This window comes from Accumulibacter sp. (assembly GCF_029255125.1).
Lineage (GTDB): Bacteria > Pseudomonadota > Gammaproteobacteria > Burkholderiales > Rhodocyclaceae > Accumulibacter.
The window spans coordinates 230,687-288,357 of record NZ_JAPUVR010000100.1 but is presented as its reverse complement, the minus strand read 5'-3'; the positions used below and the strand labels follow the sequence as shown (position 1 = coordinate 288,357).

The window sequence follows — 57,671 nt, the reverse complement described above, 5'->3', positions numbered from 1 at the left end:
TCGCGGCGCATGGTTATCGCCCGCGGCCAACGCTCAGCGCGACGGCCGCGCTGGCCGCCGCGGCGGCCGAGCCGCCTGATCTGATCCTCCTCAAGCCACAACTGGCGACCGGCATCGACGGCTACGAGGTGTGCGCTCGTCTGAAGGCGGAGCCCTCGACGGTCGACATCCCGGTGATCTTCGTCAGCGCATCAGAAGCCGCTTTCGACAAGGTACGGGCATTCTCCTGCGGCGGCGCCGATTTCGTCGGCAAGCCCTTCGAACCCGAGGAACTGCTGGCGCGCATCGCACTGCATCTGCGCCTGCACCGCCTGCAGAGCGAAGTGGCGACGCACAACTGGCACCTGCAAAGCGAGGTGCAGCGGCGCACCGCCGACCTGCTGCAGGCCAACGCCGAACTTAAGCAGATGATCGCCGAAAATGCCCGCACCGAGCAGGCGCTCAAGGAAAGCGAGCACCGCTTCCGCATCGTCATGCAGAATTCGCCGATCGTCATCTACGTCCTCGACCAGCAGGGCATTTTTCGGCTGGCCGAGGGGCTGGCGCTGACCCAGTTGGGTTTGCAGCCGGGCGAAGTCGTCGGGCGCTCGGCGTTCGAGGTCTTTGCCGACTACCCGGCGGTGCTTGCCGACCTGCGTTGCGTCCTCAGCGGGCGCCTGCGGCGAACAGAGAGCCAGATCGGCGAGACCGTCTTCGAGACCGTGTACTCACCCTACCTCGGCCTCGACGGCGAGGTCAACGGCGTCATCGGTGTTGCCGTCGACACCACTGAGCGCACCCGAGCGCGCGCCCGACTGCAGGCTTCCGTGCGCGAGAAGGAAGTCCTGCTGAAAGAGATCTACCACCGGGTCAAGAACAATCTGCAGGTCGTCGTCAGCCTGCTCAGCATGCAGGGCCAGGGTGTGGCCGACACGGCCGTGCGCGAGCGTTTTGCCGAAAGCGCCGACCGGGTGCGCGCCATGGTGCTGGTTCACGAGCAGTTGTACCGCTCAGCCGATCTCGCCAGCATCGCTTTCGACCGCTATCTGGAGCAACTGATCGAGCAGTTGGCGCACCAGTTCGCGCGACCGAAGGTGTGCATCGTCAAGCGCCTGCAAACGCTTACCCTGGGGCTGGATACGGCGATCCCCTGTGGCTTGCTGATCAACGAGCTGATCAGCAACGCCTTCAAGCACGCCTTCCCCGATCGGGAGAGCGGCCGCATCGAGCTCGAGTTGCGGCGCAACGACGATGCAACGATCTCCATCGTCGTCGCCGATGACGGCATCGGCCTGCCGGAGAACTTTTCGCCGCAGCACGGCACGAGTCTCGGCTGGCGGCTGGTCAACGGACTGGTCAACCAGATCGAAGGTACGCTCTCCTTCCATCGGCAGGGCGGGTTGCGCATCGAGGTCTGTTTTGCCGAAGAAAACCGCGAAACGAGTCGCTACCGCGACGGCCTGTGATCAGCCAGCACCGTATAATGATGGACTCGTAACGCCGGAAAAGGAGAGCAGGCGATGGCGGATCTGAGGGGCATGGGTCACGCGGTGCAGCGAGCGAACCGCGCCGTAGTTACCGCGTCGAACGCGCGCTACAAGAGACGCGCAGCGTGCGCTGCCGACAAAATCTCGTCAGCCCGCGGAATCGGGCGGCGAAGCGCTTAGCGCACGACCACCAGGAATCAGCACCATGACTACCCAGACCCCTGACGAAATTCTCGTCGTCGACGACACGCCGGCCAATCTGAAGCTGTTGAGCATGCTCCTTGCCGAGCAAGGCTACCGCGTTCGCCCAGCTTCGAACGGCGTCCTCGCCTTGCGTTCGGTTGCCGCGAAAGCGCCGGATCTGATCCTGCTCGACATCCGCATGCCCGACATGGACGGCTACACGCTCTGCCGGCAGATCAAGGCTGATCCACGTCTGGCGCCGATTCCGGTAATCTTCATCAGCGCGCTGAATGAGACGGCCGACAAGATCCAGGGGTTTTCCGTCGGCGGCGTCGATTACCTGACCAAACCGTTCGAGCCGGCCGAGGTGCTGGCGCGCGTGCGCACGCACCTCGACCTGTGGCGCCTGCAGCGTCGGCAGGCGCAGGTTCAAAGCGAGCTCGAACTGCGCGTACGGGAGCGCACCACTGAACTGGCGCAAGCCAATCGTGCCTTGCAACTGAGTGAGGAACGCCTGCGCCTAGTCATCGAAGCGACCAGCGACGGCGTCTGGGACTGGGACGTCCACAACCAGTCGCTGTTCCTCAGCGATCGCTGGTACGCCATGCTCGGCTACGCTCCTGGCGAGTTCGTAGCCACCCGCCAGAGCTGGAGCGAGCGCGTGCATCCGGACGATTTGCCGATGGTCGAGGCTAACCTGCAGCGCCATCTTGACGGCGAGCTGCCCGAGTATGACGTCGAGTACCGCATGCTCCACCGCTCGGGTGATTGGCACTGGGTGCAGGCGCGCGGCAAGGTGGTCAGCCGCGCCGCCGACGGGCAACCGCTACGCATGCTCGGGACGCACGCCGATATCGCCGGGCGCAAGCGCGCCGAAGCGCGTATCCAGGCCTCGCTGCGCGAGAAGGAAGTTCTGCTGCGCGAGATTTTTCATCGCGTAAAGAACAACCTGCAGGTCGTCGGCGGCCTGCTCAACATGCAGGCGAACGAAATCGGCGACGCGGCGACAAAAGCCATTTTCACGCAGAGCGCCGATCGTGTGCGCGCCATGGTCTTGGTACACGAACAGCTTTACCAGTCTGAGGACTTGTCCAGCATCGCCTTCGACAGCTTTCTCGAGCAGCTCATCAGCTACCTGGCGCAGCAACTGTGTACGCCCGGAGTTACCATTGAACGCCACCTGGCACCGATCGTTCTTGGGCTGGAAACGGCGATTCCCTGCGGACTGGTGGTCAACGAACTGGTCACCAATGCCTTCAAGCACGCCTTTCCGAAGGGCCAGAGCGGGACAGTCGTGGTTGAATTGTGGGAAGACGAGGAGCAGCGAGTTTGCCTCGCAGTGACCGACGACGGCGTCGGCCTGCCCGCCAGTTTCTCCTTGCAACGCGGCAAGACGCTGGGTTCGCAACTGATGGCCGGACTGGTCAATCAGATCGAAGGCGAGCTGCACGTGCGGCCAGGCCCGGGTACGCGCGTCGAGCTCGCGTTCAAGGCGCAGCATGCGGAAGCCCGCCGCTACCAGAGCAGCCTTTCCTGAACGACGCTGGCGCCCGCGATCGACGGCAAGCAGACGCCGACGCGGATCGCCGAGGCCTGGCAGAATGTCGCCGACGAGCAGCACACCGGTCGACCCGGCGGCAGGTCGGGCACAGCGACCGCATCACGCGTGCAGCAAGGCGATAAGCTCCTCGAATTGAAACTCTTCAAGCATCGCGGCGATATGCCGGGCGAGGTGGGGATGATCGTCCGCAACTCGGGCGAGTAAGGCGCCGACCTCGCTCGTGTTCAGTTCCTCGGCCGCCTTGCGCAAGGCATCCCTGATCTCGTCGGAGAGGGTGGCGATCTCTGCGACCAGATCTGTCGGCGAAATGACGACTGCCGCCGCTTTCTGCTGCTCGGTACTCTCACGCTGAAAACATAGCCCGAGCTGTTCTTCCAGCGCCGCAAACAGTTCATCCCGCCGCACCGGCTTGACCAGAAAGCCGCTGCTTCCCGCGGCGATTGCCTCGCTGCGCTGCTCTCCCAGCACATTCGCCGTACACATCAGGATCGGCGGCGCCTTCTCGCCTTGCTCGGCGCGGATCTGCTGCATCGCCGCCAAGCCGTCGAGTTCGGGCATACGCCAGTCCATCAGGATGAGCTGCGGGCAGAAGCTCGCCGTGCGCGCGATCGCATCCATACCGTCGACGGCTTCCGCCAGGGCGAAGCCGAGCGGTGCGAGGATTTGCACCAGAAGTCGGCGCGCGTCCGGGTCGTCGTCTACGATCAGAATGCGCTTGCCGCGATCGGCTTCCGCGAGGCCGATCACCGCGCCCTTGCTGGCCGGCACTTCGACAGCTTCCGTCGCCAGTTGCGCGACCAGCGTAAAGCGGAAGACCGAGCCCTCGCCCAAGGTCGACTCGACCGTGAGTTCGGCGCCCATCATGCTCAGGTAGCGCTGGGTGATGGCCAGACCCAAGCCGGTACCGGCGCCAATGGCATGCGTCACGATCTGCGTGAACGGTTCGAAGATCCGCCGCTGATCGGCGAGCGCAATACCGATTCCAGTGTCACGCACGGCGAATTCGATGCGCACCGCGCCTTCAGTCGCCGGGTCACCGCGAACCTCCAGCACGACGCTCCCCTGTCGCGTGAACTTGATCGCATTACCCAACAGATTGAGCAGCACCTGACGCAGCTTGGTGGCGTCGACGCGCACCACCGCCGGAATCGTTTCGACCTGCGCCAGCAGCGTCAAACCGGCCTGCTCGGCGCGCGGCAGCAAGAGCTTGATGACTTCATCGAGCAGTAGCCCAAGGTCGGTCGCTTCGTCGACGACTTCGACGCGCCCGGCCTCGATCTTCGAGAAATCCAGAATCTCGTTGATCAAGGCCAGCAGATGATTTCCCGAGCGATAAATGATCTCCAGATTCTTCCGGTCTTCCGGGCCGATCGTCGCCGAGCGGGCGACGACCTCGGAAAACCCGATGATGGCATTGAGCGGCGTCCGCAACTCGTGGCTCATGTTGGCCAGAAAGATGCTTTTCGTGCGATTCGCGGCTTCCGCCTGACTCAAGGCGATGCTCAACGAGCGCTCCTGCCGACGCAGTTGCCGGACCACGTCGGCGAGGCGGTTTTCGCGCGCGTGCAGCACCTGATAGAAGCGGACTCGCGAGAGGAGAAGATTGTCTTCCAGCGGCTTCGTCAGATAGTCGACGGCACCGATGGCGAAGCCGCGTTCGATGAACTCCTTGGCCTTGAAGACGGCAGTCAGAAAAATGATCGGAATGTTGCGCGTGCGCTCGGTCATCAGCAGATGACGGGCAGTTTCGAAACCGTCCATACCGGGCATCTGGATGTCGAGCAGGATCAGATGAATGTCGCGCGTCACCGTATGCATCAGCGCTTCCTCTCCGGCCGCCGCCTCGATCACCTCGGTTTCCGGCAGGCGGGACAGGAGAACACGCAGCGCAAAGCGGTTGTTGGCGTTGTCATCAACGACGAGGATGACGAAGTCGTCAGTCATGGCGAGCAGTCCCATGAAAACGGTAAATCTGGGCATCGCCGAAGTGCGGGACGAAGCCCTCTTCGCGCGCCGTCTGGATCAGTCCGTCACGCGGACCAAGAACGAGAAAGCCATCCGGATGCAAGGAGCGGGCAAACAGGCGCAACACCCTTCTTTGCACGTCACGATCGAAGTAGATCATCACGTTGCGACACACGATAAGCTGAAATTCGTTGAAGACACCTTCCGTGACGAGCGAGTGCCGGTGGAAAAGCACCGCCTCGCGCACGCGCTGGCGTATCTTCAGGTAGCGGCTGCCTTGCTCGACGTACGCCGCGAAATCCCCTACCCCGCCACTGGCGAGATAGTCGGCGCGGCTGCTCGGCAAGGATTCCGTCGGGAACAGGCCGCTCCCCGCCAGATCGAGCAGGTGATCGTTGATGTCGGTAGCAAAGAGGCGGGTACGCGCCAGCAAGCCGAGCTCGTCGAGCAGGATCGCGAGCGAATACGCCTCCTCGCCGGTGGCGCAACCGGCCGACCACACCTTGAGCACCGAGAAACTGGCCAGATACGGCAAGACCTCGTCGCGCAGCAGGCGAAACTGTTCGGGATGACGAAAAAAACCCGTCACCCCGACCGAGATTTCAGCCACCATCCGTTCGATCAGCGGCCGCTGTGAGAGAACTGCCCGCTGAAAATCGGCGAAACCCGGCAAGCCGAAGCGGCCCATCAGGTTCTTGATCCGCCGGGTCAGGCTATCGCGCTGGTAGCCGCGAAAGTCGTATGCGTACTGCCGCCAGAGCGCCTCCAGAAAAAGATCGAGCAGTTCGCCGCTGGGCTCGGCGTGCGGCCCGACAACCGCCGCCGCCGCAACGCTGGCGATCGCCGGGCATTTCATCACCTGGTCAAAGTGTCCGGCATGCCGCGCGGCATCCGGCAAGACGCGCGCATCCCCACAATCGTCACCGTCCTCGACGATCACGCAGCCACCCGCCTTGTGCAGCGCGGCGCAGCCGTCGACGCCGTCGTGGCCGAAACCGCAGAGCAAAACGCCGAGCGCCCCTTTGCCGTACTCGCCGGCCACCGACTCGAACAGCGTGTCGATCGATGGCCGCGCATGACGAACCTTGCGATCCCGGGTGACATAGATCAGCCCGTGCGCCACCTTCAGGTGATGCGCCGGAGGCGCGACGTAGATCGTACCCGGCGCAACGGGCACCAGGTGCTGCGGCATGAGAACCGAGTAGCCGGTGCGCGTCTGCAACAGCCGGTCGAGCCAGTTCATCGCGTCCTCCTGGACGTGCTGGACGACGAACACCACCGCCTCGCTCACCGGCAGATGGGAAACGATCTGGAGAATCTTGTCCAGGCTGTTGGCCGAGCCGCCGAGAACCAACGCCCGGCACGGCTCGAGCGGGGTCAGTCCGTCGTTGCGCGCCACCTGCCGAACGGGCAGCCCCAGACGCGTCAGGCAGTGAACCAGCAGCGGCCGATAGGCGACAATCCGCAGCGTGCAGCCCCGATCGAGCAGCCGGACGAGGGCTTCGGTGATCGGCGCGGGCAGCGTGTCGGCGTCGTAGACGTCGAGTTCCAGAGCTTCGTTGGCGACCGATGGCTCATCCAGCAGCGCCAGGAGTTCGGCCCTTTCCGCCGCGGACTGCAGGCGGCCGAGGACACCGATGTGCCGGCGCTGGTCAGAAGCCAGGCGGACGACCCCCATCGCCGTCTCAGCGCCGTGCCGACCAGAGGGCAACCATGTTGATCAGCACGTCGTAATCGACTGGCTTCGACAGGTAGTCGTTGGCGCCAGCGGCGAGCGCCTTTTCCTTGTCCTCGGGTAGCGCCTTGGCGGTGAGCGCGATGATCGGCAGGTCGGCCAAGGCCGGGTTGCCGCGAATCCGCGCGATGGTCTGGTAGCCGTCCATTTCCGGCATCATGATATCGGTGACGACCAGATCGACCTGGCCCTTTTCCAGCGCCTCGAGCGCTTGCTTGCCGTTGATCGCACCGCGCACGAGAGCGCCGTTCTGCTCGAGCGCAGCGGTGACCACGAAGAGGTTGCGGGGATCGTCGTCAACCACCAGAATCTGCCGTCCGCTCAGGCGCTTCCCGGCGGCCTCGCCACTTTCCATGGCCACCCGCCGGTCGCTCGCCTTGGGCGCCTCGCGGACAAAGCGTTCGATGTTGTCGAGCAGACGCCGATCAACCTGCGGCGTCTTGACGATGATGCTGTCGGTGTACGCGCGCAGGCGCGCTTCGTCCTGCTCGGATAGCGGATCGGTCGAAAAGAAGAGGAGCGCGCTGCGCGGGTCGGATCGGCGGATCACTTCGGCGACTGCGATTCCGTCGTCGACGCTGCGACCGCTCAGGTCGACGATCGCCAGGCGCCAGACGCGCTCGGCAAGCGCTTCCTGCAACGCCGCGTCGTCCACACACTGACGCACCAGTCCACAGCGGAAACCGGCGATGCGCGAGATCTCTTCGGCACCGATACCACCGCTGCTGACCACCAACAGCGCGGCACCGGCAGCCAATACCTCGCTCTCGGCGCGCGCGATCTGTTCGGCATCGACCGGTTTTTGCAGGTAGCCGACGATCCCCTGGCGCAGGAGCGCGGCATCGCGATCGCGTGCCGAAATCACGTAGACCGGAATCTGCGCCAGTTCGGGGTCGGTCTTCAGCGCATGCAGCACACGGTTTCCGTCCATGTCCGGCAGGCCCAGATCGAGCAGAATCCCGGCCGGGCGATGGCGGTGGGCAAGCGCCAGGCCGTCGGCGCCGCACGCGGCAACCAGCGTCTTGTGGCCGAGTTTGCCATTGATCTCCATCAAGGCCAATCCGAACGCCGGGTCGTCGTCAATCAGCAGGATGACCCGGTCGCCCGCCGCCAGCCGCTCGCGGTCATCGACGATCGCTGGCGCCGGCTCGGCGTGCGGCGCAGCTTCCCGCGCGGGCAGGCTCGCCGCCGGCGCGTGGCCGGCCGGCCGCTCAGGCAGGCGCAAGGCAAAGACACTGCCCTTGCCCGGCGCGCTGGAGAGCTCGATTTCGCCACCCAGCAGGCGAGCCAAGCGCAGACTGATCGTCAAACCGAGGCCAGTGCCACCGTACTCGCGCGAAGTTGAGCCATCGACCTGGCGAAACGCCTCGAAGATCACGTTCTGCTGATCCTGCGCGATGCCAATGCCGGTATCGTGCACCTCGATCCGAATGGGCAGCGCGTCGCCGCCCTGGCGGCGGAAACGCAGGGTGATGCCGCCCTGTTTGGTGAACTTGAACGCATTGGCGAGCAGATTGCGCAGAATCTGCCCGATCTTGTCGGCATCGCTGACAAAACTGCCGCGCACCTCGTCGTCGATGACGAAGCTCAGACCGCGCTCGTGCGCCGTCTGTTCGAACAGCTCCTGGCAACTCGTCGCCAGCGCGCTGCTGTCGACCTCGGACCAGGTGAGGTCCATGCGGCCTGCCTCGACCTTCGAGAGGTCGAGCACATCGTTGATCAGCCGGAGCAAGTCCTCGCCCGAGCGATGGATGATTTCCGCCTGCTTGGTCTCCTCCGGATCCAGGTGCCGCTTCTCGTTGGCGACCATCATCTTGGAAAGCAGGATGATCGCATTCAAGGGCGTGCGCAGTTCATGCGACATGTTGGCGAGGAATTCCGATTTGTAGTGACCGGAGCGTTCGAGTTCCCGTGCCCTCGCGTCGAGCTCTTCGCGCGAGCGGCGCAACTCGACGTTGCTCTGCTCGAGCTGGCGCTGCTGTTCCTGCAACTGCGTGTTGGTTTGCTGCAGTTCCTCGCTCTGCTGCTGCACCTGCTGCTGCTGTTCCTCCAGTTGGGCGTTGCTCTGACGGAGTTCCTCGGCCTGCTGCTGCAACAACTGCTGCTGCTCCTCCATGCGCGCGTTGGCTTCCTGCAGGCGGCTGCTTTGCGCGCGCGCCTCCTGTTCTGCGTGTTCCGCCACGGTGAGCAGCGTGCGCACGCGCTCCTGCTGTTCGGCCGCGTAGAGAAAGGCCGCGATCCGCTCGCTTGCGCCGAGCAGGAACTCCAGCTTCAGCGCGTCGAAGCGCTCGAATCCGGCCAGTTCGACGACCCCCAGCAAGGCATCTTCGCGCAACAGCGGATACGTGTAGACGTAGTACGGCGCCGCGTTGACGACGCCGGTGACGACCGGCGCGGCGTCCGGGGCAACCGCGGTCAGGACGATCGGCTTCTTCTCGCGCGCGACCTGTCCGACAGCGCCCTCGCCAAGCCGGAAGCGGTTACCCAGATGCGCGCGCTGCACGTGCATGTAGCTGCCGAGCAGATCCAGCGTCCCGTCGTCCGGGCGATGGATGTAGAGCACGCCACGGCCCGCCGAAAGGTAGCGTCCAAGCACGCTGATCGCCGTGTCCGCTTGTTGCTGTACCGACATTCCGCCGCTCAACTCGGCCGACAGAGAGTTGTAGCCGTCCTTGATCCAGTTGCGCGCTTCGTTCTCCTCCTGCGCCTGGCGCAGCATCTGGTTCATCCGGTTGACGGCCTTGCCGAGTTGGTCGCGCGCCGAGAGCAGCGGCGGATCGCGCGAGAAATCGCCCTGGCCAATCGCTTCAGCCCGCTCGGCCAGGCGCACCAGCGTGCCGATCATCACGTTGACCGCGTACGCCATGCTCGAGGTGTCGCCCGCCGCGACCGGCAAAGATACCGACAGGTCGCCTTCCGACAGTTGCTGCATGATCTCCTGTACCGCCGCTGGCTCACCGCCCAGCGGGCGGACGATGCTGCGCGTGATCAGAAAAGCGGTGACGCTCCCGGCAAGCAGCGCGATCACCGCCAGCAGTGCCATCCAGAAGCGTGCCGTAGCATACGCCCGCTCGCTCTGGGCAATTCGTTCGCGTGTGAAGCGGTCCTGCAGGTCCATGAATTCGCTGAGCAATTCCTGCACCTTGCGGTTAACGGGAAAAGCCCGTTCGAGCAATACCTGGCTGGCTTCAGTGGTCCTGCCGGCCACCCCGAGTGCGACGACCTGGTCGTTGGCCGGCCGTGCCGTTTCGCGCGCCTCCTTGATTCGCGACAGCAGTGCGCGGCCCTCCTCGGAGAGCGCATGCTTGTCGAGTTCATCCCAGGCACGCTGAAAATCGTGGCGCGCTTGCTCGACGTCGCCCTTGACGCTCCGGATGATTTCGGGATCGCTGACGATGACCAAGGTGCGAATGTCACGCGCCATCCGGTATTCCGCCTCGGACAGGTTCTGCGCGAGCATCAGGCTGGGGAAGTTGGCCTGCCCAATCACCTTGACCTTGTCATTGAGCGATTCCATGCTGGAAAAGCCGACCACGGCGATGCCGACCAGCAACGTCAGCAGCATGCCGAACCCCAGGCCGAGGCGGCGGCCAACCTTCAGCTTAGCGAGCATCATGACATTTCTCCGGCGACGATTGGCCGTACGCAAGCGCAACCCGGCAGCGACAGCAACCGGGTGGCTGCCCGGATGTAGGTCGGGATCGAAGGTAGACCAGGCTGCACGAAAAGTAGGGTCGAATATCTTGGCAGACTCGGACATCTTATCAGACGATCGGCACAAGGGTTGATTTCCGCTTGCCCTGGCGGCTTGCCGACGAGCAATTCGCTGCTCCGCTCGCCCGCCCGAACGTCGCGCGCGATGTCTTGTGCGAAGCCTGCCAAGCGAGTAATCTGCCGCCCTGCCCAACGCCTGATGCCTGCCACCAACGATGCCCGAGCGCGATTTCCTGCACCGCTTCCTTTTCGAGCAACTCGCCGTGCGCGGCGAGATCGTCCAGCTCGACGCCACCTGGCGGACGGTGCTCGAGCGCCGCGCGTATCCGCCAGCGGTGCGCCGAGTGCTCGGCGAGGCGAGCGCAGCGGCGGCGCTGCTGGCGGCCACGATCAAGTTTGCCGGCCGCCTGACGCTGCAGATTCAGGCGCCGGGGCCGCTGCGCCTGCTCGTCGTGCAAGTCAGCGGCGAGCGCACGCTGCGCGCTCTCGCGCGCTGGGAAGGTCAGCCTGAAATGGCCGCCTTGAGCGACTTGTGCGGCGGCGGCAGGCTGATCCTGACGCTCGATCCTGGCCAGGGCCGGGAGCCGCACCAGGGCGTCGTCAGCCTGACGGGCGAAACGCTGGCGAGTGCGTTGGAAGACTACTTCGCGCGCTCCGAGCAGTTGCCGACACGGATTCGGCTCGCCGCCGACGAGCGCTTTGCCGCCGGGCTATTGCTCCAGCGCATGCCGGAGGCGCCGAGCAACGACGGCGACGGCTGGAATCGACTGGCCACACTCGCCGCCACGCTGCGGCCAGCCGAGCTGCTCGAACTCGACCCGACCACCCTGCTCCACCGCCTGTTCCACGCTGAGGACCTGCGCCGGTTTGCCCCCGAGGCGTTCAGCTTCCGTTGCAACTGCTCGCGCGAACGCACCGCCAGCATGCTGCTCGCGCTCGGCACGGACGAACTCCGCGAAACCTCCGACGAGCACGGCGATCTGCACGTCGATTGTGAGTTTTGCGGCCACCGCTACACCTTCGACTCGATCGACATTGCCGGCCTGCTCGCCGGCTGCCCGCCGGACGCCTGCGCGCTGCGCCATTGACCTCGCTCGCGCAGCCCGCCGGCGTTCCTCAGGGCGGATCGCCGACGACTTCGGCGTAGAGATCGTGTTCGTCCGCATCGACCACGCGCACCCGCAGAAAGTCGCCCGGCCTGGCGTGAAAATGACCTTCGACGAAGACCACCCCGTCGATTTCCGGCGCGTCGGCTGACGAGCGCGCGATCGTTCCCTCGTCGTCGACCTCATCGACGAGCACCTCGATTTCACGTCCGATCTTGCCTGCCAGCAGTTCGGCGGAGATATCTTCCTGCAACTCCATCAATTGCCGCCGCCGCTCCTCGCGAACCTCCTCCGGCAGCGCCCCGGGCAACGCATTCGCGGCAGCGCCCGCGACCGGCGAATAGGCGAAACAGCCGACGCGATCGAGCCGGGCTTGCTCGATGAAAGCCAGCAGTTCTGCGAACTCGGCCTCGCTCTCGCCCGGGAAGCCGGTGATGAAGGTGCTGCGCAGGGTGATTTCCGGGCAGACCGCGCGCCAGGCACGGATTCTTTCGAGATTGTTTTCCGCGCTCGCCGGGCGTTTCATCGCCGCCAGAATGCGCGGGCTGGCGTGCTGGAACGGCACGTCGAGGTAAGGCAGAATCTTCCCTTCCGCCATCAGCGGAATGAGTTCATCGACGCTCGGATAGGGATAGACATAGTGCAGGCGGACCCACACCCCGAGTTCGCCGAGCGCCTGACACAGCTCGCGCAGGCGGCTGCGTAGCGGCCGGCCACCGACGAAACTCGTCCGGTATTTCAGATCGACGCCGTAGGCGCTGGTGTCCTGCGCAATGACCAGCAGTTCGCGCACGCCGGCCGCCGCCAGCACCTCGGCTTCGCGCAGCACGTCGCCAATCGGCCGGCTGACGAGCGGACCGCGCAGATCCGGGATGATGCAAAAAGTGCAGCTGTGATTGCACCCCTCGGAGATTTTCAGATAGGCGAAATGCCGCGGTGTCAGCTTGATCCCCTGCGCCGGCACGAGGCTGGTGAGAGGATCGTGCGGCTGCGGCAGATGCGCGTGCACGTGCTGCAGCACTTCGTCGGTTGCGTGCGGCCCGGTCACCGCCAGAACCTGCGGATACGCCTGCCGGACGACATCGCCCTTCGCCCCCAGGCAACCGGTAACGATCACTTTACCGTTCTCGTTCAGCGCTTCGCCGATCGCCTCCAGCGACTCCTCGACGGCCGCGTCGATGAAGCCGCAGGTGTTGACCAGAACCAGATCGGCGCCGTCGTACGACGGAGAAATCACGTAGCCTTCGGCGCGCAGGCGGGTGAGAATCTGTTCCGAATCGACCAGCGCTTTCGGGCACCCGAGCGAAACGACGCCGATCTTCTGCGCGCGACTCATGCGCTGGCCGTCCGTGTTGACCGCCGGTGGCCGACCGGCCGCACCCGTCGTGAAAAGAGAAGCGCCGCCCGCGCTTCGGCGTCAGTCAGCTTGGCTTGATCGGACATTTGCGTTTCGCCTGTAGCAGGAATTCGTGTTGGACATGGGCGGCTGAGGACTATACCGAAATCGCTCAGGTAGCGCGAGGCACGAGCAGGCACGTCGTGCGCCAACAGCCCGTGCACCAGCCACACGCTCAGCCCGCGGCCGACGCACGCGCCCCCTTGCCGCTCGGCGCAAGCCGCCTTTCGTCGAGCATCTCGAGTTCGGCGATCAGCGGCGCATGATCGGAGCAACGCGCCCAGGCCAAGCCTTGTGGAACGTGCGTGTCGAGCACGCGAAAGCCACGCACGTAGATCCGGTCCAGCGTCAGCCAGGGAGCGAAACTCGGAAACGTGCGGGCCACGCCAGCCGGCATCCGACCATCCGAGCGCCACGCCAGCAGGCGGTCGAGCAGGCTCGGCCGCGATGATGCGACGGGTGCCGACGCGCCGACTTCAGCGACGCCTAGGCGTTCGTGCAGAATCTCGTGCACGCGTTGCTGCCAATCGTTGAAGTCGCCGCCAATGATCAGCGGCGCCGTCGCCGGAACCTCGCGCTCGACGAAATCGGCGAGATAGGCCCCCTGACGCAAGCGGCTGCGCTTGATCAGACCAAGGTGTACGCAGATCAGATGGACCGCACACCCGCGGCCGCGGCCGCAGCGCATTACGGCGTGCAGCAGACCGCGTTTCTCGAGCTGGTGATCGGAAATGTCATGGTTGCTCGAGGTGACGATTCGATGTCGGGAAAGAATCGCATTGCCGTGGTGACCGTGCGGATAGGCCGCGTTCATGCCGTAGGCGCTGTGCTGATACCCGCTGCCGGCGAGGAAATTGAGCTGCGTTCCCCGCGGCTGGTCGGGATGGCGAGCCAGCCGCTCGTTGCGGTCCTGCACCTCCTGCAGGAAGACGACGTCGGCGTCGATCGCGTCCAGCGCCTGGCGCACGTCGGCGATGCGCGGCCGACCGCGAATGCCGGTCACGCCCTTATGAATGTTGTACGTGGCAACCCTGAGTTTCATCGTGAAAGGTGGCTCGGACGAAAGCAGTGCGTGTTCACGGCAGGTGCTGGCGGGAATCGTCAGCCAATCGGCGCGCGGCTGGCCAGCGGACGCGGCGGTACGTGCGGCTAGCGGCAGTTCGTTGCGACGGTCGGATCAATGCTCCCCCCGGGTGAAGTCGATGGCTCGTCGGCGTCCGGCGCCGACCACTCGCGGCACACCCGGATCGTCTGCTCACCGCTTAGCGTCTCGCCGGTCAGTCCGCAGCGATACCCGTCGCCGGTGTCGATGAAGTGCGCGCACTGCCGGCACTGGCCGAAGACGCGGTAGCGATTGAGCCTCTGCAGCGCCGCCAGAACACGCCGCAGATCCTCGGCGAAGACCTCCGGGTCGCTGCCGGCGGCGAGCAAGGCCTGATCGACACGGCGCGGCCAGCTCGCTGCGAGGATGGCCTCGCCGGCCGCGGTAAGCACCAGATGAATGCGCTTGCCGTGCCGGGAATCGGCTTCGCGGACGATCAGGCCACGCCGTTCGAGCACGCTCAAGGTCTGCGAAACGGTGCCGCGCGTGATCCCCAGATAGTCGGCAACGGCGATCGGCAGGTCGCTGTAGCGATTGGCCTGGGCCAGATAGCTCAACACCTGCAAGTGCACCGGAAGCAGGCCGTGACGGGCGGCATCCTCGCGCACCAGTTGATGGATCAGCGCGGCCAGGCGCTCGAAAACGAAAGTGGCCGGAATCATCCGCGTAATGTATCGCCTCGAAGCACTGCTTGACAAGTGGACACGAGCCGCGCTATCGTCGATGATACATCGACTCGATGCATCATCGACGAAGCCGCACTCGTCTGCCCACTCTCGCGTCACCTTGCCAAAGGAGTTCATCATGAGCCAAGCCATCTTCTTCCACGCCGGTTGCCCGGTCTGCGTTTCGGCCGAACAGCAGTTTGCCGGCTCCCTCGATCCGGCGCGCTTTCAGGTCGAGGTCGTCCACCTCGGCGAAAACGCCAGCCGCGTCGGCGAAGCCGAAGCCCTCGGCGTACAGTCGGTGCCGGCAATGGTCATCGACGGCCAGGTCTTTCACATCAACTTCGGAGCGCCGCTCAGCGCGCTGAAGTAGACCAACGACCGCCGCCCGACAAACGCCTCGCCGCGTTCTCGGGTGCCGGTGACCGACCGGCAGCCGCCGGCCCGGTCACCGGTCGACCGTCGGCAAACCGCCGAATGGCTGGGGGAAATCGCCGCTCTGCTATACTGCGCGCTCGCTCCCTCACGCCGCCGCCGGCGACCCGCCAAGCCATGAAATACCAGATCATCCCGGTCACGCCTTTCGAGCAGAACTGCAGCCTCCTCTGGTGCGAGAAGACGCAGCGTGCAGCGCTGGTCGATCCGGGCGGCGACGTCTCGCGCATACTGCGCACAGTCGAGGCCAAGGGCGTCACGCTGGAGAAGATCCTGGTCACACACGGGCACGTCGATCATGCCGGCGCGGTCGCCGAACTCGCCAACCGTCTGTCGCTGCCGATCGAAGGACCGCAACGCGAAGACCGCTTCTGGATTGATGGAATGCCGCAACAAAGCCGGATGTTCGGTCTGGCCAGCGCGCGCGCATTCACCCCCGACCGCTGGCTGGAGCAGGACGACGAGGTGACTTTCGGCGAGGTCACGCTGGCCGTTCTGCACTGCCCTGGGCATACGCCCGGGCACGTCGTCTTCTTTGACCAGCGCAGTCGTCTGGCGATCGTCGGCGACGTGCTTTTTCAGGGCTCGATCGGCCGTACCGATTTCCCGAAAGGCGATTACGACACGCTGATCACGTCGATCCGCACGCGCCTGTGGCCGCTGGGCGACGACGTGGTGTTCATTCCCGGGCACGGGCCCATCTCGACGATTGGCGTGGAACGGCGGACCAACCCGTTCTGCGGCGATTGAGCAGCCATTCAGCGGTGATCGAGCGGCGCGCGCGGCGCCCGATCAATCCGCCGCGCGCGTCTTGGCTTGCCCGCCCTGCGCCAGATGGCGGGCGCGCATGGCCATCGCCATGGCGAATGCCGCCTGGGTAAAGCTCAGGATCTCGGCAAATTCCTCGTCGCTCAGGCTGCGCGCATCATCGCTGCTGCGGTACACATTGACGAACTGGTGTTCGCGCACTGTCTGCAGAATCAGCTTGCCGACACCAAGCGCTTCCAGACTCTCCCACAGATCGGGGTTTGAACTGCGCGTCAAGCGCATGACGAAACCGATCGGATCGTTGCGGCCAAAAACCGCTGCCAGGCGCAGAATCACTTCGAACGAGAGCGCCATCCGGCCATTCTCGAGCGCCTCGATCAGCGACGGGTCGTCGAGCCTGATCGCCGCGCCGACTTCGGCGATCGTCATTCCCGCCGCCTCGCGCGTCGAGCGCAGCAGCGCGCCCGTCTTCACCCAGGCGGCAGATTGCGGCACGCTGGGCAGAACCGCCTTCAGCACCTCGCCCGCCGCTTCCAGCGGCTGACCGTCGCGCAAGGCGCGCGAGACCTTGCCAGCGGTCTGCAGCGTGCGCCCGGCGACCCCACTTGCCGCACTCAGGTCGAGCAAGCGGCCGGCCATCGCGCACACTTGATCGACCAGCCCGGGCTCGTCAGTCTCGGCCGCAGCCGGCTTCGCCTTGCCGACCGGCGCTCCACTCGAGCGTTTGACGGCTGCCTTGCGTTTTTCCGGTGGGGATGATGACTGGCTCATGGCTGGCCCTTGGTGATGCGGGAGCACCCGGCAGCCTTCGCCGGATCGCTGCTGGCTGCCTGGCTGACTGGAGGCGCGAGCGGGAGTCGAACCCACCTACACGGATTTGCAGTCCGGTGCATAACCGCTTTGCTATCGCGCCGCACTCACTTGAAAGACAGGCTCCGCCGACCACCTGGGATAGGGCTGCTGAATCGCGACTGGGCATGTCGCTGGTCTGGCGGAGAATCTGGAGCGGGAGAAGAGTCTCGAACTCTCGACCTATACCTTGGCAAGGTATCGCTCTACCAACTGAGCTACTCCCGCATGAAGCGAGTGCGCATTATAAAGGCCTGGAGAGGCCTGTCAACCGCCAGCGCGAACGAAGGTGCGCAGCGCTTGCCTGCCGGTCGCACGTCGGGTAAGGTAGCGCTCGATGAAGACTCCCGAAACGACCGCCGACCTGCTGCAGAAGCTGAGCAAGGATCTGGCGCGCAAACGGGCTCTGCTGATCGACCGCTACCCGAATGCGCGCAGTTCGCTGCGCCTGATGCTCGCCGCGCTCGGCATCACCGCCGTGCATAACGCCAGCACTTCCGCTGAAGTGCTGCGCCAGGTCAGGACGCATCGTTTCGACATCGTTCTCTCGGACTATCTGCTGGAAGACGGACGCGACGGCCACCAACTGCTCGAGGAACTGCGCCAGCAACACCTGCTCCCGCAATCGGCGGTGTTCATGCTGATCACCGGCGAACGCACCTACCACAACGTCGTTTCGATTGCCGAACTGGCGCCCGACGACTATCTGATCAAGCCCTTCACGGCCGACGAACTACACGCCAGGCTGGCCCGCGCACTGTACAAGAAGGCTTTTTTTGCCGCGGTCTACGAGCACCTGGAGAACGGCGCCTTCGTCAACGCACTGGCCGCTTGCGAACGACTCGGCAACCAGGAGAGCGGGTTCTTTTTCGATGTGCTGCGCATCAAGGGCGAGATCCTGAATAGCCTCGGCCGGCACGGCGAAGCCCAGAATGTCTATCAGCAGGTGCTCGCCCAACGCGCGCTGCCGTGGGCGCGCATGGGGCTGGCGATTGCCTTGCGCGGCCAGCAGCAACTCGCCGAGGCGGAGGTTTTCGCGCAGTCACTGGTGGACGATTATCCCGAGTTCACCGCCGCCTACGACTTCCTCGCCGAAGTGCGCGAAGAACTGGGCAAGCTGGGCGAGGCGCAGAAGGTTCTTCAGCAAGCCGCTGCCATCTCGCCGAACAACTCGCTCAGGCAGCGCCTGGTCGGCGACGTGGCGACGCGCAACAACGATCTGACGACGGCCGAACGCGCCTACGGCAAGGTCATCGAACGGCGCCGCGGTTCGTCGCTGAAGAGCATCGACGACTACACCAATCTGGCGCGCGTGATGCTCGAACGCGGGGCAACCGAAGGCGCCCGCCGGGTAACCGACGAAATGCGCCGCAACTGGCGCGGCAACCGGCCGGGAGAACTGGCCGCGCTGATCATGGAAAGCCTCTGCGCGAGCAAGGAAGGCGACCAGGCGAAGGCGCGCGCGGCGGTCGAACAGGCGCTCGTGCTGCACGAAGCGCTGCGCGACGAAGGCCCCAGCACTCAGGTTTCGGAGAAGCTGGCGCTCGACCTGACGCACGCCTGCCTGGCCACCGGCAACGACGAAGCGGCGCACCAGATCGCCCGCCAGGTGGCAGCCGAGCACCACGAGAACAGCAGCGTGATTACGCTGGTCGGCAACATCTACGCCAAGACCGGCAAGCAGGAGGACGGTCAGGCGCTGCTCGCCGAGGTCGGAAGGGAGATCGTCGAACTGAACAATCGCGGCGTCCTGGCCGCGCGCAGCGGCGACCTGGAAGGCTCGGCACGCCTGTTGATGGAAGCGGCGGAACGCGTGCCCAACCTGCAGTTCCTGGTCAACGCGACGAAAGCCGTCTTCGCTCTGCTCGACCGCAGAGGCTGGGACCCGGTGCTCGCCAAGCGCGGTCTGCGTTACCTCGAAATGGCGCAGAGCAAGGACATGCGCAACCCGCGCGTGCTCGCCGCACGCGAGGTTTACCAGAAGGTCGCCAGCAAGTATGGCATCGCCATTCAGCCGTTTGCCCCGGGAAGACGCAGCAGCGGCCGTTCAAGCCTCTAGCCGGACACCCGGTGGCCGGTTTGACGTGTGCGCCGCCACTCACATAAGATGACCGCACGACGGACGGGCCCTCCTCCGTCGGCCAGGACAGGAAGATTCCGGGAACGATACGATTGCCGAGCGATGCGCATCCTTCTCCTCTGCCACAGTTTCAACAGCCTGAGCCAGCGCCTCTACTGCGAGCTCGCCGAGCGCGGCCACCAGATCTCGGTCGAGTACGACATCAGCGACGCGGTGAGCGAAGAGGCCGTCGCGCTGTTTCGTCCGCACCTGATCATCGCGCCCTACCTGCGGCGGGCAGTCCCGGCCTCGATCTGGCAAGCGCACACCTGCTTCGTCGTGCATCCGGGAATCGTTGGCGATCAGGGTCCGTCGGCGCTCGACTGGGCCATCCAGAACAGCGAGCCGACCTGGGGCGTCAGCGTGCTGCAGGCAACCGGTGAACTCGACGGTGGACCAATCTGGGCGAGCGAAAACTTCCCGCTGCGTGCAGCACGCAAGTCCAGCGTGTATCGCGAGGAAGTCGGCGCCGCGGCCAGCCGCGCCGTACTCGCCGCCGTCGAGCGTTTTGCCGAGGGCGGCTTCACGCCGTGTCCGCTCGCCGAAGTCGTCTGCTCGCCGCGCGGCAGCCGACGACCGCTGATGCGCCAAAGCGACCGGGCGATCGACTGGCAAACGGCAACCAGCGCCCAGGTTCTCGCCCGTCTGCATGCGGCGGACGGTTTTCCGGGCGTCGCCGACGAACTTTTCGGGCGCCCCTGCCGACTCTACGACGCCTGGCCCGAGGACACGCTGCGCGGCCCGCCCGGCGAGGTGATCGCCTGGCGCGAAACGGCGATCCTGCGCGCCACCGCCGACGGAGCTGTCTGGATCGGCCACGTACGCTGCCCGGACGCGGCGGTCCCGGTCAAGCTGCCGGCAGCGCAGGTCTTCGGCGAAGAACTCGCCGCGCTGCCCGAGGCGCCGTTCGTCGCCGCGGCGCACGGCAGCGCTGCCAGCACGCCCGATGCTGCCGCGGAAGATGCGCAGTGGGCCGGCCTGACGCCCGCCGGGCGCACCTGGCAGGACATCTGCTACGAGGAAGCAGATGCCGTCGGCTGCCTGCACTTCAACTTCTACAATGGCGCGATGAGCACGCGCCAATGTCGCCGCCTGCTCGCCGCCTACGCCTGGGCCTGTCGGCGGCCGACCCGGGTCATCGTTCTTTTCGGCGGCCGCGACTTCTGGTCGAACGGCATTCACCTGCAGCAGATCGAAGCCGCCGACTCGCCGGCCGACGAGTCATGGGCCAACATCAACGCGCTCGACGACCTGGCCGAAGCGATCCTGCGCAGCGAGAACCACCTGACGATCGCCGCCTTGCAGGGCAACTGCGCCGCCGGCGGCTGCTTCCTGGCGCGCGCGGCCGACCTCGTCTGGGGGCGCGCCGGAATCGTTCTCAACCCGCACTACCGCAACATGGGCAACCTCTACGGCTCTGAGTTCTGGACCTATGTGCTGCCCCGGCGCGTCGGGAGCGAAGCGGCGCGCGCCATGCTGCACGAACGCCGGCCGATGAGCTCGGCCGCGGGCGTGGCGAGCGGTTTTCTCGACGCCAGCCTGAGCGCCGATGCGCCCACCTTCCGCCAGGCAGTGATGCGGCGCGCTGCCGCCGCGGCAGCTCACCCCGAACTGCCCCGGCGCCTGCAGGAAAAGCGCGCGCGCCGACAAGCGGACGAGGCCAGGAAGCCGCTCGCCGCCTACCGCGCCGAAGAACTCGCCGAAATGCAGCGCAACTTCTACGGCTTCGACCCGAGCTACCACGTCGCCCGTTACCACTTCGTGTTCCAGGCGCCACACTCGTGGACGCCGCGCCACCTGGCCGTCCACCGCGATCTCGCGTGGACCGTCCCGCAGTGAACCAGACGCCGAAAGCGCGCCCGCCAACGGTGCTCGTCGTCGACGACGAGATTCGTTCGCAGGAAGCGCTGCGCCGCACGCTGGAAGACGACTTCACGGTATTCACCGCGAGCGACGCCGAACAGGCGCAGCGCGTCATGGAAAGCGAATGGGTGCAGATCATCGTCTGCGATCAACGCATGCCGGGAACCACCGGCGTCGAGTTCCTGAAAGCAGTGCGCAGCCAGTGGCCCGATACGCTGCGCATCATCCTTTCCGGCTACACCGACGCCGAAGACATCATCGCCGGCGTCAATGAAGCGGGAATCTACCAGTACCTGCTCAAACCCTGGCAGCCCGAGCAGTTGCTGCTCACCCTGCAGACGGCAGCGAACGTCCATCGCCTGCAGCAGGAGAACCAGCGCCTGTCGGTCGAACTGCGCGCCGCCGAGCCGGTGCTGGCGCGCCGCGTCGAACAGAAGAGCGAGCACGCGCGGCGCAGTTTCGGCCTGAACAGCCTGATCCGCACGCCCGACAGCCCGCTCAACGCAGTCTGCGCGTTGGTCGAAAAGATCGCCCCCTACGATCTGTCCGTGCTGATCAGCGGCGAATCGGGCACCGGCAAGGAAATGATCGCGCGCGCCATCCACTACTGCAGCCGGCGCGCCGACAAGGCCTTCGTCGTCGAACACTGCGGTGCGCTGCCCGACCAGTTGCTCGAAGCCGAACTCTTCGGCTACAAGCGCGGCGCCTTCACCGGCGCCTACGAGGACCGCACCGGCCGTTTCCAACAAGCCGACGGCGGCACCATCTTCCTCGACGAGATCGGCGATACCAGCGCGGTTTTCCAGGTCAAGCTGCTGCGCGTCCTGCAGGAAGGCGAGTTCCGCCCGCTCGGCGCGGCGCGCCCGCATTCGGTCGATGTGCGCGTCGTCGCCGCGACGCACCACGACCTGGAAGCCGACGTTCGCGCCGGAAGCTTTCGTGAAGACCTCTACTATCGGCTGGCGACCGTCACCCTGCAAGTCCCGGCACTGCGCGAGCGCGCACAAGATATCCCGCTGCTCGCCGCGCGCCTGCTCGCCGCGAGCGGCAAAGCGCTGGGCAAGCCGGTCGACGGGTTTACCAGCGAAGCCCTCGCCTGCCTGACCGCGTACCGCTGGCCAGGCAACGTGCGCGAACTGCAGAACGAAATCCTGCGCATGCTCGCCCTGGCCGACTCGCCTCGTCTGGGCGCCGAACTGCTCGCCGCGCGCATTCTGCGCACGCCGGCGCTCGATCCGACGGCAGACGAGCGGCGCGAAGCGGGCGCTGCCGACGGCGCACTGAAGGAACGGATGGCCGAACTGGAAGCGCGCGTCCTCAAAGAAGCGCTGATTCGCCACCACTGGAACAAGTCGCGCACTGCCAGCGCCCTCGGCCTGTCGCGCGTCGGCCTGCGCAACAAGTTGCTGCGCTACGGACTGGAACGCTGATGAAACTCCTCTGGCTGCAAGCCGCGGGTTGCGGTGGCTGCACGCAGTCGCTGCTCGGCGCCGAAGCGCGCAGCGGCGTACTCGCCCAACTGGCCGCCGGCGGCATCGAATTCCTCGCCCACCCGGGCTTGTCCGAAGCGAGCGGCAACGAGACGATCGAACTGCTGCAAGCCGCCGCCGACGCCCGCCTGCCGATCGACCTCCTGTGCGTCGAAGGCGCGCTGCTGCGGGGTCCGAACGGCAGCGGGCGCTTCCAGGTGCTCGCCGGCCGCCCGCTGATCGACTGGGTCGCGCAGCTTGCCGGGCACGCCCGGCACGTCCTCGCCATCGGCACGTGCAGCGCCTACGGCGGGATCGTTTGCGGCGGCGACAACGTCGGCGAAGCCTGCGGGCTGCAGTTCGACGGCGATCAGGAAGGCGGTCTGCTCGGCGCCGATTTCCGCGCCCGCTCAGGACTGCCGGTGATCAACGTCGCCGGCTGCCCGACGCACCCCGGCTGGATCGTCGACACGCTGCTCCTGCTCGCCGCCGATGCCCTGCACGCCGGCGACCTCGACGCCTGGCAGCGGCCACGCTTCTACACCGAACAACTCGTTCATCACGGTTGTCCGCGCAACGAGTTCTACGAATTCAAGGCGAGTGCGCAAAAACTCTCCGACCTCGGCTGCCTGATGGAGAACATGGGCTGCAAGGGAACCCAGGCGAACGCCGACTGCAACGTGCGCCTTTGGCACGGCGTCGGCTCGTGCTTGCGCGGTGGCTTTGCCTGCATCTCCTGCACCGAACCGTCCTTCGAAGAACCCGGCCACCCGTTCATGGAAACGCCGAAGATCGCCGGCATCCCGACCGGTCTGCCGGTGGACATGCCGAAAGCCTGGTTCGTCGCCCTCGCCGCGCTGTCGAAATCGGCGACCCCGACACGCGTGCGCGAGAACTCGCGTTCCGACCACCCGCTGATCGCCCCCGGCATGCGCAAGAACGGCAAGAAATGACCCGCCTGACGATCGGCCCGTTCAACCGCGTCGAAGGCGATCTCGAAGTCCACCTGAATGTCGCCGACGGCCGGGTCGCCTCGGCGGAAGTCTGTTCGCCGCTCTACCGCGGCTTCGAACACTTGATGCTCACCCGCCACCCGCTCGACGCGCTGGTCGTCGTTCCGCGCATCTGCGGCATCTGCTCGGTGGCGCAATCGGCCGCCGCCGCCGCCGCGCTGGCCGCCGCCAGCGGCCTCGCAGCGCCGGAAAACGGCCGCCTGGCGAGCAATCTGATCCTCGCCTGCGAAAACCTGGCCGATCACCTGACGCACTTCTACCTCTACTTCATGCCCGATTTCGCGCGCCCCGCGTATCGCCGCCGTGCCTGGCACGCGGCCACCGAACAACGCTTCAAGGCAAGCAGCGGCGACGCCCTGCGCGAGTTTCTGCCGGCACGCGCCGAACTGCTTCGCATCCTCGGCTACCTCGCCGGCAAATGGCCGCACAGCCTCGCCCTGCAGCCCGGCGGAACGACCCGTGCCGCGACGGCAACCGAAAAAATCCGTCTGCTCGCCCTCCTGCGCGATTTTCGCGGCTTTCTGAGCAGCGTCGTCTTCGCCGATTCGCTGGAAAACGTCGGCGCACTGCGGCGCCCCGAAGAACTCGCCGCCTGGGCCAAGGACCGCGCCGGAGACCTGGCGCGCTTCCTGCGCATTGCCGACGATCTCGAGCTGGCCCGGCTCGGACGCGCGAGCGACAACTTCCTCAGTTACGGCGCGTACCCGCAAGCACCAGGCGCAGCCGCGCGGCGGCCAGATGGAATCCGCAATTCCGATAGCAGCGCAGCGCCCCACCTGTTCGCCCGCGGCGTCTGCTGGCGCGGCACCCAGCAAGCCTTCGACGAAGAGCAGATCAGCGAAGACGTCGCGCACGCCTGGCTGCTCGGCGATACGGCACAACACCCGGCGCACGGCGAAACCCGGCCGCTGCTCGGCGAACTGACCGACAAACCGACGGCCTACACCTGGTGCAAGGCACCGCGCTACGCCGGCCAAGTCGTCGAAACCGGCGCGCTCGCCCGCCAGATGGTCGCCGGCCAGCCGCTCATCCGTGCGCTGGTCGCGACGACCGGCGGCAGCGTCCTGGCGCGCGTCGTCGCCCGCCTGCTGGAAGTCGCCCTGCTCGTCCCGGTGATGGAAAACTGGGTGCAAGCACTGACCCCGGGCGAGCCTTTCTGCCAGCAATGGCGCCGGCCCGACCAGGCAAGCGGCAGCGGCCTGGTCGAAGCCGCACGCGGCGCGCTCGGCCACTGGCTGCGCATCGAGCGCGGCCGCATCGTCGCCTATCAGATCATCGCCCCGACCACCTGGAACTTCTCGCCGCGCGACGCCCAGCAGGTGCCCGGCGCCCTCGAACAGGCGCTCGTCGGCCTGCCCGTCGAGCCCGGCGAAAGCGCACCGCTCAGCGTCCAGCACGTCGTCCGCTCGTTCGACCCCTGCATGGTGTGCACCGTGCACTAAGCGTCAGGCGTTTGACACGATAAACCTGTCCAGATCGAGTGCTCGCCCTGCGCCGTGGTCATGCTCTACAGGCAGGAACCGCACCCTTGGTCCGCCAATGACCAAGGTGCCCGAATCACGACGCCGGCAGTATCAACGAGGCTTGAAGCCCGCCCAGTGAAGATTTGGCCAATACCAGATCACCACCGTACATTCGCGCCAAATCGGCGGTTATGGCAAGCCCCAGCCCCGTACCGGGTACCTGCTCGTCGGCGCGCGCACCCCGTTTCAGCACATGCTCGCGTTCGCTCTCGGCGATGCCCTTGCCGTCATCATCGATCCGTACGCAAAGTCTGCCGGATTCCTCAGAGACTTGAATCTCGATCCGTGATTTGGCCCACTTCGATGCGTTATCGATCAAATTCCCCAGCATTTCCTGCAAATCCTGTTCTTCACCACGGAATACCCGATTGGCTGGATCGGAAAACAATACAATTTCGATCTGGCGGTCTGCATACACCCGATGCATCACCCGCACCAGTCCGCGGATGACCGGTTCAACCGCGGTACGCATGCCCGGAACTTGTCCCGATCCGGCGGCTTGTGCCCGGCTGAGGTGATAATCAAGGTGCTTGCGCACGGTGTCTACTTGCGATGCGACCAGACGTGCCAAGTCCTCATCTCGTGTCTGCGAAGAATTGGCGGCATTGGCGATGACACTCAGCGGTGTTTTCAGCGCATGGGCAAGGTTACCCGCTTGTGTTCGAGCTCGCTCGACCACTTCGGCGTTTTGCGCCAGCACCGTATTGAACTCATTCACCAGCGGCATGATCTCGCTCGGGAAGGTGCCTTCCATATTTCGCGCATCCCCGTTCCTGACACGCCCCAGGGCATCCTGCATGCTGCGCAGTGGGGCAAGCCCGGCGAATACTTGCAATGAGGCAGCGAACGTCAATCCCATTCCCAGTATGCCCAATGCCAACCAGAGATGGTCTTTCAAGTCGGCGACAGGTCCTGTCATCAGACTTTCATCAGCCGCAACGAACAACCTCAGGGACTGCGTGTCAATGGTGACGGTACGCTCCAGCACTCTGAGAGCAACCCCTGGCCGGCCTTCAATCCGATGCCGATGGACTTCTCCGTCCGCGGGGGTATCGGCTGGCACGACCAATGTTTCGTCCCACAGTGAGCGAGAACGCAACACCGCCGTGACGGGTCGTTCACCCGCTGCAGCAATCCGGTCTATTTGCCAATACAGGCCGGACAGGGGTTTATTGAGGCGCGGGTCACTCGGAACCAGTCGTACCTGGACCGCATTCTGATCATCGAGAACCAGTTGGCCCGTAAGTTGATCCAGATGATTCTTTAGTTCCGCATCGAACTGGGCTTCGACGTGCTGATGAAAAAGTCGGCCAAGCCCCCAGCCTGCAACCAGGATCGAAATGACGATCCAGACGAGCGTCCCGACCAGGAGACGCAAACGCAGCGAGTTGCGCAAGAGAGCAAACCTCATTGCGCTTTGTTGAGTCGGTAGCCTAATCCGCGCACTGTCTCGATCAGGCCCGGCGGCAATTTCTTGCGCAAGCGCGCGATGAATACCTCCACTGTATTCGAGTCGCGATCGAAGTCCTGAGCATAAATATGTTCGGTCAGCTCCGCTCGGGAGACGATTTCACCCGGGTGATGCATCAGGTAGGCCAGCACGCGGTATTCGTGGCTCGTCAGCGTCAAGGCAGTTCCATCCACACTCACACGGCTACTGCGCGTATCCAGTGTCAGCGGACCACAAACCAGCTCGGTACTGGCATGACCACCGGCACGGCGAATAAGCGCCCGGAGCCTCGCCAGCAGTTCTTCCATGTGAAAGGGCTTGGTCAGATAGTCGTCTGCACCGGCATCGATGCCGGCCACTTTCTCTCGCCAAGTATCGCGCGCGGTCAGGATCAAGACCGGCAAGGTACGCCCTGCCGCACGCCATCTTTTTAGTACCGTGATGCCATCCATCTGCGGCAGGCCAATGTCGAGCACGATCGCGTCGTAAGCTTCAGTCTCCCCCATGAAGTGTCCGTCGACCCCGTTGTGTGCGACATCGACGACATAGTGCAGCGACCGGATGCCTTCGACAAGTTGGCTAGCCAAAGTCAGCTCATCTTCGACGACCAGAATACGCATCAGCGAGATTCTCCTTGGCGATGTGGCTTGTCGCTCTTTTCCTTGAAACCGAGGATGGCCCCGTCGCGAGCGAGAATCTTCAGCTTGATCAAGGCGCCCCCCTTGCGCAATAACTTCACTTCATAAACCCACTCTCCCTTTTCGCGCTCGAGTTCAACCTCCATGACCTGCCCCGGATGGTCACGCTCGACCCGATCAAGAATCGTGCGCAAGGGGAGCACCTCCCCCGCCTCGACGGCTTGGCGGGCCCGCTCATGGTCGGGGCTATCGGCTGCACAGCTGACTCCCGTGCCCAACATGGTCAGCATCAGCGAGCTGAGCAAGCCTGTCAGGGTGCGGCGCGACTGGACGATGATTTTCGACGACATCTTCAACTCCGCGGTTTTCCCGCCTGATCTTTTAGCGCATCGCGCCTGAACGCAGGATGAACAGGCCATTCAGCATTGATTCAGGCGGGGTGGCGCAAAGTGCGCACCACAGTTCGCTAACCGCCAGGAGAAACGCATGAAGAACAGGCTGGTCGTCACCTCAGGAATTGCTGTCATGATACTCAGCACCGCCACCTTTGCCGGTCCTCGCGAAGACCTGCTCGCGCAATATGCGGCAGCCGCAAACGCCAGGGGTTTTTCCGCGGTACGCGGCCAAGCCTTGCATACGCAGAGCTTTTCGGGTGGGAAGCCGGACACACCCTCCTGTACCACCTGTCACGGCAAGGACACCCGGGGTCCCGGACGGGCGCCGAGCGGCAAGACGATCGAACCGCTTGCCGTGTCGGTGACACCGACGCGCTATACCGATCCCGCCAAGGTCGAAAAATGGTTCAAGCGCAATTGTACCGAGGTATTGGGGCGCGAATGTACCCCACAGGAGAAAGGTGACTGGCTCACCTTCGTGATCACTCAGTAGTTCCATTGCAACGATGTCAAGAGCAGGCAAAGCGCGCGGGAATCTGCTGCCGCCAAGCAATCCGGCACGAAAATTTCCGAGCTGGAGCCGGGTTGAGGGCGGGCCACCAGACCCGCATGGCAAACCCTTGATGCGGCAGAACGACCGGTACGCTGCGGCACGACTATGTGCGGTCCGTCTTCACGTTTACAGCCATGCAGTCCCGCGCTCTTCGCCACCCTATTTCCGCGGTTTCTGACCGCCGACAACAGAAGGAGACCCCCGTGCGAATTCCCCACCGCCCGCTTGCCATCGGCCTCGTGACCCTGGCCTTCTCTGCCCTTATTTTGGCCCGTGCTCAGGCCGGTGACCGCCACTTCTTTTCCCCGGTAGCCGATCCGCTAGTCAAGGAGGAGTGTGGCGGCTGCCATCTAGCCTTTCCCCCCTCGATGCTCCCGGCACGATCCTGGCAACGCATGATGGGCGAACTGGACAATCATTTCGGCGATAACGCCAGCCTCGATCCGGCCACCGCGGAGAAGATCAGGAGCTATCTCATTGCCAATGCGGGTGATGCCGCTGGCCAGCGCTACAGCAGCAAATTGCTCAAAGGCGTTGTCGCCGGAGCTGCTCCGCAGCGCATCACTCAATTGCCCAAGTGGGTAAGCGAACATCGCAAGGTTCCGGAGTGGGAGTGGCGCCACAAAGACGTGCGCAGCAAAGCGAACTGCGTCGCCTGCCATACCGCAGCAGAACAAGGTTATTACGAAGAATGACTATTTCAGACACTTTCCTGAGCAGGAGGATTTCACCATGCGACCATCAGCCATCACTGCACTGCTTGCCACTGCTTTCTTCTCCATTTCGAGCCATTCCCAGGATGTGCGCACTGCCAATACCGACAAGGCGAGATGGCTGTCGATTACCGAGGTGCACGCCAGATTGGAATCTGCCGGCTATCGGAATATCGAGAAGATCGAACGTGAAAGCGGCAGCTATGAGGTCAAGGCCACCGACCAGGCGGGCCGGCGGATCAAGCTGTATGTGCATCCGCAAACGGGCGATGTCATCGACCAGCGGCAGCGTGACGCCAAGCATATCAAATACGACGGTGGCCATGCCAGTAGCAGACAGCGCAATTCCACTGAGTGCAACGAACGACGCTGCCGAGACGACTTGCCCCAAACGGAAGCCATTCAACCTGCCTCCGGAAAATGACCCATCAGGAGTCCAGACATGAAAATCTTGCTCGGTTCTCTACTCGCCATCGTCACGCTGGCCTGGGGAGTGGACGTACTTGCCACGGGTGGTAGCAGTCGTGGCGCGCTGCCATGGGTAATCCGGCAGGAAGCGCTCTATCTGAGTGGTCTGCTGTCGATCGCTTTGATGTCGCTGACGATGTTCTTGTCCACACGTCCCGCCTGGCTCGAAACCCCGCTAGGCGGCATGGATCGAGTCTATCGGACGCATAAATGGTCCGGCATTCTCGCGGTGAGCTTTGCCGTCGTGCATTGGCTGGTCGAGGAAGTCGTCGGAGACATTCTCAAGGCGATGGTCGGACGCGAAGGCCGCATACCCAAGGAGCAATTTACCGGCTTCCTGGAAGTGATGCGCGACCTGGCGAAGGACATCGGGGAGTGGGCGTTCTATCTCGTGCTGGCAATGCTGGTCATCACCTTATGGAAGCGCTTTCCCTATAAGACCTGGCGGGTAGTGCATCAGGCCATGCCGGTGCTTTATCTGATGCTGGCGCTTCATGCCGCCATGCTCGCGCCGACTGATTACTGGACCCAACCAGTCGGCATTCTCATCGCTTTGCTTGGCGTTGGTGGGATCTATGGCGCTCTCTGCTCGCTGCTCGGTCGCATCGGGAGAGTGCGCCGCGCTAGCGGAACCGTGACAGCCATCGACCCAGCTTCCCCGGATGTGCTTACCGTCAGTTGCCAGCTCGACAAAAAATGGTCTGGCCATCGCCCTGGTCAGTTTGCATTCATTACCTTCGATGAGAAAGAGGGGGCGCACCCATTCACAATCGCCACTTCCGATCGCGGTGATCGAAGGATGAGTTTCCAGATCAAGGCGCTCGGTGATTACACCCGAACCCTGGGCAAGCGACTGGAGGTCGGTCAAGCCATAAGGGTCGAAGGGCCTTATGGACGCTTCGACATGGCCCGTCATGATTCGGGCGCCAAACAAATCTGGATTGCCGGCGGGATCGGAGTAACGCCCTTCCTCGCCTGGCTGGATGCCTTGCAACAGACGTCGAGCCCAGTTTCCGCAGATCTCCACTACTGCACCCGTGATCGAAGCAATGATCCGTTTATCGGCCGTCTGGAGACAGCTTGCGCCGCGTTACCTGGCATCGGGCTGCACATTCATGGCGCCCACCAGGGTGAAATATTGACCGCTGCCGATGTGGCCCCTGCGCAGGCTGGCTCGTGCCGATCCGAGATCTGGTATTGCGGGCCGCAAGGCTTGGCCGAAAAGCTCAAGCTTGCACTCGGGCGTAGCGGACACCGTCGGTTCAGATTCCACCAGGAAGCTTTCGAAATGCGGTGAGACAAAAGGGGGCCTCCGCACGCGGAAGTCACATGTGTGCGAGGCCGAGAATCCGGAGCCGAACGTCGTCGTCCCAAGTGTTACGTTCCGCCCTGTTCAAGACTCTTCGTCCCGACCTATTCGAGGCGAAACAAGTGGCGAAAAGCGCATTTGCTTGTCAAGGCGAATGCGGCAATATTGCCGCATTCGGCCTGCCGGCGCAGCGTATGAAGCACTGGGGCGGGGTCAAGGGTTCGCTTTGCCGGGCTTCGCCCGCCCTTGACCCCGCCCCAGTGCTTCTTGAATACCCCGAGACGAAACACCCCTGTTTCCCCTCAAACAGCGACGGTCATTACAGGGCCGAGCGCAACATCGGTGGTTCACCCCAGATCCGGAAACACACGCTTTAAAGACATGCTTCAAAACCGTATTCACGCGTGGGACAAGGCCGTGCGGATTGTGCGCCTCCGCCGCACCACCGTCTTGTACGCCCGGTCGATCACCGGAAAGACGGAGAGCGCCCGGAGACCACGCTTCAGCGCTCGTTCTGCCGTGTGCTGCGGTCGCCAGCGGTGAAAACGGCGTGTTCCTGGTCGGCGACACCCCAGAAAAGGATCTATCGTCACCGAGTGCTACTCACCCGACCGGGTATCGAGATACGCGGGCGCAGCCGCCACGTGCGGGTGAAGCACCGGACGACGGACGAAATCCAGCCTTGGGCTGTCGCCCAGTTGGCGGGTTGCGCTTTTGATGGCCTGGACGGCGAGCTGGATACGCTCTATCGCTATCGCTCGCTGACTCACGGCGCCCAGCCGGACGCGTTAGCGCTGCTCGACGCAAGGTCCGAGGCAACTCCTCTGGCGGCGCTGATTCGCGAATTCCGGGCAGATCCCGTGCAGCCTTTGGCTCAGCAAGAGTCACCGAGAATGGCCGCCGAAAAGTAAATCAGAGTGCGCGACAACACAGGTTCGGCGAGAACGTCAATCCATAGAATAAATGGAACAGGAACGCCTACCCTCGCGGCTTCCTGGCCCGCGCGAACAGTCTCGATCTGGAATCGCTTCCTCGGGAAATATGGCCCGGCGAGGGGGGTCATGACCATGTTGGCGTACCGGTTGGCGGTTACGAATATGGCATAAGGATACTTTTTTTCAGTTCGGCGCTTGTTCCGCCAGATGCGCGCGCCAGGAGGAAAAGAGAACGACATGAGCCCGCGACTGTCGTGCCTGCTGCCTGTGGCGGAGCGGCAAGCCGGCGGAGCGATCGCCCAACGCAAAGATCCGCTAAATTGATATATTGCGTCAGCTTTGTAGCAGAGCAAGACCTTCAGGAGTGAACATGAAAAGATCAGATCTTGTCGCCGCTGCCGCCCTCATCTTTCCTGTCCTGCCATCGCTGGCCAATCAGGCGGGGTCTTCTGCTCAGTCTTCTCTTTGGGTGCGGGTAGACGATCTACGCGTGCGAGCGGGGCCGGGCCCGGAGCAAAGGGTTCTGGGAAAGCTATCCCGCGGCACGGAAGTGATCCTCAAGATGGCGCCTCGCGAAGGATTCTGTTACATCGAAGGCGACGGACAATATGGCTATGTGGCTTGTCAGCACCTGAGCACCGATCGTGTTGCGCGCCCGAAGGCCGGTGCGGATGGGGCCGATGCCGCGCAACGCTGGGTGAGCGGAAATGCGGTGACTCTACGCGAGGCACCGCGGCAGGACGCCCCCATCCTTGATCGGTTGGGGCTGAACGCGATCGTCAAGCTCTCGCGCGAAGCCCCGGGGAGTGGCTACTGCGAAGTCCAACCGGCAAATGGCCCGAGCGGTTACGTCGCTTGCCGTTATCTGGCACCGACTCCGGTGGTTCTGGCGCATGTCCGCGGCTACCGAAGAAGTGGGGAAGCGCCGCCATCTGGTGACGATATCGAGCGCGCGTTTTGGCTGGAGCCCAGTTGGGACGCCTTGCAGCAGTATGCCGAGCACCTGAACATTCTGCCGCGGGGGTCTTGGCCGCGTAACGAGGTGCTGGAACGTATGAAGGCCCACCTGGCGCTGGGGATCAATGGCCGCAAGCCGGAGCCCTACGCGGCCTGGTCATCGCTCAAGCGTCAGGCAGCGCAAGATCTGAATTTGAGCGGAGAAGCGCGACGCTTGCGGGCAACTGGGAAGAATGTGCCGAAGGAAATTTCCCAGCGAGAATGGCGGACCGAGAGCGCTGCCACGAATCTACAAACAGCGATCGGTCTTTGGGGGCCACTGCACGACGCAATTACTGCCGATGGTGGCGCAGCACGCGTCGTTCGTCTCATTCGCGAGCTGGATTTTCCCATTGTGCGCCCGTCGTTGTTCCGCAACGAAGCAGAACTTGCGCCCCCCAACGCTACCGCCGAGCAGGCCAGCGGCAGATTTGGCATCGTTTTCCGGCAATTGGTCACTCCGCGCCCGACTCCCAAAGCTGGCGATGAGGATGGCAGTACACCGGGGCTATACGACATCTTGAGGCACACTCAGGTCCTCGTACGGCCACTACAGCGCGTGCAGTTATTTCGAGACGGTCGACTGCGGGTAGAAAAAAGCTTTATTCGCAAAACCCGAACCCTGTGGCATGACATCGATGAACCCCATTGCTCTGACTGGATTGCGGGGTTTGAATTCGGTGACGCCGATCCCGGCGTCTGGCGCTATTTGCGCGTCGATGTCAACGAAGAATACCGCGCTGACCACCAGCGAAAAAGTCGAAAACGCAATCCCGCGGGAAGCCTTTTTGCCTTTTATACGGACATCGAATTGCCAACCGGCCCGGCCATTCTCAACGAGGTCCCGATCAAGCTGAAACGCGATGACACGGGCTTTGTGCGCGGCTCCTATTTGAACTACGATCTGGATAGGGACGGGATTCCCGATATTTCCGTATGGGAAGGGGAAGGAAATGGGCCAGGGCATCTCGTCGGACCAACCAAAACAGACGATCGCTGGTACCGTCTTGTACTCGCCAACATCAACGGCGCTTGGAAGGTGCTCGGTCACGATACGTTCAGCTATGGCTGTGGATGCTGAGAGTATCGGAACCCGCCTCCGGTCCTGTGCTCTGCCAGAGCTCCCTGCGCCAGGAGATTCCGCAAGGCGGCCAGCGGCTCGTGGCTTGCCGCATCGCTCCACCGCATGCTTCGGGCGATGATGCCGTCGTGAATACCGCTCCAGCCGTCGGCGCTGGCCGGGAAGAGATCTGTTACGCCTGCCTCGCTCAGCGGCGACGACGGACAGTCGACGATGCGGAATCCTTGCTGAGGCACTGGTTCTGCCGGCCGACTACGGCGCTCGACTTCCCTTGCGTCACGGCGCGGAGTCGCTCGGGACGACGAGTCCCTGCGTGCGGCGGAGCGTAACCGCCACGCCATGAGCGACCCCAGCCGAGCGGCGCACGGCAGTCGGTACGCGCCGGCCCGTGCGAGATGCGCCTGACGCGGCTGATCGGCGAGATCGGAAACCCGCGCGAGGTTTTGGCTTGGCGTCGAGGCTTGCCGTCGCCGCCGCGCAGCGCCTTCGCCGGCGACGCGGCATATGTGCTTGCCCAATCGACGACAACGCCGTCTACAATGCGATTCATCCGTTCGCCTTTCGGTAGAAAGCGTGGCGCGTCGCCCGCGCGGCAGCGGGAGCGCGTGAATCGGGCGCCGCGCCACGCCACGCTGCAGGCGTTGCTCGAAGACGCGCGTCTGTGTGCGATCGGTCCGCTCGCCTGGGTGAACGACACGCGGGAGAGGCTGCCTACCTGGCGAGCACCCGGCCGGACGAGCCCTGGTCGCGCAGGACGCTGGCGCAGCCTGCGGCGCTCGCGCGGGGGCGCAAGCGCTGCGGTGTAGGTTTGCACAAGCAAGTCTGCATCATTTCTCCAAGCAGGAGACCCTTGAATCGATGACGACTGCCGAATCCCTTCCTCCACCCGGCGCCCGCGTCCTGGTGCGCGATGAGGAGTGGCTGGTGCGCAATACCGACCAGTGCACTGCCGGTGGCCATCAGGTGCGTTGCATCGGCGTATCGGAGCTGGTGCGCAATCGGGAGGCCGTTTTTCTGACTCTGCTCGATCGCATCGAGACCATCGACCCGCGCGAAACCGAGCTGGTGGCTGATCCATCGCCGGGTTTCACGGCTTCGCTGCTTTATCTGGAAGCGCGCTTACGGCAGACCGTGCCCGCCACCGACGAGCTGGTGCTCGGGCATCGGGCGGTGATGGACGCGCTGCCGTTTCAACTTGATCCGGCGCATCGCGTTCTCCAGCAGTTGCGCCCGCGTCTGCTGATCGCCGACACCGTCGGCCTGGGCAAGACGCTGGAAGCCGGCATCCTGACCGCGGAGCTGATCCGGCGCGGCAAGGGACGGCGCATCCTGGTGGTGACCACGCGCGCGATGATGCGGCAGTTCCAGCAGGAGTTCTGGAGCCGTTTCGCCATCTCGCTGACGCGGCTGGATGCGGACGGCATCCAGCGTATCCGGCGGCGCATTCCTGCCAACCACAACCCCTTCCAATATCTGGACCGAACGATCATTTCGGTCGACACGCTGAAGCGCGACGGAGAGTACCGGCACCATCTGGAAAACGCCTGGTGGGACATCATCATCATCGACGAAGCGCACAACGTGAGCTTCAAGGGCAATCGCACGCAGAGCAACCGCCTGGCCGACCTGCTCGCGCGACGATCGGACGCGTTGCTGCTGCTCACCGCGACGCCGCACAACGGCAAGCGCGAAAGCTTCGCCAGCCTGGTGCGCATGCTCGATCCAACGGTCTTGCCGGCGGGGGCTGACTACACCCGACACGATGTCGAGCATCTGTTCGTGCGTCGCTTCAAGCGCGATGTCCGCGAGCAGATTCGCCGCGAATTCCCCGAGCGGGAGGTCTGCAAGTTTGCCGCGCAGGCGACGCCGGCTGAGAACGCCGCCTTCGACGCGCTGCGCTTGCTCCGACTCAAGTCCGACGAAGGAGCACGTGAAGGCAGCATGCTGTTTCGCACCACCCTGGAGAAATCCCTCTTCTCGTCGCCGGCAGCGTGTCTCGATACCCTGGACGAGCGCTTGCGACGCACGCGCGGCAAGGACGCCGCGCACCCCGATCTGGCGCCACTGCAAGCGCTGCGCGCGGCGGTGGCCGCCATCGGTCCCGAGCAGTTTTCCAAGTTCAACGAGCTTGTTCGGCAACTGCGCGGCGCGACGGCAGCGGCTGAGCATCGCTGGCGATGGGATGGCAAGACCGCCGACGATCGCCTGGTGGTATTCACCGAACGCCTCGAAACGCTGAACTTCCTGCATCAACACCTGCCCCGCGCACTCGGCCTGCCGGCGAGTGCGGTCGCCATCCTGCACGGCCAGTTGGCGGACGGCGACCTGCAGAAGATTGTCGAGGATTTTGGCAAGACCCTGTCACCGCTGCGCCTGCTGATCGCCTCGGATGTCGCCTCCGAAGGACTCAATCTGCATTACTGCGCGCATCGCCTGGTGCATTTCGACATTCCCTGGTCGCTGATGGTTTTCCAGCAGCGCAACGGCCGTGTCGACCGCTACGGGCAGACCCGGACGCCGCGCCTGGCCTACTGCATGACCGAAGCGGCGGACGAGAAGATCCGCGGCGACCTGCGCATCCTCGAGATCCTGATCGACAAGGACGCCGAGGCAGCGCGCAACATCGGCGACCCCTCCAGCTTCATGGGCCTTTACGACGAAGATCTCGAGGTCGAGAAGGTCGCCGAAACGATCGAGCAAGCGACGCGCCCGGAGGCTTTCTCGGCCTGGCTGGACGGCACCGGCAAGAACGGTTTCGCGTTGCTGGACGAACTTTTCGAGCAAGCGCCGCCGATTGACGCGACGACCGCCGAGCCTGCGCACGCCGCCGACCGGTCGGCGGCCCCGGTCGGCAGCCTGCCATCCCTGTTCGCCGATGACTTCGCCTACGCCCGCGCCGGCCTGGAGTGCTTGCACCGACTGAATCCGCGTGAACAGGCATTGCCCCGCTGCGACGAGGCGAAGCGTTCGCTCGCCCTGCAGCCGAATGCCGATCTGGCGATGCTGCTCGAGCGCGAGCTGGCGCCGGAGATGTGGCCGAGCGACAACGTCTTCGCCCTGTCGTCGGCCAGGGAAGAAATCGATCGTGCCCTCCGGCACGCGCGCGACACGCAGGAATGGCCGGCCATCCAGTATCTCTGGCCGATTCATCCGCTCCTGCAGTGGCTCGACTACAAGATGCTCGCGCTCTTCGGGCGCCAGAAGGCGCCGGTGCTCAAAGTGGCGCGCGGATTGGCCGCTGGCGAAGCGATCGTCCTCGTCACCGGGCAGATTCCGAACCGGCGCGGCCAGTCGGTCCTCGCCGAATGGCTAGGCGTGCATCTCGATGCCGATGGCGCCGCCATCGCGACCTTGTCGCTGGACGACGTCCTGGCGCGCACCGGTCTCGGCCGCAGCGAGCTGATCAACGATGGCGTGCCGATCGCCGTCCCCGATTGGCAGCGCCGCCTTGCGCCGGCGCTGGACGAAGCGGCCAAGGTCCTGCGGGAAAAGAAACGCGCCTTCGATGCCGCGCACGGCGCAAGGCTGAGCAGCGAGCTGGACCGCCTGCGCACATTGCGCCAGCGCCATCTCACCCAGATCGAGTTCGATTTTGCCCAGACGCCAGGTGGCCTGGCACAAAGCCACAGAATGAAACGCGCAGCCCATACCGACGACCTCTTCGCGCAGTATCAGGAATGGGCCCGACAGACGCTGAAGCTTGATGAGCGCGCGCAGTTCACCGTGCTGGCACTGCTCGTCGCGGGAGGATCGGCGCCATGAGTTTCACCGCCCCGGGACTGGAAAACGTCAACGAGTTCTACAGCCAGCACTACCTCGACGAGATCGTCGAACGCGATCTGAAGGCGCTCTTCGAGCGCTGGCATGCGGAAGGCGCAGCCAGCCCGCCCGGGCGTTTGCGTGCGGCGATTGCCGGCTATTACCGGCAGCACGAGAAATTCCTGCGCGAGAAATCCCTGCCCGGTCGCGTCGCCCGTTTGAATGATCTGGTCGAGCCGATCCTGAGCGCGCTCGGCTACGCCCTCGCCCCCGAAACTCTGGCGCTCGACGAACTGGCGATACCCGCGCTGGCGATCGTGCGCAACGCGCGGAGCAGCCCGGAACTGGTCGTCCTGCCGGCGCTCGCCGCGCCTGGCGATGAAGAACACGCGGCCCTGAACCTTGCCCCCAGGCTGCTCGACGGTGCTTGTGAGCTCTTGCCCAAGGCGGGCCCAAGCTGGGAAGAGGCGCTGGTCAAGCAAGTGTTCGCCGACAGCCGGCCAGCGCGCTGGGTTCTGTTGGTGCACCACGAACAGTGGTTGCTGATCGACCGCGACAAGTGGGGCCGCAAGGCGCACCTGCGCTTCACGCTGCCGGAACTGTTCGCCACGCGCGACGACAAGCTCCTGCGCGCGTTTGCCGCGCTCGCCGGGCGCGCATCGGTGCTGCCCGCTGACGGGATCGCGCTGCTCGACAGCTTGACCGACCGTTCGCACCGCCACGCCTTCGAAGTCTCCGGCGACCTGAAGTACGCGCTGCGCGAAGCGATCGAGCTGATCGCCAACGAAGCCATCCGCCACAAGCGCGAGGTTGCCAAGGAGAAGGTGTTCGAGCGCAACGACATCGACCTCGCGCAGCAACTCTCGCGCGAGTGCCTGCGCTTCATGTATCGCCTGCTCTTCGTCTTCTATCTCGAAGCGCGTCCCGAGCTCGGCTACGCCCCGGTCGCTGCCGACGCCTACCGCCAGGGCTACAGCCTGGAGCACCTGCGCGATCTCGAGCAGGTTCCGCTCTCGACACCTGCAGCGCTCGACGGCAGCTACCTGCACGAAAGTCTCAAGCTGCTCTTCAAGCTGATCTGGGAAGGCTTCCCGGCGGCAAGCGAGGAATCTCAGCAGGCGCTGCCCGCCGGCATGTCCGACAACACGGGTTTTCTGCTGCCGCCGCTGCAAGGTCACCTGTTCGATCCCGAGGCGACACCGATCCTGAACTCGGTGCGCCTGCGCAACCGCGTGCTGCAACGGGTGATCAGGCTGATGTCGCTCTCGCGCGAGGGCGGCAAGCGGCGCGGCAGGATCAGCTACGGCACCCTGGGAATCAACCAGTTGGGCGCCGTTTACGAGGCGCTGCTCTCCTTCCGCGGCTTCTTTGCCGAAACCGACCTGTACGAAGTCCGGCCCGATCCGGATCGCAGGCAGGACAAGAGCGAAGCGCAGGGCGACGACGAAGAGGACGACCGGGGAGACGACGCGGCGCAGATCGACGACAGCGACGCGTTCGCCGACGAAGGCGACGACACGCCGTTCGTGCGCGACAAGGCGAAGAAGGAAGCCTGCAACCCGCTCGATCCGGCCTGGTTCGTTCCGGCTGCCGACATCGCGCAGTACACCCCGGCGGAAACGCTGTTCGGCGGCGAGCCGCGCAGGTACGGCAAGGGCACTTTCCTCTATCGTCTGGCCGGGCGCGAACGCGAGAAAAGCGCCTCCTACTACACCCCGGAAGTGCTCACGCGCTGCCTGGTCGAGCATGCCGTGCACGCGCTGCTTGCACACTGCGCCAGCGCCGACGACATCCTGCGCCTGACCGTCTGTGAGCCGGCGATGGGCAGCGCCGCTTTCCTCAACGAAGCGATCGACCAGTTGGCCGAAGCCTACCTGCGGCGCAAGGAAAAGGAGGTCGGCGAGACCATTGCGCACGACCGGCGCGCCGAGGAAAAGCAGCGCGTGAAGATGTACATCGCCGACAACAACGTCTTCGGCGTCGACCTCAACCCGGTGGCGGTCGAACTGGCCGAAGTGTCGCTGTGGCTCAACGCCATCTTCAAGGGCGCGCACGTTCCCTGGTTCGGCCTGCAGCTCTTCAACGGCAATTCGCTCGTCGGCTGCCGGCGCGAGGTGTTCACCACGGCCCAGCTTTCGCCGGGCAAGGGCGAAGGCGGCCGGCCCGAGCGCGACTGGCGCGCTGCCGTGCCCAGTCGTCTCGCCAGCGCCGACGCTCGCCGGGCTGGCCAGATCTGGCATTTCCTCTTGCCGGCCGACGGCATGGTCAGCGTCAGCGACAAGGTCGTCAGGGCGCTCGAGCCGCAACGCTTCGAGCGCATCCGCACCTGGCGCAAGGCATTCATCAGGCCGCTGGAACGTGCGGAAATCGTCCGCGCCGAAGCGCTGGCCGAGGGCGTCGAAGCGCTCTGGCAACTGCACGCGGCAGAACTGGCGCGCGTGCGCCGCGCCACCGCCGACGAACTGCACGTCTGGCCCGATCCGGCGGCCAACCGCGCGCCGACGTCGACCCGGGAGAAGGACGCCATCTACGCCCGCGAAATGCTCTCGGAGCGGGTACGCAACGCCTCGCCGTATCGCCGGCTGAAGCTGGTGATGGATTACTGGTGCGCGCTGTGGTTCTGGCCGGTGACCGGCGCGGAAGACCTGCCGACGCGCGAGGAATGGTGGTTCGACCTGGAAACGCTGGTGCTCGGCAACGCCCGCCTGCCGTGCACGAACCCGACCGATCTTTTTCCTGAAACCCTGCCGCAACTGACGCTCGACTTCACCGTCGAGCGCGACCGGCACGGCTACGTCAATCTCGATGTTCTGCTGGAAACCAACCCGCGCCTGAAGCGCGCCGCCACCATCGCCGGAACGCAACGCTTCTTCCACTGGGAACTGGAGTTCGCCGACCTGTTCCAGGAGCGCGCCGGCTTCGACCTGATTCTCGGCAACCCGCCGTGGATCAAGGTCGAGTGGAACGAGAAAGCCTTGCTCGCCGAATATTCGCCCTTGGTCGCGCTGCGCAGACTCTCGGCCAAGGAAGCCGCCGACCGGCGCGAAGCGGTTTTTGCTGCGGCAGCAGCGGCGCGGCAGAACTACATCGACGAATGCGCCGGGCAGGAGGGCATGCAGGCGTTCATGAACGCGACGCAGAATTACCCGCTGCTCAAAGGTTCGCAAACCAACCTGTTCAAGTGCTTCCTGCCGGTAGCCTGGCGGCTGGGTAATCCGGCGCACGGCATTCAGGCCCTGCTCCACCCCGAAGGCATCTACGACGACCCCAAGGGCGCCGTCCTGCGGGCACCGACTTTTGCCCGGCTGCGCGCGCACTATCAGTTCGTCAATGAGTTGATGCTGTTTCCCGAGGTCGATCACCACACCAAGTTCAGCATCAACGTCTATGGACCGCCGCAGTCGCCGCGGTTCCGGCACATGGCCAACCTGTTCGATCCGGCGACGATTCGCGCCAGCCTCGAACACCCGGGCGGAGGAACGACGCCGGGAATCAAGTCGGACGCCGGGCGCTGGCAGACTGCCGGCCACAGGAACCGCATCATCGAGGTCGACCGCGCGACGCTGGCGACTTTCGCCAGGCTGTACGACGAACGCGGCACACCGCCCGAGCAGGCGCGCCTGCCGGCAGTGCATTCGCGCGAACTGGTCTCGGTGCTGGAAAAGTTCGCCCAGGTGCCGCGTCGACTCGGCGACCTGGCTGGCGAGTACTTCACGCTGGAGATGTGGCACGAAACCGGCGCCCAGCGCGACGGAACGATCCGCCGCGAAACCGGCTTCGTCAGCGACCCCGGCGAACTGGTGCTGTCCGGCCCGCATTTCTTCGTCGGCAACCCGCTCAACAAGACGCCGCGCGCGGTGTGCACGCAGAACAGCCATTACGATGTACTCGATCTGCAAGCGTTGCCGGACGACTACCTGCCGCGCAGCAACTATTGCCGGGCGTGCGATACCGCGACGTACGCTGCGCGGATTCCGCGCGTGCCGTGGATAGATGAGGGAGCGATTGAAGGGAAGCCGGTGACGGCGTTCGTGCGGGTGAGTGCACGGCGCGGAGCGCATGCTGGCAACGAGCGTTCGGTTCTGCCGGCGATTCTGCCCCCAGGGCCAGCGCACATTGATGGTGTCTTCAGCACCGCTTTGAAAGATCAGCGATTGCCTTCGGTAACCGTCGGACATTGGGCATCTTTGCCATTCGATTTCCTCGTTCGCGTTTCCGGGAAAAACGATTTTCGTGATGGCACGGCGCGCTTGCTGCCAGTCCTTGAACCTTCCCCGCGCGTCGAGCTACGCACCCTTGCCCTCAACTGCCTCACCACCCACTACGCCGACCTCTGGCGCGAATGCTGGCAGGACGACTTCCGCGACGACCGTTTCGCCAGCAGCGATCCTCGCCTGCCGGCCGATTTCTTCGCCCGGCTCACCCCGGAATGGCAGCGCCACTGCGCTCTGCGCAGCGACTACGCGCGCCGGCAGGCGCTGGTGGAAATCGACGTGCTCGCCTCGCTGGCGCTCGGCCTGACGCTCGACGAGCTGCTGACGCTCTACCGCGTGCAGTTCCCGGTGATGCGTCAGTACGAGGCCGACACCTGGTACGACGCGCACGGGCGCATCGTGTTCACGGCCAGCAAGGGGCTGGTCGGCGTCGGCCTGCCGCGCAAGGCGGGCAAGCGCGACGCCCCCTGCGAGATCGTCTACCCGGACGGCAAGAGCCAATCGCGCGCGCTCGGCTGGGAAGATGCGCGCACGCTCCCGCTCGGCACCCGCATCCGCCGCCCGCTGCGCGACGACACGCTGCCCGGCGGCCCGGTGCAGCGTACGCTCGAGTACGTGGCGCCGTTTGCGCTGGCCGACCGCGAAGCGGACTACCGGCTGGCGTGGGCGCACTTTTCCGAAAGTTCATGAACGTATGCGCAAAACTCTGCGGAACATGCTGACCATCTATTAATCTATAGGTTAAGATTTGAGACTCGTCGCTCTCGGTGAAAAGCGTTTCAAGGTGGCTGCCGTCGTGGAGGGCGATGAAGTGCCGGTCTTGCGCTTCCTTCAGGATGCCCCGTCCGACATGCAGGGCAGCGCGCGCGGCATGCCGGCGCTGTTCGACCGGTATGCGACGGAGGGAAGGCGATTGTTGAGTACCGAGGTGTTCCACGAGGCAAACAAGGAACAGGGCATCTGGGAGTTCATCAAGGGACGCTTGCGGGTGTTCTGCTTCGTGGATACGGATGGCACTCTGCTGGTGCTGACCCATGGCGCAGTGAAGAAATCGAGAAAGGCGGACCCGATGGAGATCGCCCGGGCAGTACGGATCAAGGATGCCTTCCTTGTGGCAAGGCGGCAGGGAACGCTGCAATGGGAGCCGACGAAATGAGTGGCGTACAGGAACAACTGAACTGGCTGGCCGAAGTCGAGAGATCGCCGGAATACGCGGCGGAGCAGGCCAAGATGGATTTCGCCGTCGGGATCGAACGGCGCATGGAGCAACTGGGCATCAAACGCAGCGAACTTGCCCGCCGGCTTGGTACCAGCGCGGCCGCGGTAAGCGTGGCGTTGCGCGGGGATGCGAACCTGACGATCGAACGCATGGCGCGGATGGCGCACGCGCTGGATGCGCGGGTGAGCGTGCATGTCGCCGCCAGGTCGAGCAGTGTGCGCTGGCTGGAGATGCACGACGGCGTGCCCCGCGAGCAGATCAACAATGGCAAGACCTGGGCGCAGGCACAGAGAGGTGGAAAGCGTGGAAATGCCATTCCCATTGCGGCTTGAGGAGTTGTTTTTTCCGATCCAGGAAGTACGTGCCAATGCCGAGCACGACCCTCAGGGCGAGCGATCGGGCACCAACCTGAAGCAATCCTTCAACATTCAGGCAATCGATGGACCGCCGGGGACGTTTGGCGTCGACCTGGTTGTCGAGTGCGACCGCGAGGCGAGCGTCAATCCGCCCTATTTCTTTCAGTTGCAGGTCTACGCGATCATGCGCCTGGAGGCTGCGCTCGATCCGGCCGTCGCGCATGCCCTGGTGGCGTCTACCGGGTTTTCCGTGGTCATCGGCGCCGCGCGCGAACGCCTGCTCGAGCTGACCTCGCGTGCGCCCTGGGGGCGCTTCATGATGGGAATTTCGCAACTGCTTGCGCAGCCCGTCGCCGAGGCGGGCGGCAGCACGCATTGACCGTACCTGATGCTACCGCTGACTGTCGCCAATGAGGTCCGCCGCAGCGTCGCCGATTTCCTGAGCAGCGCGTTCCCATCGACGACGCCGGGTTTTCAGACGCTGATCGAGCGCTTCCTCGAGCAACCCGGCAGCCTGTTTCGCGGGCCCTATCTGTCGCTCGCGCTGCCCTTTCGCAGCGGCGCGCCGGACCAATCCTTCTCCTGGTTGCCGGCCACGTTCACGCCGCATGCGCATCAGTCGCGCGCCTGGCAGCGACTGACCGGCGACGACGCACGCTCGACGCTGGTGGCCACCGGCACCGGCTCGGGCAAGACCGAGTGTTTTCTGTATCCGATCCTCGATCATTGTCGCGCGCAGGCCGCCCTCGGCCGCCGGGGGGTGAAGGCGATCCTCCTCTACCCGATGAACGCGCTCGCCAGCGACCAGGCCAGGCGCATCGCCAAGGAGATTCTTGGCCGTCCGGAGCTGGCGGGAATCCGCGCCGGGCTGTACGTCGGCGACGCGGCGGACGAGGAAGCCGACGCGGTGAAGCAACTGGCAGATGGGTCGTATTCAGTGATCACCCAGCGCGCGGAAATACGCAAGCGTCCGCCGGACATCCTGCTGACCAACTACAAGATGCTCGACTTCCTGCTCATTCGCGCCGATGACGCGCGACTGTGGGCCGACAACCGTCCCGACACGCTGCGCTATCTGGTGGTCGATGAACTGCATACCTTCGATGGCGCACAGGGCACCGATCTCGCCTGCCTGATCCGGCGCGTCAAGGCGCGTCTGGAAACGCCGCCCGGGCAACTCGTCTGTGTCGGCACGTCGGCCACGCTGGGTGATGATGGCGAGCGTTCGCTGCTCGACTTCGCCGGCGACGTGTTCGGCGAGAAGGTCGACGCCGACGCGGTAATTGGTGAAGACCGTTTGTCGGTCGGCGAGTACCTGGCCGAATGCACGGTCGAACACATGCAATGGCCGCGCCCGGCCGACGTCGACCGACTCGACGGCAGTCGGGCAAGGTCGGTCGCCGCGTATCTGGCCGATCAGTATTCGCTCTGGTTCGACGAGACGGTGAGCCCCGACGAGGTTGAACGTCTCGACTGGCGAGTCGCGCTCGGCGAACGCCTGCAGTCGCACGTGGCGTTCCAGAATCTCTTGCGTGATATGGACAAGCTCGGCCGGCGCGCCGTGCCGCTCGATGACCTGCTGTCGCGCGTGGGTCGTCGCCTGCGCGCCGAGGAACAGACGGTTTATCTGGCGCGCTGGCTGGAGAGCCTGGTGGCGCTGATCGCCCACGCCCGCCGCAAGAAAGTACCCGGCAAGCCGGCGATCGAAGGCGAAGACGATCTGTTGCCGCTGCTCGCGCTACGCGTCGAACTCTGGTTGCGCGAACTGCGGCGCATGGTGGCCAAGGTGTCTGGCGAAGCCGTGCTGCGCCATCAGGCCGACCTCGGGCGTGCCGACCACGGCCTGCACCTGCCGGTGATCCATTGCCGCGATTGCCATGCGATGGGCTGGGGGGCGACGATCGCCCGGACCAGCCCGAATCAGTTGCACGCCGACCTGCCAAGCTTCTACACCGCGTTCTTCGCCGAAGACGTGTCGACGCGCTTCGTCTTCCCCGCCGGCGCGGCGCAGCTCGACCGGCGCGTTTTCGAGCCGAAGAAGCTGTGCGTCGCTTGCGGCAGCCTGCATGCGCTCGAGCACACCCGGTGCAACCATTGCGGCGCCGGTGCGGACGCTACGCCGGAGTTGCTGCGCGTCGATCTGGCGGCCAATCGCAAGGTCGTGCGGCGCAACGGCAGCCCGCTCAGCGTTGCACATCACCATTGCCCATTTTGCGGCGGGCACAAGACGCTGACCATTCTCGGCTCGCAGGCGGCCAGTCTGGCCAGCGTGTCGATCAGCCAGTTGTTCGGCAGCCGGTTCAATGCCGACAAGAAGCTGATTGCTTTCTCCGACTCGGTGCAGGACGCCGCGCACCGTGCCGGCTTCCTCGCTGCGCGCACCTGGCGCCTCAATCTGCGGCCCGCTCTGGCGCAGGTGATCGCTGCCGCCGACGCCGCGGGCCAGCCACTGACGCTGGCTGCGCTGTATCCCGCGTTTGCCCGGCACTGGCAGGAGCGCCTGGGGCTTGCCGGTTTCGTGGCGAACTTCCTGCCGCCGCAATTGAACTGGCTGCGCGATGCGGAAACGCTGTTCGCGACCGGCGAGCTGCCGGCGGACAGTGACGTGCCGCGCTTGATGGCCAACGTGCTGCCCTGGGTGGTGCTGGCCGAGTTTGGCCAGGATGCGCATGTCGGACGTACGCTGCCGGCCACCTTGACCGCCAGCGTGCAGGTGGACGACGACCTGTGCGAACAGGCGACGGCGGCACTTGCCGCCCGCCTGGGCGAGGAAATCGAAATACTGGCCGATGCGCCTGCGCATCAGGTGCGGCGATTCATCGTCGGCCTGCTCGCGCGCCTGCAGGAAATCGGCGCCTGGTGGGACAAGGGGCTGGTGTTCTACGCCAGGCAGGGCGCACGGCCGTTCGCCTATAAGAAGAACCCCGCCGAGTATCGCCTGCTCTCCGGGCCGCGACCGCCGCGCTTCCTGACCGTGCCGGAATACTTCAATTGCGACAGCGTGCTCGCCGATACGACGGGGGTCCATCGCGACTGGGCCTGCAAGAGTTTCCCGGCCCTGGCCTCGCTGGCGCTGGGCGCCGACGCCGTGATCGCGGAAGTCTATCGTCTGGCGCTGCAGGTTCTGCAGCAAGCGGGAATTGCCCGCGCCGAAGAGGGCGAGAAGGGGGTCGCCGTCTGGGGATTGGTCCCGGATGTCTTTCTTCTGCGCACAGGTGGCACGCGCTGGCAGTGCAACGCCTGTCGCCAGTCGCTGCAGGCGGCCAGCGCGCTCGATCTGGCCGGCGAGCCTTGTCGACGCCTGCGCTGCACGGGCCGGCTCGAAGCGACGGGCGATCCGGCAAGCGAAGAAGCGCCGCCAGCTTGCGTATCCGCCAGCGACGGCGGGCCGGACGCCGCGCAGCGCCGGGGCAGGCAGGGCGGCTTCCATCGGCGCCTGTACCTGTCGGCCGAGGTGCAGCGCATTTTCGCGCGCGAACATACGGGGATGCTCGCGCGCGCGACGCGCGAGGGAATCGAGCGGGTGTTCATGAGCCGGGAAGCCCGACCGGGGAAGGTCAATCTCTTGTCCGCGACGCCGACGCTCGAGATGGGGATAGACATCGGCGACCTGTCGGCAACGCTGCTCTGCTCGGTGCCGCCGGCGCAGGCGAACTACCTTCAGCGCGCGGGTCGCGCCGGACGGGCAACGGGCAACGCTTTCCTGCTGACCTTGGCGACGGCGCGCCCGCACGACCTCTATTTCTGGGCGTCGCCGCGCGAGATGGTGGCCGGCAACGTCGCCGCGCCGGGCGTCTTCCTGAACGCCTCGGCGGTCCTCGAAAGGCAACTGACCGCCTTCACGCTCGACGCCTGGGTGCGCGCCAGCGGCGCCAAGGCGCGCATCCCGGCGACCATCCGGCCTGTCCTGGGAGCCGTGCTGAAGTCGAATCTGGCGCATTTTCCCTATCCCTGGCTCGATTTTGTCGAGCACCACCGCGCTTCCCTGCTCGATCGCTTCCTGCGCATGTTCGCGCACGGCGCCAGCACGCTGACCGCCGCGACGCGTGCCTGGCTGACCCGGTTCGTCGAGGGCGACGCGGGCACCGAGGGAAGCTTCGCGTGGAAGATCGTGAGCCACCTGCGTTCCATCGGCGAAGACGTCGAGGAGTTGCGCCGGCGCCGCGAGCGGGTCGACGGCGAAGTCAAGAAGATCGACGGCAAGCCGCTGAAGGGCGAGAGCGACGAAGACGAAATGGCGGAACTGCGCCAGGAGAGCGCGGCGCTCGGCAAGCTGATTGCGGCGATTCACGAGCGGGCGACGCTCAACGTTCTCACCGACGAGGGGCTGTTGCCGAACTACGCGTTCCCGGAACAGGGCGTGCTGCTGCAGTCGGTGATCCTGCGCCAACGCAAGCCTGGGACGACGGTCACGGCGGCCGACCCGCGGCCCGCGCTGACGCTGGAATACGAGCGACCGGGTGCGGCGGCGATCGTCGAGCTGGCGCCGGGCAGCGTGTTCTACGCCGAGAACCGCAAGGTCAGCATCGAGCAGGTCGACGTTTCCAGGGACCGCCCGAGCAAGTGGCGTTTCTGCCGTCAGTGCTCGTATGCGGAAGCCGACGGTCGGGCAACGAAGCGCGACGCCTGCCCGCGTTGCGGCGACCCCGGATGGAGCGACATCGGACGCGTGCGCGACATGCTGCGGCTGACCAAGGTGTATGCGCGCACGGCGGAACATCTGGCGAGTATCGCCGACGATACGGATGAGCGTGAGCGCCGCTTCTTTGTTCGTCAGGCCCTGGTCGATAGCCCGCCGGACGCCGTACGCCAGGCGTTTGCCATCGCGCGCAGCGAGTTTCCTTTCGCCTTCGAGTTCCTCAACCGCGTGTCCTTCCGCGAGATCAACTTCGGCGAGCGCCAGCCCGATGGCGCGCCGATGACGATTGCCGGCAGCGAACAGCCGCGCCCGGGTTTTGCCGTCTGCCCCGATTGCGGCACCCTGCAGCGGCGCCGGCGGGCGGGCGAGGAGTTCCGCAATCATGCGCCTTACTGCCCGCGGCGCCGCGACGAACAGGCGATCACGCAGCGCTGCGTTTTCCTGTACCGCGAATTCGACAGCGAGGGCATTCGCCTCTTCCTTCCCGAAGCAAGCTTCGGCGGCGCCGACGAGCGCCTGCAGTCGTTCGTTGCCGCTTTGCGCCTCGGCCTGTCACGGCGCTTCCGCGGCGCGGTCGACCACCTGCGCATTGCGCTGGATATTCGTCTGGCCAGCGGAGAGGAATCGCCGCGCCAGTATCTGGTGATCTACGACAGCGTGCCGGGCGGCACCGGCTACCTCAAGGAACTGATGCGCGACGAGCATCCGCTGTTCGAGGTGTTCGCCGCCGCGCTCACGGCGATGGACGAGTGCGAGTGCAACCACGATCCGGAGAAGGATGGCTGCTACCGCTGCCTCTATGCGTACCGCAACAGCCACGATCGCGAGCGCATTTCGCGGCGCATGGCGCAGAAGCTGCTGCGCGAGATCCTGGATCATCGCGCTCAACTGGCACCGCTGGACAGCCTGGCGCAGCTCAAGCCAGCCAACCCGCTGTTCGATAGCGCGCTCGAGGCGCGTTTTCTCGAAGCGCTGCGCCGCCCGGGGGCCGACCCGCTCGATCGCTGGCGGGTGACCGATGTCCTGGTCAAGGGCAAACCGGGATACCAGGTATCGTGCGCGAGTTCCGGCGGACGGCGCTGGCGGCTCGAACCGCAGGTCGAACTCGGGCCCGGCGATGGCGTGGTGATTCCTTCGCAACCGGATTTCGTCTTCTGGCCGGACGACGACCGCGGCGATTGCCCGGTGGCGGTCTTTCTCGACGGCTGGCAGTTTCATCGCGAGACGATCGAGCAGGATCTGGCGAAACGCATGGCGATCGCCAAGAGCGGCCGTTTCTCGGTGTGGACGCTGACCTGGGCGGATGTCGAACAGTGGCTGAAGCAGAGCAGCGAGCCGGCCGCTTCGCCCTGGCCCGCCTGCCTGTCGTCGACGCGGGATGTGGTCGGCGATCTGTACCGGAGGCTCGGCCTGGCGCACATGCTCGGGCTGCGCGCGCTGCCGACGATGGCGCAGTTGCGCACCCGCCTGTGCACGCTCGATCACGAAATGATGCGGCGGCACGCGTCGATTCTCGCTCTCGGCATTCTGCTGCCCGATGGCGATCCGGCGACGGCAGTCGCCCTCGAGGGCTCGGCGCTCGGCCGGCAGTTGCTCGAAGCCGGGCTGATCGCTCTGCCCGCCGATGCTGATCGGCGAATTGGCGGCCGGCAACTGGCTGAGGGAATGATCCGGCTGGCGACCGGGATTGCAGCCTCGCAGGTCGCCGGCTTGCTCGCCGGCCAGTTCAGTCGCGACACCGAGCCGGGCGGACTGCTGGCCTGGCAACCATCCGAGAATACGCCGGAGAAGGAACTGCAGAAGGGATGGCACGCGCTATGGCAGGTCGTCAATCTGCTCTCCCCTCTGTCGCGCTTCTGGGCGGGCAGCGAAAACGCGGGGGCGTGGACTTCGTTGCGCGATGCGCCGCTGGTGCACTGCGCGGCTCGGGGCATGGATCCCGTCTGGATCGAGCTTGCCGATTACGCCGCACGCGAAGTTCAGGGATGGCTCGAAACGCTGGCCGCGCAAGGGCTTGAAGCGCCCGTCGCGGGCTACGAGTTGCTCGACGAAAAAGGCCGCGTCGTCGCCGAAGCTGAATTGGCGTGGGTCCGCCGAAAAGTCGCCGTGCTGCTCGGCGACGAGTCGGAGTCGCTGGCATCGTTCAGCAAGCACGCTTGGCGATGTTTCGTAGCGACCGGCGGCGAGATTGATCCCGCGCTGTTGATGGTCTTACAGGCCGAGGAGAATTCTGATGCATCCGCCACCCAAGATTGCCTTGTCCGATGATTTCCTGAAGTCGTTTGCGGCGATTCCGCGCGACCGGCAACAGGCCGTCTTGAAGTTCGTTGCCCAGTTCCGCCAGAACCCGCGCGCGACCGGCATCAATTACGAAACCATCCGCGAGGCCACAGATCCCAACATGCGCTCGGTGCGCATCGATCAGGCCGTGCGCGGGATCGTCCTCAAGCCGCTTACCGGTGACGTCTATTGCCTGCTCTGGGTGGACCGGCATGACGACGCCTACCGCTGGGCGCGAACGCATCGGGTAGACATCCACCCCGACCTGGGCAGCATCCAGGTGTATGCGGTAGAAGAGCACGCTGCGCACTCCCCAGACGCCGCTGCGGCCTCGACCGACCGGGCAGAGACGGCACAGAGCGGACTGTTCGCGCGCCTCGGAGAGCGCGAAATCCGCCGTATGGGCGTTCCCGAAGGTGCGCTGGCGCGCGTGCGCCAGATCGTCAGCGACGAGCAACTCGAAGAGCTGCAGCCGCACCTGCCGGACGACGCGTTTGAGGCTCTCTACCTCTACGCCGCCGGCGAAAGCTACGAGAAGATCATTGCCGAGCGCGAAGTTTCGCCGGCAAGCGTCGATACCTCGGACTTCGCCACGGCGCTGGAGCACGATGCCAGCCGCCGGCACTTTCTCGTCCTCACCGACGACAGCGACGTGGACGCCTTGCTCGCCGCCCCGCTCGAACGCTGGCGCGTCTTTCTCCACCCCAGTCAGCGCCGCCTGGTGGCGCGCGCGTGGAGCGGTCCGGTGCGTGTATTGGGCGGAGCCGGAACGGGCAAGACCGTCGTGGCGATGCACCGGGCCGCCTGGCTCGCGCGCAGGTTTGCCGACGTTCCCGGCAAGCCGGTACTCTTCACCACCTTCACGCGTACCTTGGCAGATGACATTCGCTCGCATCTGGCCGTGCTGTGCACCCCGGCGGAAATGGAGCGCATTGCCGTCACCAACATCGATCAATGGGCGCTCGGCCTGCTGCGCCGCTTCGGCTATCAGCATGAGTTGCTCTACGACGAAGCGCGTCGCCGAGAGTACTGGCGCCTGGCGCTGACACGCGCACCGGCAGGAAACACTTTCCCGCTCGCCTTTTTCCGCGCCGAGTACGAGCGCGTCATTCTTCCGCAAGCTTGCGAAATCGCTGACGACTATCTGCGCGCCAGTCGGCTGGGGCGCGGCGGGCAGCTCGGCCGCGTGCACCGCAAGGCGCTCTGGCCCGTCTTCGCCGAGTATCGCGCGCAACTGCACGGTGCCAACCTGCGCGAACCCGAGGAAGCTTTCCGGGACGCGCGCGCCCTCCTGCTCAGCCAGAAGGAATCGCTCGGCCTGCGCGCGATCATCGTCGATGAAGCGCAGGACATGAGTGCGGCAGCGCTTGCTCTGCTGCGTGCCGCGGTCGCCAGCGGTGACAACGACCTCTTCCTGGTCGGCGACGCGCATCAACGGATCTATCGTCACCGCGTGGTCCTCAGCCGGCTGGGGATCGACATCCGCGGGCGCAGCCACCGCTTGCGGGTGAACTACCGGACGACGGACGAAATCCGACGTTGGGCTGTTGCCCAGTTGGCGGGTTGCGCCGTGGATGACCTCGACGGCGAGCTGGATACGCTCAAGGGCTATCGCTCGCTGACGCACGGCACGCAGCCGGACGAGGTTGCGCTGCCCGACGCCAGGTCAGAAGCCACTCGTCTGGTGGCACTGATTCGCGAATTCCAGGCGGATGCCGTGCAGCCGAGCGACATCTGCCTGGTCTGCCGGACGAACGAGGAGGTCGATCATTACCAGGCTGTCTTGCACGCTGCCGGCATCGCAACGCTGCGACTCGAGCGCAACACGGCGGACGATCGACGCCTCGCCGGCGTCCGCCTGGCAACGATGCACCGCGTCAAGGGGCTCGAGTTCGAGGTGGTGATTGTCGCTGGCTACCGAACGCCGGCGTACTACGCCGAAGAGTTCGCGCGTGAAGAAGACGCCGGAGTGATCGAGGACACGCTGCTCAGCGAACGTTGTCTGCTCCATGTTTCGGCGACGCGTGCCAAGCGCCATTTGGTGATCCTGCGCCGGACACAATGAGCGCGGCAGACCCGGGCTGCGCGTGAGCGGCGAGCCGCCGCAACATCGGTCGTCAGCGCGGCAGGGTCGGGTCGGCAGGATTCTCCGGTTGGAGCAGCGCCGCTTTCCCGCTTCCTGCCGCCGGGTCTACACCAAGAGCGCGACGACGCTCCCGCAGGACAAGGTGGCCAGCGTTCCCGAGATCAGCGTTCGCGGCCCGAGTTCGAGGATTTCGGCGCGCCGCTGCGGCGCAATCGAGCACATGCCGCCAAGCAGGATGCCCAGACTGCCGAAGTTGGCAAAGCCGCACAAGGCATAGGTCATGATGATCCGGCTGCGCGCAGTGAGTTCGCTCGCCGGCAGGCGCGCCAAGTCGAGATAGGCAACCAGTTCGTTGAGTACGGTCTTGGTGCCGAGCAGCGACCCGGCAGTTGCTGCTTCACTCCAGGGAACGCCGGCCATCCAGGCAAGTGGTGCCATCAACCAGCCGAGCATGCGCTGCAGCGAGAGAGCGCTGCCCGCCACCGGCGGCAGCATGCCGAGAAGCTGATTGACCAGGCTGACCAGGGCGACGAGGACGATCAGCATGGCGATGATGTTGATCAGCAGGTTGACGCCCTCGCTGGTGCCGCGCGTGATCGCTTCCATGGTGCTCTTTTCGGTGCTCGGCAACTGCCGGCTGCCGCCGGTCGGAGCCGCTTCCGGCGGGACCAGGATGACCGAGAAGACGATGGCTGCCGGCGCGCTGATGAATGATGCGGCGAGGATATGCCCCAGCGCGTCCGGAACGACCGGCGCCAGAATGCTGGCGTAGAGCGCCATCACGGTACCCGCGACGCCAGCCATGCCGCCGGTCATGATGATGAACAGTTCGCCGCGACTGACGCTGCCCAGGTAGGGGCGGATCAGCAGCGGCGCTTCGATCATGCCGACGAGAACGTTTGCCGCGGTCGACATCCCGACCGCCCCGCCAACGGCGAGTGTACGTTCGAGCAGCGCGGAAAAGCCGCGCACGAGCAGCGGCAGCACGCGCCAGTAGTAGAGCACCGCCGACAAGGCGCTCATCACGAGGACGACGGGGAAGGCCTGGAAGGCGAGAACAAAGCTTGCCCCCGGGGCAGTCTCGGCATAAGGCAGCGCCGCTCCGCCGAGGAAACCGAAGACGAGCCGCGTCCCCTCGCCGGTCGCAGCAACGACGGCGAGCAGCAGGTCGTTGCAGGCGGCGAAGACTTCGCGCGCGCCAGGCACGCGCAGGATGGTGACAGCGAGGACGAACTGGAGCAGCGCGCCACCGATGACCGTTCGCCAGGGAACCGCCGCCCGCCGAGCCGAGAGCAACCAGGCGACCAACAGGAGCAGGAGGTAGCCGACGGCGGCCTGCAAGACGGCGTTCATGCGGCCCGTCGCGGGCGCCTAGCGTGCCTTGCGCCCCGGCGCACGCGCCGCGGCGGCGACCTGTGCCGAACCGCGCGCAGCGACTACCGGTCGATCAACGGCTTTGCCGCGCGCTGTACTTGCCGGCGCGGCGCGCGTGACTGCCTTCGCCACCGGGCGTTCGCCGCTGCTGCCCAGGCCGCCACCCGCCGGTATGGCCGCGGGAGCTCGGTTGCCCTTCGCGCGCGCCGGTGCCGGTGGCGGAGCGGCGAGCGGTTCGCCCACATGGGCAAACTCCGGGCGCACCTGGCTCGCCTCGCGATAGGCCGGTTGAATCTGTGCCGCGGGCGTCGGCGCCACCTCGCGCCGTGCCGGCGGAGCGGTCGGTGGGCGCTCGCCGGCCAGGCGCTGGCCGTAGTTGCGCTCATACCGTTCGAGCAGGCGCTTCAGTTGCTCGCGGTCCGGGCAGTGCGGTGCAGACAGACAACGGCCGACGGCGTCGTAGACGATCGCCGGCGGCGGCACGCCGTCCGGCGCCAGCCACGCGCCGAGCGGTGGGCTGCCGGCGCTGCCGCCCGCCTGCGCTGCGCCACTGCGGAAAAGGAGCAGGACGACGATGAGAACGACCAGAGCAAGCGTAGCGCGTCGGGATCGGTGCAGGGTCATGATCGCGGGCGCGCTGATCAGTTCTGCAACTCGGGCCGCGCGCGATAGCCTTCGAGCGCTTCCGGGTTGGCCAGCGCCTCGACGTTCTTGACTGGCCGTCCATGCACGACGTTGCGCACGGCGAGTTCGACGATCTTGCCGCTCTTTGTCCGTGGAATGTCGAGCACCTGCAGGATTCTCGCCGGCACGTGGCGCGGCGTCGTGTTGTCGCGGATCTGCTGCCGAATGCGCTCGCGCAATGCATCGTCGAGCGTCACTCCTTCGCGCAGCTTGACGAAAAGCACGACGCGCACGTCGTTCTGCCAGTCCTGGCCGATGACCAGCGACTCGACGACCTCGGGCAACTGCTCAACCTGGCGGTAGATCTCGGCCGTGCCGATGCGCACACCGCCCGGGTTGAGAACGGCATCCGACCGCCCGTAGATGATCATTCCTTCGCTCGCGGTCAATTCGACGAAGTCGCCGTGACACCAGACGCCGGGGAAGCGGGCAAAGTACGCGGCATGGTATTTGGCGCCGTCCGGATCGTTCCAGAAACCGATCGGCATGGCGGGAAACGGCCTGGTGCAGACGAGTTCGCCGCGCTCGCCACGTCCGGCGGCGATCGGCTGTCCCTCGTCGTCGAAAACGGCCACCGCCATGCCGAGTCCGCGACATTGCAGTTCGCCCCGGTTGACCGGGAGCAGCGGACTGCCCAGGGCAAAACAGGAAAGGATGTCGGTGCCGCCGGAGATCGACGCGAGTTGCAGATCGGCCTTGATCTCGCGATAGACGTAGTCGAAACCCTCGGGCGCCAGCGGGCTACCGGTCGAGAAGATCGTGCGCAGCGCTTCCAGCCGGTGCGTGCGGCGCGGCTGCAGCCCGCTCTTGGCGAGCGCGTCGATGAACTTGGCCGAGGTTCCGAAGTGCGTCATGCCCTCGCTGTCGGCGTAGTCGAAGAGGATCGTTCCCGCTCGGCCGGAAGCCCCCGCAATGAATGGCGAACCGTCGTAGAGGAGCAGCGTTGCCTGCGAGGCCAGGCCCGTGACGAGCCAGTTCCACATCATCCAGCCACAGGTGGTGAAATAGAACAGGCGATCACCGGGAACGACATCGCCGTGCAACTGGTGTTCCTTGAGATGCTGCAGCAAAGCGCCGCCGTGCCCATGCACGATGCACTTGGGAACGCCGGTGGTGCCCGAGGAGAACATGATGAACAGCGGATGGGCAAAGGGCAGCGGCTGACAGTCAAGCTCGTCGCCGGCGAACGGCGCCAGAAAATCGGTCCAGCGCTGCTGGTTGCCAGCCGCTGCGCCGGCTTCGTCCGCCTCGTCGAGATAGCCGACGACGACGCTGCGCATCAGCGACGGCAGGCGTTCGGCGATCTTCGCGTTCTTCTCGCGGCAATCGATCGCCTTGCCGTTGTACCAGTAGCCATCGACGCAGAACAGCACTTTCGGTTCGATCTGACCGAAGCGGTCGAGTACGCCCTGCACGCCGAAGTCGGGCGAGGCCGACGACCAGATGGCGCCCAGCGCGGCGCTCGCCAGCATGGCGATCACCGCCTCGGGCATGTTCGGCAGGAAGCCCGCGACACGGTCGCCCTGCCCGACTCCGGCGGCGCGCAGCGCCTGCGCACAGCGCGCGACTTCACTGTAGAGCTGCCGGCGCGACAGGCGGCGCTTGACCTTGTCCTCGCCCCAAAAGACCAGCGCGTCTCTGTCGTCGCGCTGGCGCAGGAGGTTCTCGGCGTAGTTGACCGTGGCCTGCGGAAACCAGCGCGCGCCGGGCATTCGCTCGCCGTCCTCGAGCGCGATCGGCCCGCGCTCGCCGAGCATTCCGCAATGATCCCAGACCGTCGTCCAGAACGCCTCTGGCTGGGCAACCGACCAGCGCCACAAGCTGGCGTAGTCGCTGCACGCCGCCTGCCAACGCCGGTTGACCTCGGCCATGAAGGCGGTCAGGCGCGCCGCCGCCACGCGTTCAGCGCTCGGACGCCAGAGTTCGCTCGACTGCATCATTGTCTCCTCCCGTCTCGTCTGTCCTGGTCGTCGAATCAACCGGTCAACTGGGCGCGCAGCGCATCCGGTATCGGCACCGACTTGCCGCTCTCCACGTCCATCCAGACGATCTTGGCGTCGCCGGTGGCGTAGATCGTCTCGTCGCCGGTCAGGCCGATCTCGTAGTAGGTCGGTACGCTGCTGCGTCCGGGCTGGCCGCAGTACATGCGCACTTCAATGGTGCCTGGGTAGTTGAGCGGGACGAAAAAGGTGCACGCGGCGTTGATGATCACCGGCGCCGTACCGCGTGGCATGATCGTGTAGCCCAATCCCTCCAGATACTCGACCCGGCACTGCTCCATGTAGCGAAAGTAGATCGTGTTGTTGACGTGTCCGTAGGCGTCCATGTCGCCCCAACGAATGGGTATCACGCTGGTGTGGACGAGTTTGTGGTCGCTTTGCATCGGCTTTCCTGTGCGTGCCGGGTTTGGCCGCCGGCGGCCGCGCGGTGGGAAATCCACCGGCGGCGCCGGGCGGCGAATGACGAACTTAGAACATGTCTTCCGGCAGGGCCATCACCCCCTCGGCACCATCGGTGACGGTGCTCGCCAGGCCGGGCGCCTGCGACAGGATGTGATCGGCGTAGAAGCGGGCGGTGCCGATCTTTGCCACGAAGAACGGATCGCTGTCGCCGGCCGCGATCCTCGCCTGCGCGGCGAGCGCCGCGCGCGCCATCAACCAGCCGCCAGCGACCGTCCCCAACAGCTTGAGGAAGGGTACGGCACCGGCCGCCGCCGCGCGTACATCCGATCCGTAGGTGGCAACCAGCCAGCCACCGGCCGCCGCCAAGGCATCGACGCCGGTGCGCAGGCGGTTGCGGATGGCGACGAAATGCCCACCCGCTTGCTGCGCCAGATCGGCGTCGAGCGCGCGCATGGCCTCGATCACCACCTTCAGCGTCGACCCGCTTTCGCGCGCAATCTTGCGTCCGATCAGGTCGTTCGCCTGGATGCCGGTCGTCCCCTCGTAGATCGTCGAAATCTGCGCGTCGCGCAGGTGCTGCGCGGCACCGGTTTCCTCGACGTAGCCCATGCCGCCGTGTACCTGCACGCCAAGCGAGGCCACCATGACGCCGGTTTCCGTACTCCAGCCCTTGACCACCGGGATCATCAGGTCGACGAAAGCCTGATTCGCCTTGCGTTCGCCCTCGTCCGGATGGCGCATGGCCGCGTCGTGCGCAGCGGCGACGACGTAGGCCAGCGCGCGCGTCGCTTCGGCGTACGCCTTCATCGTCATCAGCATGCGACGAACGTCCGGGTGCGCGATGATCGGCACCTTCGGGCCGCCGCGCACACCGATGTCGGTGCACTGGATGCGCTCGCGAGCATAGTCGCGCGCCCGCTGGTAAGCGCGTTCGCACACCGCGACGCCTTCCAGACCGACGCCGAAACGGGCCGCATTCATCATGATGAACATGTATTCCAGGCCACGGTTCTCTTCCCCGACCAGATGGCCGATCGCCCCGCTGTGGTCGCCGAAAGCCATGATCGCGGTCGGGCTGGCGTGGATGCCGAGCTTGTGTTCGATCGACACGCACCAGGCGTCGTTGCGTGCGCCCAGGCTGCCGTCGGCGTTGACCAGGAACTTCGGCACGACGAAAAGCGAGATCCC

General features: G+C 65.2%; 38 protein-coding genes and 2 tRNA genes (2 of these 40 running past the window's edge). 23 read left to right on the top strand and 17 right to left on the bottom strand.

From position 1 onward, the window contains the following. Both Q1L59_RS09620 and Q1L59_RS09615 read left to right on the top strand, forming a co-directional pair. A protein-coding gene (locus Q1L59_RS09620) for a histidine kinase dimerization/phosphoacceptor domain -containing protein (protein WP_300331426.1) crosses the window boundary here: on the top strand, nucleotides 1-1,445 show its 3' portion. Its footprint begins 73 nt before the window's first position; the window shows 1,445 of its 1,518 coding nt (coding positions 74-1,518); its start codon lies beyond the left edge, outside the window; the stop codon is at nucleotides 1,443-1,445. 226 nt (nucleotides 1,446-1,671) lie between these two features. Then, entirely contained in the window at nucleotides 1,672-3,186 is a 1,515-nt protein-coding gene (locus tag Q1L59_RS09615; protein WP_300331423.1) for a response regulator, read from the top strand. 123 nt (nucleotides 3,187-3,309) lie between these two features. Here Q1L59_RS09615 and Q1L59_RS09610 read toward each other — a convergent pair whose 3' ends face one another. From Q1L59_RS09610 to Q1L59_RS09600, 3 genes are read right to left on the bottom strand one after another with little or no spacing between them, the layout of a single operon-like run. Continuing rightward, nucleotides 3,310-5,190, bottom strand: a complete 1,881-nt coding sequence (locus Q1L59_RS09610) for a response regulator (protein WP_300331420.1) — start codon at nucleotides 5,188-5,190, stop codon at nucleotides 3,310-3,312. Next, complete coding sequence (locus tag Q1L59_RS09605) at nucleotides 5,147-6,853, bottom strand: CheR family methyltransferase (protein WP_300331417.1); 1,707 nt, start codon at nucleotides 6,851-6,853, stop codon at nucleotides 5,147-5,149. The genes Q1L59_RS09610 and Q1L59_RS09605 overlap by 44 nt, the downstream gene beginning before the upstream one ends. Before the next feature lie 7 nt (nucleotides 6,854-6,860). Continuing rightward, nucleotides 6,861-10,526 (bottom strand): response regulator, encoded by a 3,666-nt coding sequence (locus Q1L59_RS09600; RefSeq protein ID WP_300331413.1) that lies wholly within the window; start codon nucleotides 10,524-10,526, stop codon nucleotides 6,861-6,863. A gap of 313 nt (nucleotides 10,527-10,839) precedes the next feature. Here Q1L59_RS09600 and hslO point away from each other — a divergent pair, with 313 nt between their 5' ends. After that, complete coding sequence (gene hslO, locus Q1L59_RS09595; RefSeq protein ID WP_300331410.1) at nucleotides 10,840-11,712, top strand: Hsp33 family molecular chaperone HslO; 873 nt, start codon at nucleotides 10,840-10,842, stop codon at nucleotides 11,710-11,712. 28 nt (nucleotides 11,713-11,740) lie between these two features. Here hslO and rimO read toward each other — a convergent pair whose 3' ends face one another. The 3 genes from rimO to Q1L59_RS09580 all read right to left on the bottom strand — a co-directional run bounded on the left by rimO (nucleotide 11,741) and on the right by Q1L59_RS09580 (nucleotide 14,890). After that, nucleotides 11,741-13,066, bottom strand: coding sequence for a 30S ribosomal protein S12 methylthiotransferase RimO (gene rimO / locus Q1L59_RS09590; RefSeq protein WP_300331407.1), 1,326 nt, complete (start codon nucleotides 13,064-13,066; stop codon nucleotides 11,741-11,743). Between the two features lie 235 nt (nucleotides 13,067-13,301). Continuing rightward, a complete protein-coding gene (locus Q1L59_RS09585; RefSeq protein ID WP_300331404.1) occupies nucleotides 13,302-14,168 on the bottom strand; it encodes an endonuclease/exonuclease/phosphatase family protein in 867 nt (288 codons plus the stop codon). Nucleotides 14,169-14,275: 107 nt separating this feature from the next. Continuing rightward, on the bottom strand, nucleotides 14,276-14,890 hold the full coding sequence (locus Q1L59_RS09580) for a MarR family winged helix-turn-helix transcriptional regulator (RefSeq protein ID WP_300331401.1): 615 nt from the start codon (nucleotides 14,888-14,890) through the stop codon (nucleotides 14,276-14,278). Between the two features lie 142 nt (nucleotides 14,891-15,032). On the opposite strand from Q1L59_RS09580, the gene Q1L59_RS09575 reads away from it, so the two are divergent. Beyond that, on the top strand, nucleotides 15,033-15,266 hold the full coding sequence (locus Q1L59_RS09575) for a thioredoxin family protein (RefSeq protein WP_300331398.1): 234 nt from the start codon (nucleotides 15,033-15,035) through the stop codon (nucleotides 15,264-15,266). Nucleotides 15,267-15,445: 179 nt separating this feature from the next. Beyond that, on the top strand, nucleotides 15,446-16,078 hold the full coding sequence (locus Q1L59_RS09570; protein WP_300331395.1) for an MBL fold metallo-hydrolase: 633 nt from the start codon (nucleotides 15,446-15,448) through the stop codon (nucleotides 16,076-16,078). Nucleotides 16,079-16,120: 42 nt separating this feature from the next. Here the strand turns inward: Q1L59_RS09570 and Q1L59_RS09565 are convergent, their stop codons facing one another. The 3 genes from Q1L59_RS09565 to Q1L59_RS09555 all read right to left on the bottom strand — a co-directional run bounded on the left by Q1L59_RS09565 (nucleotide 16,121) and on the right by Q1L59_RS09555 (nucleotide 17,173). Beyond that, nucleotides 16,121-16,867: a helix-turn-helix transcriptional regulator gene (locus Q1L59_RS09565; RefSeq protein ID WP_300331393.1), complete on the bottom strand. Its 747-nt coding sequence runs from the start codon at nucleotides 16,865-16,867 to the stop codon at nucleotides 16,121-16,123. A gap of 68 nt (nucleotides 16,868-16,935) precedes the next feature. Beyond that, nucleotides 16,936-17,009: transfer RNA gene (locus tag Q1L59_RS09560), tRNA-Cys, on the bottom strand. Between the two features lie 88 nt (nucleotides 17,010-17,097). Further along, nucleotides 17,098-17,173, bottom strand: a tRNA-Gly gene (locus Q1L59_RS09555). Nucleotides 17,174-17,282: 109 nt separating this feature from the next. Here Q1L59_RS09555 and Q1L59_RS09550 point away from each other — a divergent pair. The 5 genes from Q1L59_RS09550 (at nucleotide 17,283) to Q1L59_RS09530 (ending at nucleotide 24,851) form a co-directional block, all read left to right on the top strand. Next, nucleotides 17,283-19,004 (top strand): response regulator, encoded by a 1,722-nt coding sequence (locus Q1L59_RS09550; RefSeq protein ID WP_300331390.1) that lies wholly within the window; start codon nucleotides 17,283-17,285, stop codon nucleotides 19,002-19,004. Between the two features lie 123 nt (nucleotides 19,005-19,127). Beyond that, nucleotides 19,128-20,903, top strand: coding sequence for a hydrogenase maturation protein (locus Q1L59_RS09545; protein WP_300331387.1), 1,776 nt, complete (start codon nucleotides 19,128-19,130; stop codon nucleotides 20,901-20,903). Continuing rightward, entirely contained in the window at nucleotides 20,900-22,357 is a 1,458-nt protein-coding gene (locus Q1L59_RS09540; RefSeq protein ID WP_300331384.1) for a sigma-54 dependent transcriptional regulator, read from the top strand. Before Q1L59_RS09545 ends, Q1L59_RS09540 begins: the two co-directional genes overlap by 4 nt. Next, nucleotides 22,357-23,349: a HupU protein gene (locus tag Q1L59_RS09535; protein WP_300331381.1), complete on the top strand. Its 993-nt coding sequence runs from the start codon at nucleotides 22,357-22,359 to the stop codon at nucleotides 23,347-23,349. Before Q1L59_RS09540 ends, Q1L59_RS09535 begins: the two co-directional genes overlap by 1 nt. Continuing rightward, on the top strand, nucleotides 23,346-24,851 hold the full coding sequence (locus Q1L59_RS09530) for a nickel-dependent hydrogenase large subunit (protein ID WP_300331378.1): 1,506 nt from the start codon (nucleotides 23,346-23,348) through the stop codon (nucleotides 24,849-24,851). Before Q1L59_RS09535 ends, Q1L59_RS09530 begins: the two co-directional genes overlap by 4 nt. 115 nt (nucleotides 24,852-24,966) lie before the next feature. On the opposite strand, the gene Q1L59_RS09525 is transcribed toward Q1L59_RS09530, so the two are convergent. Genes Q1L59_RS09525 through Q1L59_RS09515 form a run of 3 tightly spaced genes read right to left on the bottom strand, consistent with a single transcriptional unit; the run spans nucleotide 24,967 to nucleotide 27,310 of the window. Further along, nucleotides 24,967-26,328 (bottom strand): sensor histidine kinase, encoded by a 1,362-nt coding sequence (locus Q1L59_RS09525; RefSeq protein WP_300331375.1) that lies wholly within the window; start codon nucleotides 26,326-26,328, stop codon nucleotides 24,967-24,969. An 11-nt stretch (nucleotides 26,329-26,339) separates the two neighbouring features. Next, nucleotides 26,340-27,002, bottom strand: coding sequence for a response regulator transcription factor (locus tag Q1L59_RS09520; RefSeq protein ID WP_300331372.1), 663 nt, complete (start codon nucleotides 27,000-27,002; stop codon nucleotides 26,340-26,342). Beyond that, entirely contained in the window at nucleotides 27,002-27,310 is a 309-nt protein-coding gene (locus Q1L59_RS09515; protein ID WP_300331536.1) for a PepSY domain-containing protein, read from the bottom strand. Before Q1L59_RS09515 ends, Q1L59_RS09520 begins: the two co-directional genes overlap by 1 nt. A gap of 196 nt (nucleotides 27,311-27,506) precedes the next feature. On the opposite strand from Q1L59_RS09515, the gene Q1L59_RS09510 reads away from it, so the two are divergent. From Q1L59_RS09510 to Q1L59_RS09450, 13 genes are all read left to right on the top strand, one after another. Beyond that, entirely contained in the window at nucleotides 27,507-27,908 is a 402-nt protein-coding gene (locus Q1L59_RS09510) for a DUF1924 domain-containing protein (protein WP_300331369.1), read from the top strand. A gap of 263 nt (nucleotides 27,909-28,171) precedes the next feature. Continuing rightward, a complete protein-coding gene (locus tag Q1L59_RS09505; protein ID WP_300331366.1) occupies nucleotides 28,172-28,663 on the top strand; it encodes a diheme cytochrome c in 492 nt (163 codons plus the stop codon). Between the two features lie 37 nt (nucleotides 28,664-28,700). After that, nucleotides 28,701-29,105, top strand: coding sequence for a PepSY domain-containing protein (locus Q1L59_RS09500; RefSeq protein WP_300331363.1), 405 nt, complete (start codon nucleotides 28,701-28,703; stop codon nucleotides 29,103-29,105). Between the two features lie 18 nt (nucleotides 29,106-29,123). Continuing rightward, entirely contained in the window at nucleotides 29,124-30,446 is a 1,323-nt protein-coding gene (locus Q1L59_RS09495; protein ID WP_300331361.1) for a ferric reductase-like transmembrane domain-containing protein, read from the top strand. Nucleotides 30,447-31,054: 608 nt separating this feature from the next. Then, complete coding sequence (locus Q1L59_RS09490; RefSeq protein WP_300331358.1) at nucleotides 31,055-31,369, top strand: hypothetical protein; 315 nt, start codon at nucleotides 31,055-31,057, stop codon at nucleotides 31,367-31,369. A 394-nt stretch (nucleotides 31,370-31,763) separates the two neighbouring features. Beyond that, on the top strand, nucleotides 31,764-33,470 hold the full coding sequence (locus Q1L59_RS09485; RefSeq protein WP_300331355.1) for an SH3 domain-containing protein: 1,707 nt from the start codon (nucleotides 31,764-31,766) through the stop codon (nucleotides 33,468-33,470). 858 nt (nucleotides 33,471-34,328) lie between these two features. Next, on the top strand, nucleotides 34,329-37,232 hold the full coding sequence (locus tag Q1L59_RS09480; RefSeq protein ID WP_300331351.1) for a DEAD/DEAH box helicase: 2,904 nt from the start codon (nucleotides 34,329-34,331) through the stop codon (nucleotides 37,230-37,232). Further along, nucleotides 37,229-42,133, top strand: a complete 4,905-nt coding sequence (locus tag Q1L59_RS09475; protein ID WP_300331348.1) for a class I SAM-dependent DNA methyltransferase — start codon at nucleotides 37,229-37,231, stop codon at nucleotides 42,131-42,133. The genes Q1L59_RS09480 and Q1L59_RS09475 overlap by 4 nt, the downstream gene beginning before the upstream one ends. Before the next feature lie 58 nt (nucleotides 42,134-42,191). After that, complete coding sequence (locus Q1L59_RS09470) at nucleotides 42,192-42,599, top strand: type II toxin-antitoxin system RelE/ParE family toxin (RefSeq protein WP_300331345.1); 408 nt, start codon at nucleotides 42,192-42,194, stop codon at nucleotides 42,597-42,599. Then, a complete protein-coding gene (locus Q1L59_RS09465; RefSeq protein ID WP_300331344.1) occupies nucleotides 42,581-42,994 on the top strand; it encodes a helix-turn-helix transcriptional regulator in 414 nt (137 codons plus the stop codon). Before Q1L59_RS09470 ends, Q1L59_RS09465 begins: the two co-directional genes overlap by 19 nt. Further along, complete coding sequence (locus Q1L59_RS09460) at nucleotides 42,972-43,397, top strand: hypothetical protein (RefSeq protein ID WP_300331342.1); 426 nt, start codon at nucleotides 42,972-42,974, stop codon at nucleotides 43,395-43,397. Before Q1L59_RS09465 ends, Q1L59_RS09460 begins: the two co-directional genes overlap by 23 nt. A 9-nt stretch (nucleotides 43,398-43,406) precedes the next feature. Further along, on the top strand, nucleotides 43,407-49,925 hold the full coding sequence (locus Q1L59_RS09455; protein WP_300331340.1) for a DEAD/DEAH box helicase: 6,519 nt from the start codon (nucleotides 43,407-43,409) through the stop codon (nucleotides 49,923-49,925). After that, nucleotides 49,891-52,002, top strand: a complete 2,112-nt coding sequence (locus Q1L59_RS09450) for a UvrD-helicase domain-containing protein (RefSeq protein WP_300331338.1) — start codon at nucleotides 49,891-49,893, stop codon at nucleotides 52,000-52,002. Before Q1L59_RS09455 ends, Q1L59_RS09450 begins: the two co-directional genes overlap by 35 nt. Before the next feature lie 126 nt (nucleotides 52,003-52,128). Here the strand turns inward: Q1L59_RS09450 and Q1L59_RS09445 are convergent, their stop codons facing one another. The 5 genes from Q1L59_RS09445 to Q1L59_RS09425 all read right to left on the bottom strand — a co-directional run. Then, nucleotides 52,129-53,376 carry a nucleoside transporter C-terminal domain-containing protein gene (locus Q1L59_RS09445; protein WP_300331335.1) on the bottom strand — a complete coding sequence of 416 codons (1,248 nt, stop codon included), beginning with the start codon at nucleotides 53,374-53,376 and terminating at the stop codon, nucleotides 52,129-52,131. 18 nt (nucleotides 53,377-53,394) lie between these two features. Then, entirely contained in the window at nucleotides 53,395-54,021 is a 627-nt protein-coding gene (locus Q1L59_RS09440) for a hypothetical protein (protein ID WP_300331332.1), read from the bottom strand. A 17-nt stretch (nucleotides 54,022-54,038) separates the two neighbouring features. After that, nucleotides 54,039-56,018: an acetoacetate--CoA ligase gene (locus Q1L59_RS09435; RefSeq protein WP_300331330.1), complete on the bottom strand. Its 1,980-nt coding sequence runs from the start codon at nucleotides 56,016-56,018 to the stop codon at nucleotides 54,039-54,041. 38 nt (nucleotides 56,019-56,056) lie between these two features. Then, entirely contained in the window at nucleotides 56,057-56,464 is a 408-nt protein-coding gene (locus tag Q1L59_RS09430; protein ID WP_300331328.1) for a thioesterase family protein, read from the bottom strand. An 85-nt stretch (nucleotides 56,465-56,549) separates the two neighbouring features. Continuing rightward, a protein-coding gene (locus Q1L59_RS09425; RefSeq protein ID WP_300331325.1) for an acyl-CoA dehydrogenase crosses the window boundary here: on the bottom strand, nucleotides 56,550-57,671 show its 3' portion. 672 nt of this gene lie beyond the right edge of the window; the window shows 1,122 of its 1,794 coding nt (coding positions 673-1,794); its start codon lies off the right edge, out of view — the gene reads right to left on this strand; it ends in the stop codon at nucleotides 56,550-56,552.

Excerpts from the sequence above, each read along its gene's own strand:
- Q1L59_RS09570 (WP_300331395.1), top strand. The coding sequence starts at position 15,446 with ATGAAATACCAGATCATCCCGGTCACGCCTTTCGAGCAGAACTGCAGC.
- Q1L59_RS09565 (WP_300331393.1), bottom strand. The coding sequence starts at position 16,867 with ATGAGCCAGTCATCATCCCCACCGGAAAAACGCAAGGCAGCCGTCAAA.
- Q1L59_RS09535 (WP_300331381.1), top strand. The coding sequence starts at position 22,357 with ATGAAACTCCTCTGGCTGCAAGCCGCGGGTTGCGGTGGCTGCACGCAG.
- Q1L59_RS09445 (WP_300331335.1), bottom strand. The coding sequence starts at position 53,376 with ATGAACGCCGTCTTGCAGGCCGCCGTCGGCTACCTCCTGCTCCTGTTG.
- Q1L59_RS09430 (WP_300331328.1), bottom strand. The coding sequence starts at position 56,464 with ATGCAAAGCGACCACAAACTCGTCCACACCAGCGTGATACCCATTCGT.
- Q1L59_RS09440 (WP_300331332.1), bottom strand. The coding sequence starts at position 54,021 with ATGACCCTGCACCGATCCCGACGCGCTACGCTTGCTCTGGTCGTTCTC.
- Q1L59_RS09550 (WP_300331390.1), top strand. The coding sequence starts at position 17,283 with ATGAAGACTCCCGAAACGACCGCCGACCTGCTGCAGAAGCTGAGCAAG.
- Q1L59_RS09465 (WP_300331344.1), top strand. The coding sequence starts at position 42,581 with ATGGGAGCCGACGAAATGAGTGGCGTACAGGAACAACTGAACTGGCTG.
- Q1L59_RS09495 (WP_300331361.1), top strand. The coding sequence starts at position 29,124 with ATGAAAATCTTGCTCGGTTCTCTACTCGCCATCGTCACGCTGGCCTGG.
- Q1L59_RS09600 (WP_300331413.1), bottom strand. The coding sequence starts at position 10,526 with ATGATGCTCGCTAAGCTGAAGGTTGGCCGCCGCCTCGGCCTGGGGTTC.
- Q1L59_RS09500 (WP_300331363.1), top strand. The coding sequence starts at position 28,701 with ATGCGACCATCAGCCATCACTGCACTGCTTGCCACTGCTTTCTTCTCC.
- Q1L59_RS09435 (WP_300331330.1), bottom strand. The coding sequence starts at position 56,018 with ATGCAGTCGAGCGAACTCTGGCGTCCGAGCGCTGAACGCGTGGCGGCG.
- rimO (WP_300331407.1), bottom strand. The coding sequence starts at position 13,066 with ATGAGTCGCGCGCAGAAGATCGGCGTCGTTTCGCTCGGGTGCCCGAAA.
- Q1L59_RS09580 (WP_300331401.1), bottom strand. The coding sequence starts at position 14,890 with ATGATTCCGGCCACTTTCGTTTTCGAGCGCCTGGCCGCGCTGATCCAT.
- Q1L59_RS09480 (WP_300331351.1), top strand. The coding sequence starts at position 34,329 with ATGACGACTGCCGAATCCCTTCCTCCACCCGGCGCCCGCGTCCTGGTG.
- Q1L59_RS09530 (WP_300331378.1), top strand. The coding sequence starts at position 23,346 with ATGACCCGCCTGACGATCGGCCCGTTCAACCGCGTCGAAGGCGATCTC.
- Q1L59_RS09610 (WP_300331420.1), bottom strand. The coding sequence starts at position 5,190 with ATGCCCAGATTTACCGTTTTCATGGGACTGCTCGCCATGACTGACGAC.
- Q1L59_RS09575 (WP_300331398.1), top strand. The coding sequence starts at position 15,033 with ATGAGCCAAGCCATCTTCTTCCACGCCGGTTGCCCGGTCTGCGTTTCG.
- Q1L59_RS09475 (WP_300331348.1), top strand. The coding sequence starts at position 37,229 with ATGAGTTTCACCGCCCCGGGACTGGAAAACGTCAACGAGTTCTACAGC.
- Q1L59_RS09615 (WP_300331423.1), top strand. The coding sequence starts at position 1,672 with ATGACTACCCAGACCCCTGACGAAATTCTCGTCGTCGACGACACGCCG.
- Q1L59_RS09510 (WP_300331369.1), top strand. The coding sequence starts at position 27,507 with ATGAAGAACAGGCTGGTCGTCACCTCAGGAATTGCTGTCATGATACTC.
- hslO (WP_300331410.1), top strand. The coding sequence starts at position 10,840 with ATGCCCGAGCGCGATTTCCTGCACCGCTTCCTTTTCGAGCAACTCGCC.
- Q1L59_RS09460 (WP_300331342.1), top strand. The coding sequence starts at position 42,972 with ATGCCATTCCCATTGCGGCTTGAGGAGTTGTTTTTTCCGATCCAGGAA.
- Q1L59_RS09485 (WP_300331355.1), top strand. The coding sequence starts at position 31,764 with ATGAAAAGATCAGATCTTGTCGCCGCTGCCGCCCTCATCTTTCCTGTC.
- Q1L59_RS09545 (WP_300331387.1), top strand. The coding sequence starts at position 19,128 with ATGCGCATCCTTCTCCTCTGCCACAGTTTCAACAGCCTGAGCCAGCGC.
- Q1L59_RS09520 (WP_300331372.1), bottom strand. The coding sequence starts at position 27,002 with ATGCGTATTCTGGTCGTCGAAGATGAGCTGACTTTGGCTAGCCAACTT.
- Q1L59_RS09515 (WP_300331536.1), bottom strand. The coding sequence starts at position 27,310 with ATGCTGACCATGTTGGGCACGGGAGTCAGCTGTGCAGCCGATAGCCCC.
- Q1L59_RS09450 (WP_300331338.1), top strand. The coding sequence starts at position 49,891 with ATGCATCCGCCACCCAAGATTGCCTTGTCCGATGATTTCCTGAAGTCG.
- Q1L59_RS09585 (WP_300331404.1), bottom strand. The coding sequence starts at position 14,168 with ATGAAACTCAGGGTTGCCACGTACAACATTCATAAGGGCGTGACCGGC.
- Q1L59_RS09455 (WP_300331340.1), top strand. The coding sequence starts at position 43,407 with ATGCTACCGCTGACTGTCGCCAATGAGGTCCGCCGCAGCGTCGCCGAT.
- Q1L59_RS09605 (WP_300331417.1), bottom strand. The coding sequence starts at position 6,853 with ATGGGGGTCGTCCGCCTGGCTTCTGACCAGCGCCGGCACATCGGTGTC.